The sequence below is a fragment of the Achromobacter sp. FW305-C-30-7 genome (genome assembly GCF_058783105.1).
Map to the genome: position 1 here is coordinate 453,709 of NZ_JBYSYI010000002.1, position 56,567 is coordinate 510,275.

Here is a 56,567-nt window from a genome sequence, read left to right on the forward strand (position 1 = left end):
TTTCCCCGAGCTGATCATGGACGGCTGGGTCGAAGCGCCGAAGTACGACAGCAATACGCAGCGCCTGGTCTGGTCGGTCGCCGTCAAGCACAAGGGCGAAAGCGCCACCGAGAACCCCACCGTCAACTACAACACCTACGCGCTGGGCCGCGACGGCTACATCACGCTGGACCTGATCACGCAGAAGAGCATGGTGCCCAAGGACAAGACGGCCGTGCTGACCCTGCTGGACAAGCTGGATTACGTCGAAGGCAAGCGCTACGCCGACTTCAACTCGTCGACCGACAAGGTTGCCGAATACGGCCTGGCCGCCCTGGTGGCCGGCGTGGCCGCCAAGAAGCTGGGCCTGTTCGCCGTGATCGCCGCCTTCCTGGCAAAGTTCGCCAAGGTCGGCGTGCTGGCCGCGGCCGCGCTGGGCGGCGGCCTGTGGAAGCGCCTGCGCGCCAAGAAGGCCAACCAGCAGCAGCCCTGACCGCCGGCCATGAAAGCGGCTCCGGCCGCTCAACTCCCGAAGTCCAGCGCACGGCCTGCCGCCGTGCGCCGCCGCACCGGGCGACCTCAAGTCGTCACAACAGCGTCACATGGCGTTCATGTTCCGGTCATCGCCGGATGGTTTCATTCCCAGGCATGAGCACAGCCCCTGGGAAAGCTACCGTGAACGAGATCCGCCCCGCGCACTGGCGCGCCCTCTGGATTTCCGATATTCACCTGGGTACCGCCGGGTGCAAGGCGGAATTCCTCCTCGACTTCCTCGACCACAACGATTCCGACACGCTTTACCTGGTGGGGGACATCGTCGACGGCTGGCAGTTGCGCAAGCACTGGCACTGGCCCCGGGCGCACAACGACGTCATCCAGCGCATCCTGCGCAAGGCCCGCAATGGCACCCGGGTCGTGTTCATCCCGGGCAATCACGACGAATTCGCGCGCGAGTTCGCCGGCTACGCCTTCGGCGACATCGAAATCCTGGACGAGGACGTGCACGTCACCGCCAAGGGACAGCGCCTGCTGGTGCTGCACGGCGACCAATTCGACGGCGTGATCCAGCACAGCCGCTGGCTGGCGCACCTGGGCGACGGGCTCTACCAGCTGGCGCTGTGGATCAACCATCATTTCAACCGGCTGCGCCACCGCCTGGGACTGCACTACTGGTCCCTGTCGCAATACCTGAAGCACAAGGTCAAGAACGCCGTGTCCTTCATCACCGACTTCGAGGAAGCGCTGGCGGGCGAAGCCCGGCGCCGCGGCCTGGACGGCGTGGTCTGCGGCCATATCCACAAGGCCGAACTGCGCTACGTGGGCGAGATCCTCTACTGCAACGACGGCGACTGGGTGGAGAGCCTCTCCGCCCTGGCGGAGACCCACGATGGCCAACTCCAGCTGCTGGACTGGGCCGCCATCACAGCGGAACGCGAGGCCGACCCCGCCACCCGGCCGCCGCGTTCGCTGACGCTACCGGCCCTGCCGTCCGCGCTGCGCCGCCAAGGCAAACACCCGTGATAACCCGTATGCGTCCCCGTTACGCAACGGGGATGTTGCAGTTCACGGCCCTCTAGGTCATGCTTGCATCTGGGGCAACGGGCGAACTTGACCCGTTCACGCTGCAACATGCTTACAACATAGGGCCATGAACGACCAATATCAGGCGCTCTACCAAACATTCCGCTGGCTGGTACCCACCCAGTTCAACATCGCGGAAGCGTGCTGCCACCGCTGGGCATCCAGCAGTCCGGATGCGCGGCGCATTGCCATCTACTACGAAGATGAATCCGGCAACCGCGAGGTCTGGACCTATGCCCGCCTGGCGGAAGCGGCCAATCAGCTAGCCAACGGCCTGGTGAAAATGGGCGTGGGCCGCGGCGACCGCGTCGGTGTGGTGCTGGGACAACGCCCCGAAACCGTGGTGGCCCATATGGCCATCTACAGCGTCGGCGCGGTGGTGCTACCGCTGTCCGCCCTGTTCGGCCCGGAAGCCCTGGAAAGCCGCCTGCGCGATTCCGAAACCCGCGTCGCCATCGTGGATTACGCGTCCAGCGCCAATCTGCTGGCCGTGAGCGACAACTGTCCCAATCTGCAGCAGATCATCGGCATCGGCTTCGCCGACGAGCGCGTCCTGCCCTGGCGCAGCCTGCTGGCGCGCCAACCCAGCGAATTCAAGATGGTCCAGACCCGCTCCTCGGATCCGGCCATCCTGCTCTATACCTCCGGCACCACCGGCGCCCCCAAGGGCGCGCTGCTGCCGCATAGCGTGCTGATCGGCAACTTGCCGGGCTTCGTGGCCTCTCAAGATTGGTTCCCGAAGCCCGCCGACGTGTTCTGGTCGCCCGCCGACTGGGCCTGGACCGGCGGCATGATGGATGCCCTGCTGCCCACCCTGTACTTCGGACACCCCATCGTCGGCACGCGCGGCCGCTTCTCGGTCGAACGCGCCTTCGAACTCCTGGAGCGCTACCAGGTCACCAACACCTTCCTCTTCCCCACCGCGCTCAAGATGATGATGAAAGCGGTGCCGGAACCCAGCAACCGCTATCAGCTGGCCTTGCGTTCCATCATGAGCGCCGGCGAAAGCGTGGGCGAAACCGTCTTCGAATGGTGCCAGTCGGCATTGGGCGTGACGCCCAACGAAATGTTCGGCCAGACGGAAATGAACTATGTGGTCGGCAACAGCCAGAAGCGCTGGCCCGCCAAGCCGGGCAGCATGGGCCGGCCATACCCGGGCCACAACGTCGCGGTGCTGGATGAAGACGGCAAGCCGGTCGCGCCAGGCGCCACCGGCGAGATCGCCGTCAACCGCCTCGACATCCATGGCTATCCCGACCCGGTGATGTTCCTGGGCTACTGGCGCAACGAAGCCGCCACCCAGGCCAAGTTCAAGGGCGACTGGTGCCTGACGGGCGACCTGGCGACGGTCGATGCCGACGGCTACCTCTGGTACGCGGGCCGCGCGGACGATGTGTTCAAATCCGCCGGCTACCGGATCGGCCCCGGAGAAATCGAAAGCTGCCTGATCGGGCATCCCGCGGTGGCCAACGCGGCCGTCGTGCCCAAGCCGGACGCCGAGCGCGGCGCCCTGGTCAAGGCCTATGTGGTGCTGACGCCGGAGTTCGCGCAGCGCGACCGCAACGACATCATCGAGAACCTGCAGGAACACGTGCGCGAGCGCCTGGCCCCGTATGAATACCCCAAGGAGATCGAATTCGTCGACGAACTGCCCATGACGACCACCGGTAAAATCCAGCGCCGCATCCTGCGCCTGCGCGAAGAAGAGCGCTCGCGGGCGACCGCAGGTATGGCAGACGCACAGCCAACGCACGCGCCGCAGACAGACGCGCAGCAGGCGCCCAAGGCCTGACGCTGCAACCGGAGAACTAGGCATGCCCATTTACCAGCTCGACGACCTGATCCCCAACATCGACCCGGCCGCCTATGTGGCCGACAGCGCCGACATCATCGGCAACGTCACGCTGGAGGCAGGCGTCAGCATCTGGTCCAACGTGTCGATCCGCGGCGACAACGACGCCATCCTGATCCAGAGCGGCACCAATATCCAGGAAGGCAGCGTGCTGCACGTGGACGACGGCTGTCCCATGACCATCGGCCCCAATGTGACGGTGGGCCATCAGGCCATGCTGCACGGCTGTACCATCCATGAGGGCGCCCTGGTGGGCATGCAGGCCATCGTGCTGAACAACGCCGTCATCGGCCGCAATTGCCTGATCGGCGCCGGCGCCATCATTCCCGAAGACCGCATCATTCCCGACAATTCCCTGGTCATCGGCATCGGCAAGATCGTCCGCCAACTCTCGGACGAGGAAATCGCCAATCTGCACAAGAACACGGCCCATTACGTGGCGCGCGGCCAACACTACAAGACGGCCCTGAAACGGATCGGCTGAGCGCCCCGGCGCGACGCTTCGACCCTGCTGGCGGCAGGGGGAATAGACCGGCCCGATCGGCTAACATTCCTCCATGACCGATCAGCTCAAGAAATACCTTACCGAAGACCGCAGCGTCCGCATCCAGGCCGTGCGCCTGGAGGCGACCTGGAAGGCCGTGCAGGCCAATCACGACTATCCCCCCGCCATCACCCACCTGCTGGGCGAACTGGTGGCGGCATCCACCCTGCTGGCCGCCAACATCAAGTTCGACGGCTCGCTGGTGCTGCAGATCCAGGGCGACGGCCCCATCGCCCTGCTGGTGGTGGAATGCCGCAACGACCTGAGCCTGCGCGCCACCGTCAAGATGCGCGAAGGCCACGAAGTACCCAGCGACGGCAACATGCAAAGCTTGCTGAACCCGGGTGGCAATGGCCGTTTCATCGTAGTGCTGGACCCGCAGCGCAAGCTGCCGGGCCAGCAGGCATATCAGGGTATCGTGCCCCTGCAGGGCGACACCGTGGCCGAGGCGCTGCAACACTACATGAAGGCCTCCGAGCAACTGGACACCCGCCTCTGGCTGGCCGCCAACGCCGACCACGCCACGGGCATGCTGATCCAGCGCCTGCCGTACCACGGCGGTTCGGACGCGCCCACCCTTACCGAGCAGAACGCCGCCGAAACCTGGGACCGCGCCTGCGCCCTGGCCGGCACCATCAAGCACGACGAACTGCTGGCCACCGACATCGACACGCTGATCCATCGCCTGTTCTGGGAAGAAACCCTGGTGGCGTTCGACCCGCTGGCCGTGCGCTGGCACTGCCCCTGCACCCGCGAACGCGTAGCCAGCATGCTGCGCACGCTGGGCCAGGAAGAGGTCGACAGCATCCTGGCCGAACGCGGCCAGGTCGAGGTGTCCTGCGACTTCTGCGGCAAGCCGTATAAGTTCGATTCCGTCGACTGCGCCACTTTGTTCTCGTCCAGCGCGGCGCCCGCCGCGGACGAACCACCCACGGTGCACTGATCCATGCCGGCGGTCTGGCCGCCGGGACGTTTCCATCACGCCGGCTTATCCTCATCGACAGGCGGTCATGCCTGCGCCAGACTGCGCAGCCATGACCGCCTTTTTTCATGCTCCCTCCTGCCGGCAACGCGGCGCGGCCGCCATCGAATTTGCAGTGGCGGCCGCGCTGGTGCTGCTGCTGGGCCTGCTGGCGATCGAGGTCGCCCGCTGGCAAGGCGTGCGCCAGATGGCCTATCTGGCACTGATGGAGGCTGCGCGCGCCGGCGCCACTGCGCATGGCGATCCGGCGCGCATGCGGACGGCCTTTCTGCAGGCGCTGCTGCCGCTGCACGCCGACGCGCAAGGCCAGGCAGGCGCCCGCCGCCGCCAGCATGACGAGCAGGCCGCGTTGACAGCCATTTCAGGCACCCATCCCTGGCGCATCGAAGTCCTGCTGCCCGACGAACAATCGTTCCGCGAACACACCCGCCCGGACCTCAAGGTGTCCGCGGCGGAAGGCCTGCGCGTCATCGACAACGCCTACCAGGACCTGCAGCATGCGCGCCGGCCGCCGCGCCCAGGCGGCCAGAGTATCTTCCAGGCCAATACCTTGAAGTTGCGCCTGACCTATCTGCACAAGCCGCTGCTGCCGCCCTTGCGGGCGTTGCTGGCCGCGCTGGGTCCCGACGTCGACAGCTACGCCGGCAACGCGCAGGCCAGGGGCCTGCTGCCCTTGCGCATGGAGCTGGAAATGGAGATGCAGTCGCACCCGGCGGATTGGGCGCGCAGAATGCCGCAACCCGCCGGCATCGTGTACGGCGATTGCCGCAGCATGCGCTGCGGCTGAACCAAATGTGGGATGAACAGGAACGGCGGCCGGCGCTCAGTGCCGGGCGTTGGCCTGATTGGCGGGCTTGGGAGCCGCAGTCGCCGGACGGGTAGCCGGCGCGCTGGCGCGCGCGGGCGTGGCCGGCTTGGCCGCGGCATCGGCAGCCAGCGAGGCGCCGCCCGCCGGAGCCGGGGTGTTCTGCGGCAGGATGTGCACGAACACCTCGCCGTCGCGCATCATGCCCAGTTCGCCGCGGGCGCGCTCCTCGATGGCGCCGGAGCCGCCTTCGAGGTCGCGCACTTCCGCTTCCAATGCGGCATTGCGCGCGCGCAGGCCTTCGTTGGTCTCGCGTTGCTCCGCCACCTGGCGTTGCAGATCCCAGACCTTGAACCACCCGCCCTTACCCAGCCACAGCGGGTATTGGATCAGGCCTAGCAGCACGAACAGCACCAGGAACAACAGGCGCATACGCGGAAACCCTCAGCAGTCGTGGCGTGGATGCGGCCCCGGGCTTGCGCCTGGAGCCGCGCTTCTCATCAACGCAGGTTGTAAAAAGCTTCCAGGCCCGGATACGACGCGACTTCAGCCAGCTCTTCCTCGATGCGCAGGAGCTGGTTGTACTTGGCCATGCGGTCCGAACGGGACAGCGAACCCGTCTTGATCTGCATCGCGTTGGTCGCCACGGCGATGTCGGCGATGGTGGAGTCCTCGGTTTCGCCCGAACGGTGCGACACCACGGCGGTGTAGCCGGCGCGCTTGGCCATTTCGATGGCGGCGAAGGTCTCGGTCAGGGTGCCGATCTGGTTGATCTTGATGAGGATCGAGTTGGCCACGCCCTTCTGGATGCCTTCGCGCAGGATCTTGGTGTTGGTGACGAACAGGTCGTCGCCCACCAGTTGCACCTTCTTGCCCAACTGGTCGGTCAACAGCTTCCAGCCTTCCCAATCGTTTTCGGCCATGCCGTCTTCGATCGAGATGATGGGGTACTTGTCGCACCAGGTGGCCAGCAGGTTGGTGAATTCCTGCGAGGACAGCGAGATGCCGCCTTCGCCGGCCAGCGTGTACTTGCCGTCGCGGTAGAACTCGGAGCTGGCGCAATCCAGGCCCAGGGCGATCTGCGTGCCCGGCTCGTAGCCGGCTTCGGTGATGGCCTTCAGGATCAGCTGGATGGCGGCCTCATGGCTGGGCACGTTGGGCGCGAAACCGCCCTCGTCGCCCACGGCCGTGGACATGCCCTGGCCGTGGATCAGCTTCTTGAGCATGTGGAAGACTTCGGCGCCCCAGCGCAGGGCTTCGCGGAAGCTGCCCGCGCCCACCGGCAGAATCATCAGTTCCTGCAGGTCCAGCGTGTTGTTGGCGTGCGCGCCGCCGTTGATGACGTTCATCATCGGCACTGGCATGCTCATGGGGCCGCTGCCGCCAAAATAGCGGTACAGGGACAGGCCCGATTCGTCGGCGGCGGCGCGGGCCACGGCCATGGAAGCGGCCAGGATGGCGTTGGCACCCAGGCGTTCCTTGGATTCGGTGCCGTCCAGCTCGATCAGGGTGCGATCGACGAAGGTCTGTTCCTGGGCGTCCAGGCCCATCAGGGCTTCCGAGATTTCCGTATTCAGGTTCTCGACGGCGCGCAGCACGCCCTTGCCCAGATAACGGCTCTTGTCGCCGTCGCGCAGCTCGATGGCTTCGCGCGCGCCGGTGGACGCGCCCGACGGCACGGCCGCGCGGCCCATGGCGCCGGACTCCAGCAGCACATCGCATTCGACGGTGGGGTTGCCGCGCGAATCCAGAATCTCGCGGCCGATGATATCGACGATAGCACTCATGACTTTACATTCCCTGAACGATAAACATATTCATGACAGCCGCGCCTTCGCGGGCATTGCGGGCGCGGCGGTACTGCCAGGAGTCGTAGAAAGCCTGGGCCGCGGTCATGGACGGAAATTCCATGACGACGGTACGGCCAGGTTCACGGCCCTCGAGGTGCCTGGAATCGCCGCCGCGCACCAGGATCTTCGCATCGTACGCGCGCATCGCGAGCGTGGACAGACGCTTGTAATCCTCGTACTGCGCGGGCTTGGTCACTGAGACGTCGGCGATGAGGTAGGCACTCATGGGGTTCCTTCAGAGCAGTTGCGTTGGTTTCGGTCTGACGCCGGATACAGCGACGCCGCCAGTGTCGCGCAAGGCGGCCGGGCGACGCATATCCGATGCTAATTGGTTGTATCCGAAAGCAGCGCCGCCGTACAGGGCGGCGCTGGGGCGGCGGCCCGCGGTCCCGAAGATCCGCTTACGGAACTCCAGACCGCAGGCGCGCATTACGCCTCCTGGCCGCGGCGAGCCTTCTGCTCGATGGCGGCGCGGATATAGCTGCTGAACAACGGGTGGCCGTCACGCGGAGTGGACGTGAACTCGGGGTGGAACTGCACGCCCACGAACCACGGGTGATCGGGCAATTCCATCATTTCCGGCAGGTTCTCGGTCGGCGTGCGGGCGCTGATCACCATGCCGGCCTCTTCCAGGCGCGGCACGTAGACGTTGTTGACCTCGTAGCGATGGCGGTGACGCTCGTTCACTTCGTCGCCATAGATGGTCTGCGCGCGGGTGCCCGGCTTGATCGGCACGCGCTGCGCGCCCTTGCGCATCGTGCCGCCCAGGTCGGACGAGTTGTCGCGCTTTTCGACCTTGCCTTCGCGGTCCATCCACTCGGTGATCAGGGCCACCACGGGGTGCGGCGCCGAGGGGTCGAATTCCGTGCTATTGGCGCCGCCCAGGCCGGCGACGTGGCGCGCGAACTCGATGACGGCCAGCTGCATGCCCAGGCAGATGCCCAGGTAAGGCACGCCATTTTCACGGGCGTAGCGGATCGCGGCGATCTTGCCTTCAGTGCCGCGCTTGCCGAAGCCGCCCGGAACCAGGATGGCGTCCAGGTGCTTGAGCTGGTCGGTGCCGCGGGTTTCGATGTCTTCCGAGTCGATGTACTCGATGTTGATCTTCGAGCGCGTGTGGATGCCGGCGTGGACCAGCGCTTCCGTCAGCGACTTGTACGACTCGGTCAGATCGACGTACTTGCCGACCATGCCGATGGTGAGCTGGTGCTGCGGGTGCTCCAGCGCCTCGACCAGGTTGTCCCACATGGACAAATCGGCCGGCGGCGGGGTCAGGCCCAGCGCTTCGCAGACGATGTTGTCCACGCCCTGCTTGTGCAGCATGGCCGGGATCTTGTAGATCGAGTCGGCGTCCCAGACGGAGATGACCGCGTCCAGGGGCACGTTGGAGAACATCGAGATCTTGGCGCGCTCGTCGTCCGGGATGCGGCGGTCGGCGCGGCACAGCAGCGCATTCGGGTAGATGCCGATTTCACGCAGCTTCTGCACCGAGTGCTGGGTCGGCTTGGTCTTGAGTTCGCCGGCCGACGCGATGAAGGGCACCAGCGTCAGGTGCACGAAGGCGGCATTGTTGCGGCCCATGCGCAGGCTCATCTGGCGCGCGGCTTCCAGGAACGGCAGGGACTCGATGTCGCCGACCGTGCCGCCGATCTCAACGATCGCGACGTCGGTGTTGCCGTTCCAGCCGGCTTCGGCGCCACGGGCGATGAAGTCCTGGATTTCGTTGGTGATGTGCGGAATGACCTGGACAGTCTTGCCCAGGTAGTCGCCGCGGCGCTCCTTGCGGAGCACGGATTCGTAGATCTGGCCGGTGGTGAAGTTGTTCACCTTGTGCATGCGAGCGGAAATGAAACGCTCGTAGTGGCCAAGGTCCAGGTCGGTTTCGGCGCCGTCTTCCGTGACGAACACCTCGCCATGCTGGAACGGGCTCATGGTGCCCGGATCGACGTTGATGTACGGGTCGAGCTTCAGCATGGTGACTTGCAGGCCACGCGACTCGAGGATGGCGGCGAGCGACGCAGCGGCGATGCCTTTGCCCAGGGAAGACACCACACCGCCGGTGACAAATACGTATTTGGTCATCGTAATGAGCACCCGGGACGAGCGGGCGCGTGCGGGAAATTTGGATTATAGCCGGGAGGCGGAGCTTATTTGGGTTTTCCCCTAGCTCCAGGGCGTAACATTTGGCAGCACTCGAATTGCCGCAAGGGCCATCGCGTTGTGTGGCGCGGCGCAGCGCCGTGCTATGTTCGATCCCTATTTTTCCGGCTGCTGTTTTTTCTCAACACTTCCTCTCTCCGCCGATGACCGATCCCGCCCGATCCTCGTACTCGCTCGCCTGGCGCCTCGCGCTGACCGCCGTTTTCCTGCGGCTGGCCTACTCCGCGCTGGTCCAGTCCTATAGCCTGCTCGCCCTGCCCCGCTACGAGCACTTGCAGGACATGTATAGCCAACCCCAGTTCCTGGCGCCGCTCCTGGCCCATATCGTCGCGGGCGCGGCGATCGCCGGCTTGACCACCTGGGGGGCCATGCGCGGCTGGCTGGCGCGCCATGACACCACGGCGGTTGACGAACCCCGCAAGCTGTACGGCACCTTCATTGCCTTGTTCCTGCTCTATACCCTGGCCGTGGCGGCGGGCATGGCCTTCCTGCAGAACACGCTGATGCGCTTCGTCATGGACAACCGCGACATGCTGCAGGAACGGCTCGGCTTCGGCATGATCGGGCAGTTCCTGACGCTGAACATCATCACCAAGCTCGTGAGCATCGTGCTGGAGATCATCGGCATCTGCGTCATCGTGCGCATTGCCGCCTGGACCGTGCAGCCCGCAGGCCCTGCCGGCGGCCCCGCCTACGAACGGCGCCACGCCGCCTGGGTGACCGCGCTGACCGTGCTGGTCTGGCAACTGACCGTTTCCATCTCGGTGGGCAGTTTCCTGCAGATGCAGGCCCCGGGTGCAGGCTGGACCGAATTCGCGCTGGGCTACCTGGTCCTGCCCGCGGCCCTGCTGGCGCTGTGCGCCCTGGTCTGCCTGAAAACCCTGCCGCATCCAATTGGCACGGCCCGGTTTGGACGGGCCGTCGCCCACGGCACCATCGCATTCTGGTTGGCCCAGGCGCTGGGCATAGGCATAGGATTCCTGGTCGTCCGGGCGATGACCTGGGGCCAGTTGATCCGCGCCTCGGAATCCCATGCGGCCGCCGCCATGACGCTGTTGGCCTACGGCGCGCTGCTGGTCCTGGGCTGCCTGATAGGCCGCCTTGCGCTGTACCGCGGCGCCAAGGCCGCCACGCCGCAAGGCTGAGCCAGCCTCGCCCACAAAAAAGGCCGCGGGCATCACGCCCGCGGCCTTTTTCATGCGCTAGCGCAGTGAATCAGATCGCCGCAGTGCGGCGCTCCAGCCAGACCAGCGCCTCGCCTTCGACCAGCGGCGACAGGCGCTCGAACACCGTCTTGTGATAGTCGTTGAGCCAGGCGATTTCGTCGGCGCGCAGCAGCGACGGTTCGATGCAACGCGTGTCGATCGGGCACAGCGTCAGCGTTTCAAAGCACAGGAATTCGCCGAGTTCGGAAGTCAGCCAGCTGCGGTTGGCGACCAGGTTCTCGATGCGCACGCCCCAGCGGCCGGGCCGGTAGATGCCCGGCTCGTTGGAGGTGATCATGCCCGGCTCCATCGCGGTGTGCGGGCCGGGCATTGCGCGGTAGGAAATGACCTGCGGGCCTTCGTGCACGTTCAGGAAGTAGCCCACGCCATGGCCCGTGCCGTGGCCGTATTCCGCGCCGCCTTCCCAGATGGGAGCGCGCGCGATGGCGTCCAGCATGGGCGAAGGCGTGCCACGCGGGAACGAGGCGCGCGACAGCGCGATCATGCCCTTGAGCACCAGCGTGAAGTCCACCTTCTGGTCGGCGCTGGGCGTGCCCACCGCGACCACGCGGGTGATGTCGGTAGTGCCGCCCAGGTACTGGCCGCCCGAGTCGATCAGCAACAGGCCATCGCCTTCTATGGTGGCGTGCGATTCGGGCGTGGCGCGGTAGTGCGGCATCGCGCCGTTGGCGTTGAAGCCGGCAATGGTGGCGAAGCTGGGGCAGACGTAGGCGGGCCGGCGCGCGCGGGCGGCGGTGATCTGCTCGTCGATGGTCAGTTCGGTGATGGTTGCATTGCCCAGCGCACCTTCGAACCAGGCGAAGAATTCACAGAGCGCGGCGCCGTCCTGCGCCATGGCCTGGCGCACATTCGCCAATTCGGCGTCGGTCTTGCGCGACTTCAGCAAGGTGGACGGGTTGATGGCCTCGATGCGCGGCACGGCTGGATCCATGGCGTGGAATACGCCGCAGGTCACACGGGCCGGATCGATCAGCAGCTTCTGGTCCAGTTCCAGCGAGGCCAGCGCGTCGGCGGCCTGGGCATAACCGGCTACTTCCACGCCGTCGGCCGCCAGGACGGCACGCAGCGCGCCGTCGATCTTGCCGTCGGCCACAAACAGCGTGGCGTGGTCCAGGCCGATCAGCGCGTGGCCGACGAACACCGGGTTGTAGTCCACGTCGGCGCCGCGCAGGTTGAAGAGCCAGGCGATGTCGTCCAGGGTGCTGATGAAGTGCACGTCGGCGCCATGCGCGCGCATGGCCTCGCGCACCTGCGCCAGCTTGTCGGCGCGGGTCACGCAGGCCTCGGGGGCCACGTGTTCATAGATGGCGGCGCCAGGCAGGCCGGCGCGGTCCGTCCAGACTTCATCCAGCAGGTCCTCGCGAATTTCCAGGATGGCGCCGGCGGCGGCCGCTGCGGCCGACAGGGCGCGGAATGCGCCCAGGCCCAACACCTGCCCGTCCACCCCGATGACCTCGCCCGCCTTGGTATTGGCGGCCAGCCAGTCCACGTGGCCTGGCGTGGTCGCCAGCGCGATCTTCATCAGCTGCACGCCGGTGCCGGCCAATTGCGCCTCGGCCTGCACCCAGTAGCGGCTGTCCACCCACAGGCCGGCGAAATCGGCCGTGACCACCAGCGTGCCGACCGACCCCGTGAAGCCGGACAGCCAGCGCCGCCCCTGCCAGCGCGCGGGCAGATACTCGGACAAGTGCGGGTCCGAGGACGGAACGACATAGGCGGACAGGCCGCGGCGGCGCATGGCCTGCCGCAATTGGGCGATACGGGCGTCGGTGCTAGACATGGGGGATGGGATCCTTAGCGCAACATGAAAGACATGGCGGCCAGGCTGTTCAGCGTGCGGACGGCGGACTGCATGCTATCCGTGGTGAATCGCAAGGTCACGCCGTCCACGCGTTCCAGCGTGGGCCACATGCAGAACAGGTCGGCCAATGCCGAGCTCTGCGTCTGCAACCGGCATTCTATAGGGGCGGGAATGCGGAAAGGAACTGCGACGCCCTTCTTCAGATTACGCACGGCGGTTTCAGCGGCAGCCGCGATCGCGCGGCGCGAGGCCGCCGGCGACAGGGTCACGCCGCTGCCCTGCCCGTGCGCCACTTTGGTCTGCACCCATTCGGCGCCCGGGAAGGTGTCGCGGGTTTCAGCGATGAAGGCGTCGTCCCCAGTCCCCAGAATGACGGGCACGCCCATCTCGCCCGCCAGCGCACCATAGAGGCCGGCCTCGCCCAGCTCCATGCCGTTGATAAGCACGCGGGCAAACGCGAAGCTGTTGATGGTGTGGGCCAGGATGCCGCGGCCTTGCGAGCGCGAGTGGTAGCCGATCATGAAGACGGCGTCGCAGCCCTCTTCCAGGCCGCCCATCATGCCAAGGTAGCGCGGCTTGCCCAGCACCAGGCGGGCGCGCTCGTCCAGGCCGTCCGGCAACAGATTGCGAAAGCCGCCGTGCGAATCGTTAACCAGAATTTCTTCGGCGCCGCCGGCAATCGCGCCCTGCACGGCCGCATTGGCCTCGGCGGTCATCCAGGCGCGGGCGCGCTCGTATTCGCCGTTGCCGGCGCGCACTTGTTCGGAATGGAAGACGCCGGCGACGCCTTCGATATCGGTGGAAATCAGGATCTTCATGGAATCAGCCTCGGAGAATTTCAGAGTTCAGTGTCGGACAGCCACTGGCGCCACTGCGGCGCCGCGTCGCGGATCGCGGCGCGGTGGTTGCCGTCGCGCCCCGTCACGCCCTCGGCATGCCAGAGCGCGGAAATGATGGCCTGCTCGCAAGCCTCGGCAGCGGCTTCGAACAGGGGATCGATACGGGCTTCATGCAGCATCGCCACCGCCGGCATGGGCTGCTCGGGCAGTTGCGGCACCGTGTAGGCGGTGGAAAACGCCAGCGCGATATCCCCGCTGCCATGGCCGTACACCGAGCCGGTGCGGGCCAGTCCCGCCCCCGCCCGCAGCGACAGGCGGCGCAACTGGCGCGCGTCCAGCGGCGCGTCGGTGGCCAGCAGCAGGATGATGGAACCCTTCTCCGGCACGATGGCGGCGTTCTCGCCAGCCTGCGCCAGGCCGTTGTCCAGCTGCTGCGCCAGCCGACGGCCGAAAGGCCGGCCCGCCACGGTCAGATTGGGCAGCCGGCCGAAGTTCGACAGCACCAGCGCCCCGACCGTGTAGCGCGGCCCCTCCACGATGGACGCGACGCGCGAAGCAGAACCGATGCCGCCCTTGAACGAAAAGCAGGACATGCCCCGGCCGGCGCCGACCGCGCCCTGCTCGAATGGCTTGTCCGCGGCGGCCAGCGCGTCAGCGTAATGCGATTCCTGCACCGCCAGCGCCTGGATGTCGTTCAGATAGCCATCGTTGCATTCGAAGACCAGCGGATTGACGGTAGCCATGCCGCGGCCGATGCCGGGATTGGCCGCGACCGCGGCGCGGATCTGCGCATTGGCCACCGTTCCCACGCCAAAGGTGTTGGTCAGCGCGATAGGCGTTTCCAGCACGCCCAGCTCCTGCACCTGGACCAGGCCGGTGCTCTTGCCAAAGCCGTTCAGCACGGTGGCAGCGGCCGGCACCTTGTCCAGATAGGGATCGCCGCCATGCGGACGCACCACGGTCACGCCGGTTTGCAGCGGGCCGTCGGCCAGCGTGCGATGGCCGACGGTGACCTCGCCCACGTCGCAGATCGAATCCAGCGGTCCCGAGGGCAGTACGCCGATGCGGGGAATGTCCAGCGCTTGTTTGTCCATGTTCGCTACGTGTCGCCACGCTCCAGAATGCAAAACGCCGCCGCCCTGGGTCCGCTGCGCGCACTTGGTAGCGCGTGTCGCGGACTGGGGCGGCGGCGGAAATAACCGCCCTCCATGCCGGCCCTCCGTAGAGGTCCGGCGGCAGGCTTACTTGCGGTCGATCTTGGGATCGAGCGCGTCGCGCAGGCCGTCGCCCAGCAGGTTGAACGCGAGCACCGTGAAGAAGATCGCCAGCGCCGGGAAGATCGCCACGTGCGGGGCGATCACCATGTCGGCGCGCGCTTCGTTCAGCATCGCGCCCCACTCCGGCGTGGGAGGCGATGCGCCCATGCCCAGGAACGACAGGCTGGCAGCGGTGATGATGGAGGTGCCGATGCGCATCGTGCCATAGACCACGATGGGCGAGATCGTGCCGGGCAGGATGTGGCGCATGATGATGGTCCAGTCGGACGCGCCCACGCTCTTGACCGCCTCGACGTAGGTCATCTGCTTGATCGACAAGGTATTGCCGCGCACCAGGCGGGCAAACGCCGGCACGCTGAATACGGCCACGGCCACGATCACGTTGATCATGCTGGAACCGAGGATGGCGACCACGCCGATGGCCAGCAGCATGCCGGGGAACGCCAGCAGCACATCGGAGATACGCATCGTGATGCGTTCCCACCAGCCTTCGTAGTAGCCCGCCATCAGGCCCATGAAGGTGCCGACGATGGCGCCCATGGCGACCGACAGGAAACCGGCAGCCAGCGAGATGCGCGCGCCCATGATGATGCGGCTGAAGATGTCGCGGCCCAGCGAATCCACGCCCAGCCAGTGCGTGGAGGAAGGTCCGGCGTTCAGCGCGTCGTAGTCAAAGAAGTTCTCCGCATCGAACGGCACGATCCACGGCGCGAAGATCGCGACCACGACCAGCAGCAGGACGAAGATGCCCGCGCCGACGGCGAGCTTCTGCTTCTTGAATTTGCGCCAGAACTCGGTGGCGGGCGTGCGCACGTCGCTCTTGGGAGCGGCGGCGATGGTCGTGGCGGGTGTCGTATTGCTCATGGCCGCCTCACTTGTAACGGATGCTGGGATTGATGACGCCATAGAGCACGTCGACAATCAGGTTGATCAGGATGAATTCCAGCGAGAACAGCAGCACCAGGCCCTGGATCACCGGATAGTCGCGCTGGGTCACGGCGTCCACCAGCAGGCGGCCGAGGCCGGGCCAGTTGAACACGGTCTCCACCACGATCGAGCCGCCCAGCAGGAAGCCGAACTGCAGGCCCATCATGGTGACCACGGGAATCAGCGCGTTGCGCAGCGCGTGCTTGATCACGACGCGGCGCTCGGTCAGGCCCTTGGCGCGGGCGGTCCGCACGAAGTCTTCCTGGATGACTTCCACGAAGGAAGCCCGGGTGAAGCGCGCCATCACGGCCGCCACTGCGGCGCCCAGGGTGATGGACGGAAGAATGTAGTGTTGCCAGGTCGAGGCGCCCACGGTCGGCAGCCAGCCCAGATTCACGGAGAACACCTGCATCAGCATCATGCCCAGCGCGAACGCGGGGAACGAGATGCCGGACACCGCCAGCGTCATGCCGAGACGGTCGGGCCAGCGATTGCGCCATACCGCCGACACGATGCCGATGATCATGCCGAAGGTCACTGACCAGACCATGCTGGCGAGCGTCAGCCACAGCGTGGGCATGAAGCGGTCGGCGATTTCGGTAGAGACGGGGCGCTTGGTACGCAACGAGGTACCCAGGTCGCCTTGCAGCATGTGGCTGAAGTAGCGCACGAACTGCTGCGGCAGGGGCAGATCCAGTCCCAGTTCCTTGCGCACGAGTTCGACGGTTTGCTGGTCGGCCTCCTGGCCCGCGGCCAGTCGCGCCGGGTCGCCCGGAAGCATGTGCACAAACAGGAACACGACCACGGCCACCAGCAGCAGCGTGGGGATCATGCCCAAAAGACGTTTGACGATGTAGGTCAGCATTGAAATTCCTGCAACATCGGCGGGGACACCGCGCCCCCGCCGTATGTGGCCTTACAGGGGCGCGCAGGCCCCGAGAGTTACCGCCAGATTTACTGCTTCAGATCGATGTCGCCGAACCAGAACGAGGTGTCCGGCTCAACGTACACGCCCGACAAGTTCTTCGACTTCACGTACAGGTTGTTCTGGGTCACCAGGAAGGCCCAGGGGGCGTCCTTCCAGATGGTTTCCTGAACGTTCTTGTAGATTTCGGTCTTCTTGGCGCGGTCGGTCGTGGCCAGGGCTTGCTGGATGCCGTCGTCCACCGACTTGTTCGAGTAGTACGACACGTTGTTGAGCACCGGCGGGAAAGCGGCGGTGGTCAGCAGCGGACGCAGGCCCCAGTCGGCTTCGCCGGTCGAGGACGACCAGCCGGCGTAGTACATGCGGACCTTGGCGTCTTCAGGCTTCTGCACCTGTTGCACGCGCTGCACACGCTGGCCGGACTCCAGCACTTCGACCGACACCTTGATGCCGACTTGTGCCAGTTGCTGCTGCAGGAACTGGACCACCTTCACCGAGGTGCCGTCGTTATAGGCGGACCACAGCTGGCTTTCGAAGCCGTTGGGGTAGCCGGCTTCGGCCAGCAGGGCCTTGGCCTTCTTGATGTCGTAGGGCCACGGGCCGGTCTTGTGGGCGAAGTCCACGCCCGTCGGCACGACGCCGTCCACAATGGTGGCGTAGCCCGAGAAAGCGACCTTGGCCAGGGCTTCCTTGTTGATGGCGTAGTTGATGGCTTCACGCACCTTGACGTTGTCGAACGGCTTTTGCTGCGTGTTCATCGACAGGTAGCGCGCCATGATCGAGTTCTGGTGGTCGACCACGTCCAGCTTGTCGTTCTTCTTCAGCACGGCGGCCTGCTCGAACGGCACCGGGAAGGCGAACTGCGCCTCGCCCGTCTGCACCACGGCGGCGCGGGTGTTGTTGTCGGTCACGGTGCGGAAGGTCAGCGTGTCGACCTTGGGGTAGCCCTTCTTCCAGTAGCCGTCGAACTTCTTGACCTTCAGGTATTCAGCCGGCTTCCATTCGACGAATTCGAAGGGACCGGTGCCCACGGGGTGGAAACCGATTTCCTTGCCGTACTTGGCCAGCGCGGCGGGCGAGATCATCATGGCGGCCGGGTGGGCCAGCGCGTTGATGAAGGCCGAGAACGGCTTCTTCAGCGTGATCTTGATGGTCATCGGGTCGACCACTTCGGTCTTTTCGATGACGCTGAACTGGATGTAGCGCGACAGGCGGTTGTCCGGATTGGCCGGACGGTCGAAGTTGATCTTGACGGCTTCGGCGTTGAAATCGGTGCCGTCGTGGAACTTCACGCCGGGACGCAGCTTGAAGGTGTAGACCAGGCCGTCTTCGCTGACGGTGTAGTCGGTGGCCAGCACCTTCTGGACCTTCAGGTCCTTGTCGAATTCGAACAGGCCTTCGTAGTAGGCCTTGCCGGCCGCCTGGTTCAGCGTGCTGTTGGTGTTGTACGGATCGAGCGTTTCCAGCGCGATGGAGACGGCGAACGTCACGTCCTTGGCGGCATGCGCCAGCGGCGACGCGATCACGCCGAAGGCCAGCGCGGCGGCGGCCATCAGTTTGGTGGGGCGCAGAACTTTCATCATTGCAACTCCTGGTTCCGTAAGGAATTAGGGGGTTTGGTGGAAGAAAAACAAGTACGTCAACTGACTCAATACGCTCCGCCGACCGGATGCCGGGCGACGAAGTGATCCGTTCCGACCTGCACCAGCGGCTGCACCACCGGCTCGTCATTGAGCTTGCGGATGGGGCTGGGGATTTCGTCGGACAACAGCGTGCGCTTCATGTGGCGGCGGGCCGGATCGGCGATCGGCACGGCGGACATCAGCTTCTTGGTGTAAGGGTGCTGCGGATTCTCGAAAATGGCGCGGCGCGGACCGATCTCCACGATCTGGCCCAGGTACATCACGGCCACGCGGTGGCTGACGCGCTCGACCACGGCCATGTCATGCGAAATGAACAGGAAGGAAATGCCCATGTCGCGCTGCAGGTCGATCAGCAGGTTCACGATCTGGGCCTGGATCGACACATCCAGCGCCGACACCGATTCGTCCGCGATCACGACCTTGGGGTTCAGGGCCAGGGCGCGCGCGATGCAGATGCGCTGGCGCTGGCCACCGGAGAATTCGTGCGGATAGCGCTGCGCCATTTCCGCCGGCAGGCCCACGCGCTCCAACAGTTCTGCCACGCGGCGTTCGGCGTCGCGGCCACGGGCCACGCCGTGCACCAGCAGCGGTTCCATGATGGAGAAGCCGACCGTCACGCGCGGGTCCAGCGAGGCGAACGGGTCCTGGAACACGAACTGGATGTCGCGGCGCAGGGACTGCAGCTCGGTGTTTTTGAGGCGCACGATGTCGCGGCCGCCGAAGCGGATCTCTCCGCCCTGGCTGTCGACCAGACGCAGCAGCGAACGGCCGGTGGTGGACTTGCCGCAACCGGATTCGCCCACCAGCGACAGCGTCTCGCCGGGGTACAGGTCGAAGCTGACCTGCTCCACGGCGTGCACGCGGCGCTGCACGCGGCTCATGATGCCGCCGCGCAGGTCGAAGCGGGTGACCAGCTTGCGCACGCTCAGGATGGGCTCGCGCTTGGCGTCCGGCGCGGGCTGCGCGCTGACGGGAGCGGCTTCGGGCTGGGCCTGGCCTTCGGCCTGCAGCAGCGGAAAGCGTGCCGGCAGGTCGGTGCCCTGCATGGCGCCCAGCTTCGGCACGGCCGACAGCAGCGCCTTGGTGTAGCGGTGCTGCGGCGAAGCGAACACCTGCTCGGACGGGCCTTCCTCGACCTTGTCGCCGCGGTACATGACCAGCACGCGGTCGGCCACTTCGGCGACCACGCCCATGTCGTGGGTGATGAACACCACGCCCATGTGCATTTCTTCCTGCAGCTGGCGGATCAGTTGCAGGATCTGCGCCTGGATGGTGACGTCCAGTGCGGTGGTGGGTTCGTCGGCGATCAGCAGCGCGGGCTTGCAGGCCAGCGCCATGGCGATCATCACGCGCTGGCGCATGCCGCCCGACAACTGGTGCGGGTAGCGGTCCAGCACCGACTTGGCTTCCGGAATGCGCACCTGCTCCAGCATGCGCAGCGCCTCGGCGCGAGCGGCCGCGGCGTCCTTGCCCTGGTGCTGACGGATCGATTCGGCGATCTGGTCGCCGGCGGTGAAGACCGGATTCAAGGAGGTCATCGGCTCCTGGAAGATCATGGCCATGTCCGCGCCGCGCACATTGCGCATGACGCGTTGGCTCGATCCGGCCAGGTCGATCACGGAGCCGTTGCGCCGCCGCAGGGCCATGTTGCCCTGGGCGATGCGCCCGCCGCCATGTTCCACCAGACGCATGAGCGCCAGGGACGTCACCGATTTGCCCGAACCCGATTCGCCCACGATGGCCAGGGTCTCGCCCCGGTCCACATGGAACGACAGATTGCGCACGGCTTCGACCGTGCGCTCCGATCCCACGAAGCGCACCGTCAGGTCGTCGACCTGGACCACGCGGTTTTCCGGCAGCGCCAGGCTGTTTGCGCGATCAACCATCTCTTTTGATTCCCCAAATACTGAAAAAACGAACCCGCCGCCGCTTATCGGTAGATAGCGGTGACCGGCTTCTCGCCGACACGGGCGTAACCCCGATACATGCCTTCCGTATTGAACGGCAAGGCCACATTGCCCTGGGCGTCAACGGCTACCAGGCCCCCCTTGCCGTCGATGGTGGGCAGCTTTTCATGCACGACGCGGTCCGCAGCCGCTTCCAGCGACGCGCCGCAATATTCCATCTGGGCCGCCACGTCATAGGCGGCGACCATGCGGATGAACATTTCGCCGGTGCCCGTGGTGGACACCGCGCAGGTCTTGTTGCTGGCATAGGTGCCGGCGCCGATCAGCGGCGCGTCGCCCACGCGGCCGACCTGTTTGTTGGTGATGCCGCCGGTCGAGGTGGCCGCGGCCAGGTTGCCCTGGGCATCCACCGCCACCGCGCCCACCGTGCCGAACTTCTTGTCGGCATCCAGCGGATCGGCCGGCGCCGGCTGGCCGCGCGCGACCAGGGCTTGGCCGTCGTGGTCCAGCACCGCCGCTTCCGGCGTTTCGCGCTGCACGCGCAGCAGCTGTTCGCGGCGGGCCTCGGTGGAGAAGTAGGAAGGATCGACCAGATCCACGCCCTCTTCCTTGGCAAAGGCTTCGGCGCCCTCGCCCACGAAGAACACGTGCTTGCTGTTTTCCATGACCTTGCGCGCGGCGAAGATCGGGTTGCGCACGCGGTGCACGCCGGCGATCGCGCCCGAGCGCAGCGTGGCGCCGTCCATGATGGCGGCGTCCAGCTCGTGGGTGGCGGCGCTGGTGAACACGGCGCCATGGCCGGCGTTGAACAGCGGACAGTCTTCCAGCAGGCGCACGGCTTCGGTCACGGCGTCCAGGGCGCTGCCGCCCCGCGCCAGCACGGCCTGGCCGGCGGTCAGGATGGATTCCAGCGCGCTCAGGTACTCCTGTTCTTTCTCGGGCGACATGGCCGCGCGGGACATCGCGCCGGCGCCACCGTGAATCGCGATCACGGGTTGAATCATCGTTTACCTACTCCATGGATGAGCCACGGCATCACGGACTGGGTCACCCCAGCGGCGGCCGCGACGGAATTCTTGGCCCGATAGGCCACCGCCGAGGACAGGGCTTCGATCAGCCCCAGCGCGGCGGTTTCGGAATTGGGAATCAGCTGGCGCGCGGAATACGCGTACAGCACCACGGAAGCCGTGGGCGCCAGCGGCGACGTGGGCTTGTCGGTCAGCACCAGCACCGGCACGCCGGCCTGCTTGGCCGCGCCGGCCAGGGTCACCGTGTCGGCCAGATAACGCGGAAAGCCGATAGCGATCACCAGGTCCTTGGACGTCATGCGCGCCATCTGGCGCGCTGCGTGCGACACGCCGCCGGGACCGGCCAGCGATTCGACGGAATGCAGGTGCATGCACAGGCCGCGCTGCAAGAGGCCGGCCAGGAAACCGCTGGCGCCGAAACCGATGATGAACACGCGGTCGGCGGCCAGGATGGCTTCTACCGCCTGCTCGCAGGCGGCGGCGTCCAGCGACTGCAGATTGCGCTGGGCGTTGCGGATGTCTTCTTCCAGCGTGGCGGCGAAGATCTGCACGGCGCTGGCGGAATGCGCCAGCTCGGTGCGCAGCTTTTCAACGGGTTCCAGCGCCGCCTCGAAGCCACGCGCCAGTTCGGCGCGGAATTGCGGATAGCCCGGCAGGTCCAGGGCGCGCGCGAAGCGGTTGGCCGTGGCCACCGACACCCCCACCGCCGCCGCGAACTCGTCGATGGTCATGGTGGCGGCGCGGAACTGGTGCGCCAGCACGTACTCGGCCATCTTGTGCTGAGTACGGCTCAGCGCGGGCTGGGCCCGGGCGATCCGGTCAGCAATCGTGAGTGCGGCCTTGTTCATCGAGTGGGGAGGTGTAGCTGGGGTTTATGTAAATCTGTTTACAAGCAAATTTTAGATAAGAAAATAGATTTTCATACTAAGGGTATACCCGTGAATATATGTAACAGTGCTTCAAAAGAAACGGGGCCGGTTTGAGTTACGCTAAGCGCGCTCCCCTTTCCCAGCCTCACCGGATTGACGCAATGCCCGATTGGATCTGCAAAGCCCACCAGGACCTGACCGTGACCGAGATCTACGCGATCCTGCGGCTGCGCACGGAAGTCTTTGTCATTGAACAGAATTGCATCTTCCAGGACATGGACGGCAAGGATCTGGTCGGCCAGACGTCCCACCTGATGGCCTGGCAGGACGGCAAGCTCGCGGCCTACTGCCGCATCCTGGACCCTGCGCTGAAGGATGGCCAGATCGAGATCGGACGCGTCATCACCGCGCCCTGGACTCGCGGCCAGGGCCTGGGCCACGAACTGATCCGCCACGCGATGCAGGAAGTGCGCCAGCGCTGGCCCGGCCGCGCCATGTATCTGGGCGCCCAGGCCCGTTTGCGCAATTACTACGGCGGCCACGGCTTTGTGCAGGTCACCGAGGAATACATGGAAGACGGCATCCCGCACGTGGGAATGCGGTTAGCTGAAACGGCATAAAAAAACGCCCCTTGCGGGGCGTTTTCATGGATGTGGCGCTTGGCGGATTACTTGACCGCCGACACGTCCAGCTTGGCTTGCGTCTTGGACTTGATCTCGTCCACCGTCACGCCCGGCGCCGTTTCCAGCAGTTTGAGGCCGTTTTCGGTGACTTCCATCACGCCCAGGTCGGTGATGATCAGGTCGACCACGCCCACACCCGTCAGCGGCAGGTTGCATTCCGCCAGCAGTTTGACGTCTTCGGTGCCGTCCTTTTTCTTGGCCACGTGCTCCATCAGGACCACGACGCGGCCCACGCCCGCCACCAGGTCCATGGCGCCGCCCATGCCCTTGACCATCTTGCCCGGAATCATCCAGTTGGCCAGGTCGCCTTTTTCGGACACCTGCATGGCGCCGAGGATGGCCAGGTTGATCTTGCCGCCACGGATCATCGCGAACGAATCCGCCGACGAGAAGATCGAGGAGCCGGGCAAGGTCGTGACCGTCTGCTTGCCTGCGTTGATGAGGTCGGCGTCGACTTCATCGTCGGTGGGGAACGGGCCGATGCCCAGCAGGCCGTTCTCGGATTGCAGCCACACTTCCATGCCCTTGGGCACGTGGTTGGCCACCAGGGTCGGCAAGCCGATGCCCAGGTTCACATAAAAGCCGTCTTGCAGCTCGCGCGCGGCGCGCGCCGCCATTTCATCGCGGGACCATGCCATGTCTGTTCTCCTTAGGCCGGGCGAGTGGTGCGTTGTTCGATGCGCTTTTCGGGCGTGGCGTTCAGCACGATCCGTTGCACATAGATGCCGGGCAGGTGGATCTGATCGGGATCCAGGCTGCCGGTATCAACGATTTCCTCGACTTCGACCACCGTGAACTTGCCCGCCATGGCGACGTTCGGATTGAAGTTGCGGGCGGTCTTGCGGAATACCAGGTTGCCGCTGCGATCGGCGATGTGCGCCTTGACCAGCGACACGTCGGGCACCAGCGAACGCTCCATCACGTATTGCTGGCCGTCGAATTCGCGGATTTCCTTGCCGTCGGCCACGATGGTGCCCACGCCCGTGCGGGTGAAGAAGGCCGGAATGCCGGCGCCGCCGGCGCGCAGCTTCTCGGCCAGCGTGCCCTGCGGCGTGAACTCGAGCTCGAGTTCGCCGGACAGGAACTGGCGTTCGAATTCCTTGTTCTCGCCCACGTAGGACGCGATCATCTTGCGGACCTGACGCGTATTGAGCAGCTGGCCCAGGCCGAAGCCGTCGACGCCCGCGTTGTTGCTGATGCAAGTGAGGTCCTTGACGCCCGAATCGCGCAGCGCGGCGATCAGGGCCTCGGGAATGCCGCAAAGGCCGAAACCGCCCACGGCGATCATCTGACCGTCCTTGACGATGCCTGCCAGCGCCTCCTGGGCGCTTGCAAAAACCTTGTCCATCGCTCCAACTCCTAGTTAAGGTCTAACCGAAGAGGGCGCGGCTGCCGGCGCCGGTCCCAGCAGCACCGTCCGGTGCCCTGTGGCGGCTGGCGCCGAGGGTGGCGCGCCCATATTGCTTTTTTGATTTTGCGCTAGATTTTACCGGCATGCCCGGCCAAAGCACGCGCTATTTTGGCGGGGCCGTCCGAAGACGCTGCATCAAGCCGCGGGCTTGAACATGGCGCCCAGTTTGGACAGCACCTCTTGCGGCCACGGAGCGGACGCATTGACCGTATAGTCCATCCAGACTAGCACGTTGCGCGCGCGGGCATACGGACCGCCTTCGTCGCCTACCTTCTCCAGCAGCAATTCGAATTCTGCGCTGGAGCGGCCGATGCGCGTGAGTTTGTGGGTCACGAGCACGTTGGCGGGATAGGTCAGGGGCCGCAGGAAATCGCAGGACGCATGCGCCAGGATGAGCCCCTGATCGGAGGGCAGCGCAAAGCCCGCGCCATAGAGTATCTGTATCCGGGCCTCTTCCATGAGGCGGAAGTACATGGCGTTGTTCAGATGGTTCAGAGCGTCCGAATCGCCCCACCGCAGGGGCAGTTCGACTTGATGGATATCTCCCACGGCCAGTATCCGCGCTGAGGTTTTGTCCGCGTTCACCAATTACTCCCTATGGCTAAAAGAAATACGAAGGCATACATGGCCTCCGCCTGCAATACAATCGCCGATAATACTTCCAGCCAAATATGGAATACATACGGGGAGCTTTGCAATGTCTGAACGCGAGTCGATGGAATATGACGTGGTCGTGGTTGGCGGTGGACCCGCCGGCCTGGCCACTGCTATCCGTCTTAAGCAGCTAGCCGCTGAAAAGAATCAGGAAATCGGCGTCTGCGTACTTGAGAAGGGTGCGGAACTGGGTGCGCACATCCTGTCCGGCGCCGTCATGGACCCGCTGGCGTTGACCGAGCTCATCCCCGACTGGAAGGAAAAAGGCGCGCCGCTGAACGTGCCTGTGACGCATGACAAGTTCATGTTCCTGTCCGAAACCGGCGCGCGCACCACCCCCAACTGGCTGCTGCCGCCCTGTTTCCACAACGAAGGCAACTACATCGTCCGCCTGGGCGACGTCGTCAAGTGGATGGGTGAACAGGCCGAGGCGCTGGGCGTGGACATCTTCCCGGGTTTTGCCGCCGTGGAACTGCTGTACGACGAGAACGGCGCCGTCCGCGGCGTGGCCACCGGCGACATGGGCGTGGCCCGCGACGGCTCGCACACCGACCACTACCAGCCCGGCATGGAACTGCATGCCCGCTACACCGTGTTCGCCGAAGGCGCGCGCGGCCAGTTGGGCCGCCAGCTGATCGAACGCTACAAGCTGGACGACGGCCGCAATCCGCAGTCCTACGGCATCGGCATCAAGGAAATGTGGGAAGTCGATCCGGCCCAGTCCAAGCCGGGCCTGGTCATCCATACCGGCGGCTGGCCGCTGGACTCCGATACCTACGGCGGCTCGTTCCTCTACCACCTGGACAACAACCTGGTGGCCGTGGGCATGGTCGTGGGCCTGGACTACGCCAACCCCTGGCTGTCGCCGTTCGACGAATTCCAGCGCTACAAGACGCACCCCGCCATCCGCGGCACCTTCGAAGGCGGCAAGCGCATCGCCTACGGCGCGCGCGCCATCACCGCGGGCGGCCTGCTGGCCCTGCCCAAGCTGACCTTCCCGGGCGGCGTGCTGGTCGGCTGCGAGGCCGGCTTCCTCAACGCCTCCCGCATCAAGGGCAGCCACGCCGCCATCAAATCCGGCAAGCTGGCCGCCGAAGCCGCGTTCGACGCGCTGGTCGCCGACCGCCGCCAGGACGAGCTGGCCGCCTATCCGGCCGCTTTCGAGGCATCCTGGCTGCACGCGGAACTGAACAAGGCGCGCAACTTCAAGCAATGGTTCAAGAAGGGCCGCACCATCGCCACCTTGATGACCGGCGTCGAGCAACTGCTGCTCAAGGGCAAGATGCCCTGGAGCCTGCGCCACAACAAGCCTGACCATGCCTGTCTGCAACCCGCATCGCAATGCGCGCGCATCGACTACCCCAAGCCCGACGGCAAGCTCACTTTCGACAAGCTCAGCTCGGTGTTCATCTCGAACACCAACCATGACGAAAACGAGCCCATCCACCTGACGCTGAAGGATCCGTCGATACCGGTACAGGTCAACCTGGCCAAGTATGGCGGCCCGGAATCGCGCTACTGCCCGGCGGGCGTGTACGAGTTCGTCAAGGACGACCACGGCGAAGACCGCTTGCAGATCAACGCGCAGAACTGCGTGCACTGCAAGACCTGCGACATCAAGGACCCGACCCAGAACATCGTCTGGGTCGCGCCGCAAGGCGGTGAAGGCCCCGTCTACAGCGGCATGTAAAGCAGCCGGACGCCAGCGCCCGGCCACCGAAGGCGCCCCACAGGGCGCCTTTTTTTTTCGACGAGCAGGACTATTCCATGACCGAACGCGTACTTCTCATCGGCTGCGGCGACCTGGGCCAGCGCGTGGCCCGGCGCTTTCTCGCGCGCGGCGACGACGTCTACGCGCTGCGCCGCAACCCGCCTGCCGGTGGCGCGGACGGCATACGCTGGCTGCAAGGCGACATTTCCCGCCCGGACGGACTGCCCGCCCTGCCCCGCGGCGTGACGCGGCTCATCCATCTGCCCGCGCCCGGCGCGCGCGAGGCCGCCGCGTACCGCGCGGTGTTCATCGACGGCCTGAAGCACGTGCTGGACGGGTTGGACACGACGCAGCTCAAGCGCGTCGTGTTCATCTCGTCCAGCGCGGTCTATGGCGAACATGAAGGCGGCTGGGTCGACGAAGACACGCCGCCCGCGCCGCTGGGCGTCAACGGGCGGGTGCTGCTCGAAGCCGAAACCGCACTGGCGACTTATGGCCTGCCGTCCACCGCCTTGCGACTGGCCGGGCTTTACGGCCCCGGACGCCTGCAATTGATCGAGCGCCTGCGCCAGGGCGCAGCGGGCGCGCCGACCCAGCCCGCACACTGGGCCAACCGGATCCACATCGATGACGCCGCCGCGGCCGTGGTGCACCTCGCGCTCCTGCCCGAAACGGCGCCGGTCTACGTAGGCTGCGACGATACGCCCCTGCCCCTGCATGAGCTATACGCCGACCTGGCCAGACTGATCGGCGCCCCTGCGCCGCGCGAGGCGCAGGCGCCTGCCAACGTCGGCAGCAAGAAGCTCAGCAATGCCCGGCTACGCGCCAGCGGCTTCACGCTGCAATGGCCGGACTCGCGGCTCGGCTATGCCGCGCTGCTGACCACCACCGGCGCTGGCGACCCCGAAGCGACGCAGGCATAGTTCGCCGCCCATCGAATCGTGGCCGTCCAGGCTGGACGATACTGGCAGCCGGATTCACCACCGGCCATCGCCATGCATCCCGCCCATCCCCTGCAGGCAGTCACGCATCCTGACCCCTATCCCTACTATGCCGCGCTGGCGCGCGAGCGGCCGCTGTATCGCGAAGCGACGCTGGACTTGTGGGTAGCCAGCCATCCGGACACGATAGCGGCCATCATGCGGCACCCTGCCGCGCGCGTGCGTCCCGTGGCGGAGCCGGTGCCGAAAGGATTGGGAACCGGTCCGGCGGCCGACCTGTTCGGCCGCTTCGTGCGCATGAACGACAGCACGACCCACCAGCAAGTGAAGACCTTGCTGAGCGCTTTCATCCGCGAGCAAGGCGCCCAGGCCTGTCCGCCAGCGTGGCCGGATCCGGGGCCGCTGAACGCCATGGCCGTCGACCGCTACCTGAGCGCCGCGCCGGTGCACGCGCAAGCCGCATTCCTGGGCTTTCCGCCGGACCTGTACGCCGATTGCGCGGCGGACATCGCGGCATTTCTGTCGGCGCTGCCCGCCACCGCCACGGCGGATCGCATCGAGGCGGGACACGCCGCCGCGATGCGCCTGCAAACCCGCCTCGAATCACATCTGCAGGCCCCTGATGCCGCCCCTGCCTTGCGCAGGCTGCGCGAAGACGGCGCGCGGGCGGGTATAGCCCCCGCGCTGCTGGCCGCCAATCTGGCTGGCTTGCTATTCCAGTCCTGCGAGGCGGGCGCAGGCCTGCTGGGCAACGCGATCATCCTGGCCGGGCGGCGCGGCCTGCCCGCGGATCCCACGGAAGATGCAGCGCTGGCCTTGATGGATGAAGTCGAACGCAGCGACCCGCCGCTGCACAACACGCGGCGGTTTCTCGCCGCCGACATCGACACTGGCGGCCAACACATCGCAGCGGGCCAGACCGTGCTGCTGGTGCTGGCCGCGGCGGCCACGGTACAGCCCGAGGCGCACTGGACTTTTGGCGCGCACGGGCATGCCTGCCCCGGCCGTCTGCCTGCCCGCCAGCATGCGGCGGGTGCGCTCAGCCACCTGCTGCGCGCAGGCCTCGACGCTGCCGCGCTCGCGGCCCGTTTCCGCTACCGGCCGCTGCCGAATGCACGCGTGCCCCAATTTGATTTTTCCGAGGAACCCGCACCATGATCGCAGTGATATTCGAAGTCGAACCCGCCCATGGCGACCCCAACCCCTATCTGCATATTGCCGCCGGCCTGATCGATGAACTGAAGGCCATGGACGGCTTCATCTCGGTAGAACGCTTCCAGAGCCTGACCGAGCCGGGCAAGCTCCTGTCGCTGTCCTTCTGGCGAGACGAAGAATCGGTCAAGCGCTGGCGCACGCTGGAGTCGCACCGCCGGGCCCAGGAAGCCGGACGCGGCGGCGTCTTCGCCAACTATCGCCTGCGCGTGGCGCAAGTGCTGCGCGACTACGGCATGAACCAGCGCGACGCGGCGCCCGCCGACAGCCGCGACCGCCACGGCTGAAGCCTGTACTTCAGGCCCCGGCTGCCGCCGCGGCCAGGGCCACCCGATGGGTGGCGCCGGATTCCAACACCGCCGTCATCGATGGCACGCCCTGGGCGGCCGATGGATCGAAGTAGTCGGCCTCGTCGCGTCCTTGCCCCGCGGGCAAGTCGCGCACCTCCACGCGAAAGCCTTCGGCCCGGCTGCCGCGCAGTTCCGGCACCGCTTGCAGCAAGCGGCGCGTGTAGGGATGCGTGGGCCGGTCGAATACTTCGTCGCGCGTGCCCTCTTCGACGATATGGCCGCGCAGCATTACCACCACGCGGTCGGCGATCTGCTCCACCACGCCCAGATCGTGCGAAATCAGCAGGCAGGCGAAGCCGTGGGAGCGCTGCAGCGACATCAGGGTCTCCAGCACCTGCTTCTGCACGGTGACGTCGAGCGCCGACACCGGCTCGTCCGCGATGATCACCTCGGGCCGCAGCACCAGCGCCCGGGCGATCGCCACGCGCTGCCGCTGCCCGCCGGACAGCTCATGCGCATAGCGTTCCGCGTAGTCGTCGCCCAGCCCTACGTCGCGCAGCGCCTGCGCCACGCGCGTGCGCCGGACCTCGGACGTCATGCCGGCCTCCAGCCGCAGGCCCTCGCCCACCAGGTCGCCGATGGTCATGCGCGGATCCAGCGATGAATACGGATCCTGGAACACCATCTGCACACGCCGGCGCGCCGCCTGCCAGGCCTGGCCGGAGCCGCCCGCGGGCAAAGCCTGGCCGTCCAGCTCGATGCGCCCCTGGGCTTGCGGCACCAGTCCCAGGATAGACATCATGACCGTGGTCTTGCCGCTGCCCGATTCGCCGACGATGGCCAGCGTTTCTCCTGGCGCCACCGCGAAGGTCGCGCGGTGCACGGCGCGCACCGCGCGCTTGCGGAACCAGCCCTCGCGGACCGAGTAATCGATCGCCAACCCATCAACCTGCAGGATGGGCGGCCCTTCCACGGCGGGGCGGGCCAAACCGCGCTTGGGCAGCGCGTCCAGCAGGCTGAGCGTGTAGGGGTCCGCCGGCCGCGACAGCACCTCGGCCACCGGCCCGGTCTCGACCGCCCGGCCGCGGCACATGACCAGCACGCGCCGCGTGTAGGCGGCCACCAGGGCCAGGTTGTGGCTGATGAAGATCAGCGCCGTGCCCTCTTCGCGCGTCAATTCGCACATCAGGTCCAGCACTTCCTTCTGCACCACGCAGTCCAGCGCCGTGGTGGGCTCGTCCGCGATCAGGAGGCGCGGCTTGAGCAGCATCACCCCCGCCAGCAGGATGCGCTGCCGCATCCCGCCGGAAAATTCATGCGGGTAGCGCTTCATGCAATCCTGCGCATCGCGCACCCGCACCCGCTCCAGCATCCGCACGGCCTCGTCCCAGGCCGCGCGGCGCGCCATGCCACGGCGCAGCACCAGCGCCTCGATCAGTTGCTCGCCCACGCGGAAAGCCGGGTTGAGCGACACCATCGGCTCCTGGAACACCATGCCGATGCCGGTGCCGCGCTTCGCCAGCCAGTCGCGCGGCGCCTGCCGCAGCAGGTCCTGGCCTTCAAACAGGGCTTGTCCGCCGGTGATGCGGGCCGAGTCAGGCAACAGGCCCAGCAAGGTCTTGCCGATCAGCGTCTTGCCGCTGCCGGATTCCCCGACGATGGACAGCGATTCGCCGGCGTGCAGGTCGAACGACACGCGGTTCACCACGGGCGCGGCGTCGCGCTTGCCGGGAAAGCGGATCTCCAGATCGCGTACCGACAGCAAGGGTTGGGCCAGGTTCATGCCATCACCCCCCGCATGCGCGGATCCAGCAGGTCGCGCACCGCGTCGCCGAGCAGGTTGATGCCCAACAGGCTCAGCGAGATCATGGCGCCCGGGAACACCGCCAGCCAGATCGCCTGATCCATGGCGTTGCGGCTCTCGGACAGCATGCCACCCCAGGTGGCCAGCGGCGGCGGCACGCCCAGGCCGAGAAAGCTCAGCGCGCTTTCGGCCAGCAGGGCGGAACCGAAGATGGAGGTCGCGAAGATCAGCAGAGGCGGAAAGCAATTGGGCAGCACGTGGCGGAACACCGTCCACAAGCCGCTGTGTCCGGTGGCGCGCGAGGCGATGACGAAATCGCGCTGGCGCAACGACAGCGCGGCGCCGCGCGCGATGCGCGCCACCGACGGCGAATACGCCAACCCCAACGCCAGCACCACGCCCCACTTGGACGGACCCAGCACAGTCATGATGCCGAGCGCCAGCAGCAGGCCGGGAAACGCCATCAGCGATTCCACCAGTACCGTGATGCCACGGTCGACCCAGCCGCCCGCATAGCCCGCCGTGACGCCGATGGTCGTACCCAGCAGCAGCGCCAGCAGCACGGAGAACACGCTGACCGCCACGCTGACGCCGGCCCCCGCCATCAGCCGCGACAACACGTCGCGGCCGAACTCGTCGGTGCCCAGCCAGTACTCCGCCGACGGCGGCGAAAAGCGCGCCAGCAGATCGCCTTCCAGCGGATCGTGCGGCGTATACACCAGCCCCACCAGGGCCAGCAGCACCACGCCCCCGACCAGCGCGCCGCCCAGGACGGCATTGGTATGTTTGAAACCCATGATGATCCTATTGAAGCTTCACGCGCGGGTCGAACAGCGGATACAGCAGATCCACCACCAGGTTGACCGCCACGTACAACAGCGCGATGAACAGCAGGCAGCCCTGCACCACCGGGTAGTCCCGCGCATAGATGCTTTCGACCAGCAGGCGGCCGATGCCCGGCAACGTGAACACGGTCTCGATCACCGCGGCGCCCGACAGCAGATGGCCCAGCATCAAGCCGATCACCGTCAGGGTGGGACCGAACGAATTCGGCAGCACGTGGCGCAGCATGACGCGCTTTTCCGGCAGGCCCTTGGCGCGCGCATGCGCCACGTATTCCAGCCGCAGGGTCTCGATGGTGCTGGCGCGCATCATGCGCGTGATGGCGGCGATCTCCGTCAGCACGATGGCGCATACCGGCAGCACCAGATAACGCGCCGCGCCCAGGCCGCCCTGGGCGATGGATTCAAAGCCGTACACCGGCAGCCAGTTCAGCTTCACGCCGAACAGCCAGATCAACAGGATGCCGACCCAGAAGCTGGGCATGGACACGAACAGGATCGAGGTCGACACGATGGCGGTATCGGCGCGGCGGTTCTGGCGCCAGGCGGCGACCATGCCGGCGGGCACCGCCACCAGGCAGGCCAGCAGCGTCGCCGTCAGCACTACCTGGGCCGTCACCGCAAAATGCGTCAGCACCAGGTGCATCACCGGTTCGCGCCGCGCGATGGACATGCCCAGGTCGCCTTGCAGCGCGTTGCCCACCCAGATCAGGAACTGCTCGCCGACGGGGCGATCCAGCCCCAGCGCGTGGCGCATTTCCGCCAGCAGCGCCGGGTTGTCGATATCGCCCAGCATCAGCGAGGCCGGATCGCCGGGAATCGCGCGTATCAGCGCGAACACCAGCACCGTGACCACGATCACGGTGGGCACCGACGCCGCGATGCGCTTGAGTAGATAGCCCAGCACGGCGCCTCAGTTCTTGGTCACGTTGAAGAAACGCGGCTTGCGCAGCGGCCAGCCCGTAAAGCCCTGCAGCTTGCTGGAGACCACGACATAGCCCGGTTTGTTGTAGTACATCAGCAGCGGAGTGTCGCGCAGCATCAAGGCATGCAGCTTGTCGAACGCCTGCTTGCGCACGGCGGGATCGGACTCGGCCTCGATGCCTTCCAGGATGGCCGCGGCTTCAGGACTTTCCCATTGGGCCATGGGCGTCTTGGACTTGTCGCCGATCACGTCGCGGAACATCAGCGCGGGCTCGGTGCGCGCCGAGTAGGCAAATGCCATCAGCTGGAACTTGCCTTCGCGGAAGTTGGTCACCTGCGTGCCCCACTCCAGCATGTCCAGTTCGGCCTTGATGCCGGCCTTGCCCAGCAACTGCTGCGTCACCACCGCGACCCGGTACAGATAGGGATAGCGCTTGTTGGCCTGCAGCTTCAAGGGTTCGCCGCGATAGCCGGCGGCGTCGAGCAGGCGCTTGACCTCTTTCAGGTTCTTCTCGTAGCCGGCGCGGTCGGCCTCGGAGTAGTAGGCGCTGGCGGCGGGCACCAGGGACGGGTTGTAGGCGGCCTGGCCGTTGTTCAGCGCCCGGGCGATGCCGGGAAAATCCAGCGCCAGCGCGATGGCGCGGCGCATGTTCACATCCGACAGCAAGGGCGCGCGCGTCTGCATCAGCAGATTGACGGTATCCAGCCCCTGCTCGGTGACGATGTTCCAGCGCGGATCTTTGATCGGCAGATTGTCTTCGTCCGCGTTGTAGGCGTCGACCTGCCCCGCCATCAGGGCCGCCTTTTGCGCCGCAGCGTCCGGAATCACCACGAAGCGCACATTGGCCTGCGCGGTTTTCTTCCCCGCCATACCACTGGGCGCTTCCTCGCGCGGCTTGTAGCCCGCATACGGCGTCAACAGCAGGTACTGCTCCTTCTTCCATTCGGCAAGGACGTAGGGGCCGGTGCCTATGGGTTTGACCCACTTGCCCTCGGCATCGACGCTCTTGGCGCTCAGCACTGGCATCGGACACTGGACGCTGGCCATCTGATCCAGGAACAGCGCGTAGGGCTGCTCCAGCCTGAATACCACGGTGGCCGGATCCGGCGTTTCCACCGCCACGACCTTGGCGCCCTTGCTGCCGTCGTAGAGGTTCTTGCAGGAATACTCGGACTGGGCGCCGTTGAGATAGTCGTAGGTCCACTTGACGTCGGCCGAGGTCATGGGCGAGCCGTCGTGAAAGGTGAGGCCCTGGCGCAGCTTGAAGGTGTAGGCGCGCTTATCGTCGGACAGCGTCCAGCTGTCGGCCAGCATGGGAGCCACGCTCATGTCGGCGCGCAGCGCCACCAGGGACTCCACCACGTGGGCCAGCACGTTGTCGGTGGAGGTGTTGCGGGAACGCCCGCCGGGCAGCGTGGTCGGCGTGCCCGAGCCCTCGGCGTAGCGGATTTCAGGAACGGCAGCCTGCGCCCACACCGCTGCGGGCATGCCGGCCATGGCGCCGGCCAACGCGGCGGACAACAGCAGCGCGTTCTTGACGCGCGAACCATGCGAATTCATAGGGGGTCACTCCATGGGCGGCGCTAGCCGCATACGGGTCCGGGGCCGGCTCAGAAGAGCCGGTACTCAGCGAAGTTGCGTCCTTCGTAGGGCTTGCGGGCGATCCACATCACGCCGCTGGCCGGTTCCATCAAGGTGGTGGCCACCGTGGCCGAGATGCTGTCGAAGCTGGCCGGCTTGGGCGAGCGCAGCACGCCGTCCGGCGCGGCGAAGTCGTCGGCCAGGATGCGTTTGACCTTGTCCCAGTCAATACCGCCAGCCGCGCGCGCCAGCATGTCCTGCACGCGGCGTTGGCGGTAGATCGAATCCGGATTGGCGGCCAGGCCTTTGTCGAACAGCTTGGCGCGCGCGGGCGGGCTGATCCAATGGTTGGCGTGGACCAGCAGGCCATCCTCGGGCGTGATCCAGAAGATCTCGTCGGGCGAACATTCCAGGTCGACCGCTTCGCCCTGCGCCTGCGCCAGCATCAGGTTGTTGGAGCAGAAGCGCCGCGACGCCCACAGCACCTTCATGGCGTTGCAAATGTTGGTGGCTTCCAGCATCTTGCGCCGCACCAGCACCAGCGGCACTTCGGCGGGACGCTGGTAATCGTGCTCGCAGGACAGGAAGTTACCGGACAGGGACACGCCCGCGCTATTGAAGCCGTGGCGCGCCAGGCTGCCCGCCTCGGTGAACATCAAGAGATCGGGGCCGTCCTCGCGCCGCATGCGCAGCACGATGCCGGTGTCCACGCATTCCTCGCGCCAATCCCAGTTGTGGGCATGCATGAGCTTGCCGCCGGCGGCGGCCTCGGGCAGCACGATCAGGCCGGTGCAGCCATCGTCCAGGCCCTTGCGGGCGCGGCCCAGCTCGGCATGGCCGAACATCATTTCGGTGCGGCAGTTGATGACCACCACGTCCTCCAGCGCCTGGCCCGATCCGTCGGCGATGCCGCGCAGCTCCTCCAGGTAGGCCGCGTCATAGTCGCCCACCACCGGCACCATGGCGGCGGCCAATTGCTTCAGGCGATCCGTGGCGACGCCGCGCCGCTCCAGCTGCCCGCGGTAGAGGGCCACGCTGCGCGCCACGCGTTCGGGGACGGCGGCGCCGTGCTGGCGACCGCGCTCATAGGGGCTGCCCTGCACGTCGACCAGGGGGAAAGGGGTAGGCAAAGTCACGGCTCAAGACTCCGGAGCGAGATTCATAGACGGGCAAATTTTGTACTAATATATGAAAAAGTTCAATACAAGGGTTTCCACCGAGCCATGCCTGCGGCGTGCACGCCCGAGGCTCTCCGGTACCATTCCGACTCCGTCGCCTTTCGCGCCCAGCCCTCATGTCCAACGCCGCCCCTGCCCGCCCCACTCCGCTGCAAGTCGACCTGGCGCGCCATATCGCGGAAGACATCGTGGCCCGGCGCTTCGCGCCCGGCGACCACCTGTCGGAGGAAGCGCTGGCGGCGAACTACGAGGTGTCGCGCACGCCGGTGCGCGGCGCGCTCAAGCTGCTGGCCGCGCAGGGCCTCATCACGCATCGCCCCAACAGCGGCTACACGGTGGCGGCCCATGCCGCCGCCGCGCCGCCCGCCATCGCGGGCGCCGGCCCCACGCAAGACGAGCTGTATCGCCGTTTGATCGATGACCGCGCCTCGCGCGCGCTGCCGGAAACCTTTACCGAGCGCGATCTTCAGCAGCGCTATCCGGCGCCGCGCAGCGTGCTGACCAAGACCCTGCTGCAGTTGTCGGCGGACGGCCTGATCGAAAAGCGCAAGGGACACGGCTGGCAGTTTTCGCCGTCGTTGGAGAACCGCGACGCGCTCAACGAGAGCTACCGGTTCCGCATGACCATCGAATGCGCGGGCCTGCTGGAACCCACGTTCCGCCTGGACCGCGAAGCGCTGGCGCGCATGCGCGCCGCGCATGAAGCGCTGGCCGTGCGCAGCGACGCCGACATCTCAGCCACTGAATTCTTCAATCTCAACGCCTCGTTCCACGAGATGCTGGCCCGCTTCTCGGGCAACCGCTACATCCTGCAGGCGGTGCAGCAGCAGAACCAGTTGCGCCGGCTGGAAGAGCATGCCGCGTTCTACCGCGACGCGCGCTTCATCAATTCCAGCAGCGAACACCTGCAGATCATCGACGCGCTCGAAGCCGGCGACCAGGAATGGGCTTCCCAGCTCATGCGGCGCCACTTGAAGACCTCGCTGCAGGTGTCCTAAGCCCCCTCTCCGCTTTCATTCATCCGCCAGCACGCCCTGGCGGATCTCGGGTACGCATGGCATCCGCGTTGTGGATTGCGTTCGGGCCTTCTTGTATTGTATTTATCAATCTATTAATACAAAATAGGAACCACAAATCCATCCACGCCGGAACCCCCATGCCATCGTCAGCGCCTCATCCCACACCCGCCATCAACGCCGAAGCCTATTGGATGCCCTTCACCGCGAACCGGCGCTACAAGCGCGCGCCGGTGCTGTTCAGCGCAGCCGAGGGCATGCACTACATCCGACCGGACGGACGCCGCGTGCTCGACGGTATTGCGGGCCTGTGGTGCGTGAACGCCGGGCACCGCCGCCCAGAAATCGTCGATGCCATCGCCCGCACCGCCCACGAACTGGACTACGCGCCCTCGTTCCAGATGAGCCATCCCCTGGCCTTCGAATTGGCCGAGGCCTTGCGCCAGGAGGCGCCCGCCGGGTTCTCCAATGTGTTTTTCTCGAACTCCGGCTCCGAAGCGGTAGATACCGCGCTGAAGATCGCGCTGGGCTATCACCGGGCGCGCGGCCAGGGGCAGCGGGTGCGCCTGATCGGACGCGAGCGCTCGTACCACGGCGTGGGCTTCGGCGGCCTGTCGGTGTCTGGCATCGCCGGCCACCGCAAGCCTTTCGGCAATCTGCTGCCCTATGTGGACCATCTGCCGCACACCTATGACCGCAACCAGATGGCCTACACCCGTGGCCAACCCGATTGGGGCGCCCACCTGGCCGATACGCTGGAGCGCATCGTCGCGCTGCATGACGCGTCCACCATCGCCGCCGTCATCGTGGAGCCGGTGGCGGGCTCGACCGGCGTGCTGGTGCCGCCCAAAGGCTACCTGCAGAAGCTGCGGCAGATCTGTGACGCGCACGGCATCCTGCTGATCTTCGACGAAGTGATCTGCGCCTTCGGCCGTATCGACGGCGCCTTCGCCTCATCGCACTTCGGCGTCACGCCCGACATCATCACCAGCGCCAAGGGGCTGACCAACGGCGCCATCCCCATGGGCGCGACGCTGGTGCAGCAGCATGTCTACGATGCCTTCATGCAAGGACCGGACAGCGCCATCGAACTGGCCCATGGCTACACCTATTCCGGCCATCCGGTGGCCTGCGCCGCCGGCCTGGCGACCCTGGACATCTGCCGCCGCGAGGGTCTGTTCCAGCGCAGCCGCGAACTCTGGCGCTATTGGGAGGACGCCGCGCACAGCCTGAAGGGACTACCGCACGTCGTCGACATCCGCAACATCGGCCTGCTGGCCGCCATCGAGTTGGAGCCCTTGGACGGCAAGCCTGGCCAGCGGGCCTATGCCGTGCACCAGGCCTGCCTGGAGCGCGGCTGCCTGATCCGCTCGGCGGGCGACACCATGCTGCTGTCGCCCCCGCTCATCATTGAGCGCGCGCAGATCGACGAGTTGTTCTCGGTGTTGTCGGACGTGCTGCGCGCGGACGCCTGAGCGCCGACCCTGCCTATGCCAGGTGCCGCGCCACCGCCTGGACCACCTGCCGCACATCCGCGGCGGACACGTCCAGGTGCGTGACCAGGCGCGTCGGGCCGCCGTAGACGGCCCGCATCTGGATGCCGTCGGCGGCCAGTTTGGCCGTGAGTTCCTCGCAACGCGCAGGCTCGAATTCAGCGAACACCATGTTGGTGTCCTGGCTCAATACCTTGACGCCCGGAATGCCGCGCAGCCCCTCCGCCAGCAGGCGGGCGTTCTCGTGGTCATCGGCCAGGCGCTCCACGTTGTGCTCCAGCGCATACAGGCAGGCCGCGGCCAGCACGCCGGCCTGGCGCAGGCCGCCGCCCAGCATCTTGCGCCAGCGGCGGGCGCGGGCGATCAGCTCGGCGCTGCCCACCAGTACCGAACCCACCGGCGCGCCCAGGCCTTTCGAAAAGCAGAGGGACACCGAATCGAAGGGCTGGCACAGGTCCGCCACCGGCTTGCCGCTGGCCACCGCGGCATTGAACACGCGGGCGCCGTCCAGATGGGTGGCCAGTCCGTGCTGGCGCGCCCAGTCGGTCGCAGCCTGCACGTAGTCGGCGGGGATCAGCTTGCCGTGGAAGGTGTTTTCCAGCGCCAGCAGGCGGGTGCGGGCGAAGTGCGCATCGCCCTCGGGCTTGAGCGCCGCGGCCAGCTTTTCCAGCGGCAGGGAGCCGTCCTCCGCGTGCTCGATCGGCTGCGGCTGGATGCTGCCCAGCACGGCCGCGCCGCCCCCTTCATACTTGTAGGTGTGCGCGAGCTGGCCCACCAGATACTCGTCGCCGCGCTCGCAGTGGGCCATCAGCGCCCCCAGATTGCTTTGCGTGCCGGACGGAAAGAACAGGCCCGCCGCCTTGCCGGTGCGTTCGGCAACCGCCTCCTGCAGACGGATCACGGTCGGGTCGTCGCCCATCACGTCATCGCCCAGGGGCGCGGATACCATGGCTTGCAGCATGGCCGCGGATGGCCGGGTGACGGTGTCGCTACGCAGATCGATCATGGAAAATCCTGGTATGGAAAAGGAATTCTGAAAAAGATTAGTCGGCGCGCACGGCCGGCGCCGCGCGGCTCACCACCCAGATGCCGGCCAGAATCAGCGCCATGCCACCCAGCTCGGCAGGACTGGGTTGTTCGGACAACAGCGCCCAGGCGAACAACATAGCGACGACGGGCACGCCCAGGCTGGACAGTCCCGCGATCGAAGCCGGCACCAGGCGCACCACCAGCAGCCACAACAGCCAGCCCGCGGCCGTCGCGATCAGCACGATGTAGACCATGCCGGTCCAAAGCTGCCAGCCCCATATCGCGGGCATCTGCGGCACCAGAAAGGCGACAGGCGTCATGACCAGTCCGCCCAGCAGCATCTGCCAGGCCGTGAAAGTCATCACATCCGGCGCGTGCCGCTCGAACATGCGCTTGGACAACACCGTGCCCACGCCCCAGCACAAACCGCTGCCCAGCCCCAACAACACGGGGCGGATATCGCCCAGGCCGTTCCAGGGTTCGACGAAACAGACCAGCCCGATGGCGGCCATGGCGATGCCCAGACCATGCCGCGCCGTGGGGCGTTCGCCCAGGAACCACCACGCGAACAGGATCACCCAGAACGGCATCGTGTAGGCCATGAGCGAGACCTTGCCCACGCCGCCCGATACCAGCGCCGTCTGTACAAAGCCCTGGAATCCGGCCGTTTGCGTCAGGCCGATCAGCAAGGTCAGCTTCCAGGGCGGCATCGCCAGCGGACGCCGCATCGCGATGGCCAGCGCGAACAGCACCACGCCGCCCGATACATAGCGCAGCGCCACGAAGTCGAACGGGCCGATATACGGGACGATCAGTTTCATCGCGATCCAGCTGCCCGCCCAGACCAGGATGGTGCTGAACATCAGGGCTAGCCCTGCACGATCGAAACTGCTGCGGCTCACTGGCACGACTCCGTGGGAATGAATTCTGGACGCGGAAAAGCAAATACGCCCGTACCGGCGGTTCCGATACGGGCGTATGACATTATGCGCCTGCCTTACCCGCCAGGGCGGTCACAGGCAGGCCATTCCCGTCCATCATGCGGACGGGAACGATCACAAGGACTTGGCCAGCTGTTCCAGGATGGCCGGGTTCTCCAGCGTGGACACGTCCTGCGTGATTTCCTCGCCCTTGGCGACCACGCGCAACAGGCGGCGCATGATCTTGCCGGAACGCGTCTTGGGCAGGTTGTCGCCAAAGCGGATGTCCTTGGGCTTGGCGATGGGGCCGATTTCCTTGGCCACCCAGTCGCGCAGCACCTTGGCGATGGCTTGCGCCTCGTCGCCTTCGGGACGCGAACGCTTGAGCACCACGAAGGCCACCACGGCTTCGCCGGTGGTGTCGTCGGGACGGCCCACCACGGCGGCTTCCGCCACCAGTTCGTGCGCCACCAGGGCCGACTCGACCTCCATCGTGCCCAGGCGGTGGCCCGACACGTTCAGCACGTCGTCGATACGGCCCATGATCCAGAAGTAGCCGTCAGCATCGCGCTGCGCGCCGTCGCCAGCCAGGTAGTAGCCGCGCAATTCGGGCGGGAAGTAGCTCTTCTTGAAACGCTCCGGGTCGCCCCAGATGTTGCGGATCATGGCGGGCCAGGGACGCTTGATGACCAGGAAGCCGCCATTGCCCTGCTCCACATCGCCACCCGTCTCATCGACGATGGCGGCGGCGATGCCCGGCAGCGGCAAGGTGCAGGAACCCGGCTTGGTCGGCGTGGCGCCCGGCAGCGGCGTGATCATGTGGCCACCGGTCTCGGTCTGCCACCAGGTGTCCACAATGGGGCAGCGCTCGCGGCCGATGTTCTTGTGGTACCACATCCAGGCTTCGGGATTGATGGGTTCGCCCACCGTGCCGATGATACGCAGGCTGTCCAGGTCGTAGTTCTGCGGATGCGCTTCGGGCGCGGCCTCGGCGGCCTTGATCAGCGAGCGGATCGCGGTGGGCGCGGTGTAGAAGGTGGTGACCTTGTGGCGCGCGATCATGTCCCAGAAGCGGCCGGCGTTGGGATAGGTCGGCACGCCTTCGAACACGACCTGCGTCAGGCCGGCCGCCAGCGGGCCGTAGGTGATGTAGGTGTGGCCGGTGACCCAGCCCACGTCGGCCGTGCACCAGTAGACGTCGTCCTTGCGGGCGTCGAAGGTCCACTTCACCGTCAGCAGCGCCCACAGCAGGTAGCCCGCCGAGGAATGCTGCACGCCCTTGGGCTTGCCGGTGGAGCCGGAGGTGTAGAGAATGAAGAGCGGGTGCTCGGCGTTGACCGGCACGGGCTCGCAGGTGTCGGGCTGGCCGGCCTCGACGTCGTGCATCCAGAGGTCGCGGCCTTCGTTCCATTGCACCTTGCCGCCGGTGCGGCGGTACACGATGACCTTGGTCACGGCCTCGCAGCCGCCCATGGTGAAGGCTTCTTCCACGGCGGGCTTGAGCGGGATGGTCTTGCCGCCGCGCACCTGTTCGTCGGCGGTGATGACCAGCGACGCGCCCACGTCCATGATGCGCTCCTGCAGGCTCTTGGCCGAGAAGCCGCCGAACACCACCGAGTGCGTCACGCCCAGGCGCGCGCAGGCCTGCATGGCCACCACGGCTTCGATCGACATGGGCATGTAGATGATGGCGCGGTCGCCCTTCTTGTAGCCCAGCGCCGCCAGGCCGTTGGCGAAGCGGCAGACGCGCGCCAGCAGTTCGCGGTAGCTGACCTTGTTGACCTTGCCGTCGTCGGTTTCAAAGATGATGGCGGTCTTGTCGGCGTTGCCGTTGGTCAGGTGCACGTCCAGACAGTTGGCCGACACGTTCAGTTCGCCGTCGCCGAACCAGCGGTAGAACGGCGCGTCCGATTCGTCCAGCACCTGCGTGAACGGCTTGGACCATTGCAGGTTGTCGCGCGCCTGCCCGGCCCAGAATCCGTCGAAATCGTTCTCGACCTGCGCGCACAGCGCGTTGTAGGCCTCCATGCTGGGGATCGCGGCGCCTTGCGCGGCGCGCTCGGGCGGCGGGAACACCCGGGTTTCCACCAGTACGGACTCAATAGCGTTCGACATGATCTTTGTCTCCAATCGGTAATTCTGTTGTTTGTGCCGCTTGTTCTTTACCCAACCGCAACCGTATCGCCACGCTCTTACGGGCACCTTACGCAAAATGCGGGCCGGAGCCCGCGAGGCAAGGCCGGCGCCGGGCAATCAAGGCGTGCCGCCGCCAATCGTAGCGACGTCACCGGACAGTCCATAAGGATAGCAGCCGCTGCGGCCTGCGCGTACCGCGCGCCTCAAGCCGCGCGCCGCGCCAGCCCGCGCTTCACGTCCACGCGCGACAAAAGGATGAGGCCGCCCACGAAGAACAGGCCGGTCACCAGGATCGCGAGGCGGTGATTGCCATGCGTGGCCCAGGTCACCAGGCCGTAGGTGAGCGGACCGATCACGGCGGCCAACTGCACCGCGAAGGTCCACAGCGAGTAGAACTCGGCCAGCCGGCCGGCGGGAGCGAGCGCGCCGGTCATGGCGCGGCCCGCGCTCTGCGTGGTGCCCATGCACAGCCCCGCCAGCGTGGCGGCCACCCAGAACACGGGCGCCGTCACCGCGGCGTAGGCCACCAGCACCATCACGATCCAGCCGCACAGCGTCACGGCCAGCGCCGGCTTGTGGCCGATGCGGTCCTGCACGTAGCCGAAAGAGAACGCGCCGGCCGCCGCGCCGATGTTCACGGTGAACACCAGCAGCATGATCTGCGGCGTGGTGAAGCCCATGACCTCCGAGGCATAGACCGCAGCCAGCGTGATCACCACCGAGATCCCCGCCTGATAGCAGGCGATGCACATCAGCAGGCGGCGGAATTCCGGAAAGTGCTGGCCGGTTTCGCGCCAGGCATAGGCCAGGCGCTTGAGTATGTGCAGGGCTTCCTGCTTGCCGGCCTGCGGCTTGGCGCGTTCGCGCAGCAGAAAGAACGACGGCAGTGCCGCCAGCGCGAACACCGTGCAGGTGACGACGATGACCCAAGGCACGAAATGCTCGGCGGTTTCGCCGCGCGCCTCGGCCAAGGTCACCACGACCAGCGACAGGCCCAGCGTGAGCATGCCGCCGCAATAGCCGAAGCTCCAGCCCCAGCCCGAGACGCGTCCCAGCGCCGAGGGCCGGGCGAGTTCCGGCAGGAAGGCCGCGACCACCGATTCGCCGACGCAGTAGCAGTAGTTGGAAATGACGATGGCGGCCAGCGCCAGCCAGACGTCGCCAGGCCCGGCCTGCGTCAGCACCAGCGTGGCGGCCACGCAGCCCACCGTGCTCGTGAAAAGCAGGCGGCGCTTGCTGGCGCGCGCATCGGCGCGGGCGCCCAGGGTGGGCATGGTCAGCATGATGAGCAGATAGGACAGCGACAGCGTCGCGGTCCAGGCCAGCGTGGCCCAGGGCGCGCGCCCGCCGACCACACCGACGAAATATGTGCTGAACACCGCCGTGAGGATCACGGTGGTGTAGCCGGAATTGGCGAAGTCGTACATGGCCCAGGCCCAGACCTCGCGTTTGGCCACGCCGGGATTCAGGGGGCCGTCGCCCCCTGCTCCAGCGTTCTGCGCGGAAGCGCCGACCGGCGCTTCCGACGGCTCGCCGTGGCTCATAGGCCCAGTGCGGCGATGCCAGCTTGCGCGATCAGCGCGTCTTCGGTCGATTTCACGCCCGACACACCGACCGCACCCACCACATGGCCATTGGCCACGATCGGCACGCCGCCTTCCAACATGCCCTCGAGGTGCGGCGCCGACAGGAACGAATAGCGCCCGTTGTTGATGATTTCTTCGTAGATGCGCGATTCGCGGCAGCCCATGGCTGCCGTCTTGGCCTTGGCCGGCGCAATGTGGGAGGAAATCGGCGCAACGCCGTCCAGGCGCAACATGCCCATCAGGTGCCCGCCGTCGTCAACGACGGCGATGGCGACCGCCCACTTGTTCTGCAGGGCGTGTGCTTCGGCCGCAGCCAAAATCTTCTTGACGTCTTCGGCGCTCAGCACGGGCTTGGTATTCATTGCAGCGACTCCTTTATTTGTTCCAGGGCGGATGGATCTTCTATGGTGGTCAGGTCGCCGGGATCGCGTCCTTCGCATACCGCGACGATCGCGCGGCGCAGGACCTTGCCGGAACGGGTCTTGGGCAGCGCGCCCACGAACCGGATCCTGGCGGGCCTCGCCACAGCTCCCAGCTGATCTTCCACCAGCCGCATGATATCGCCTTCCAGGCGCTTTGCCCCTTCCTCGGTTTCGGCGCCGGCGGGATTCTTGAGCACCGCGAACGCCATCGCCACCTGCCCCTTGAGCGAGTCCGCCACGCCCACCACCGCGCATTCGGCGATCGCGTTGTGGCTGTTGACGGATTCCTCGATCTCGCGCGTGCCCAGCCGATGGCCCGCCACGTTGATCACATCGTCGGTGCGGCCCAGGATGAACCAATAGCCATCGGCATCCACCAGCCCCCAGTCAAAGGTGGAATACACCTGGCGGCCGGGAATGGAGGTGAAATAGGTCTGCACGAAACGCTCGTCGTCGCCCCAGATGGTGGACATGGCGCCCGGCGGCAGCGGCGGCACGATGGCCACCACGCCCTTCTGGTCGGGGCCCAGGTCTTCGCCGGTGGACTCGCTGACGATGCGCGCATCGAAGCCGTACACCGGGAACGACGGGCTGCCGAAACGGGTCGGCACTTTTTCCACGCCCGGCTGGGCCGACAGGATGGGCCAGCCCGATTCCGTCTGCCAGTAATTGTCGATGATGGGCTTGCCTAGGCCGCCAGAGATCCATTGCGCCGTGGGTTCGTCCAGCGGCTCGCCCGCCAGGTAGACCGCGCGCAGCGAGGACAGGTCGTGGCGCTTGAGCAGCTCCGGGTCCTGGCGCTTGAGCACCCGCACCGCGGTCGGCGCCGAAAACAGGGTGTTGACGCCGAACTGCTCCACCAGCTTCCACAGGATGGCGCCGTCGGGGCGCACCGGCGTGCCTTCATACAGCACCGTCGCCTGTCCGCCGATCAGCGGGCCGTAGATGATGTAGGAGTGGCCCACCACCCAGCCGATGTCGCTCGTGCAGAAGAAGGTTTCGCCGGCGCGGCCGTCAAACAGGTATTCCATGGAGGAGGCCAGCGCCACGGCATAGCCGCCGGTATCGCGCTGCACGCCCTTGGGCTTGCCCGTGGTGCCGGAGGTATAGAGGATGTAGCTGGGCTCGGACGACTCCAGCCACTCCACCGGCACCCGCGCGCCCAGATGGCGCTGGCGCAGGGTCGCGTAGTCCAGGTCGCGCCCCGCCACGGGTTCGAACGGCGCCAGGCCGCGGTCGAACACCACCACCGAGGCCGGCGGCGTCTTGGCCAGCGCCAAGGCGCGGTCCAGCAGAGGCTTATAAGGCACGACCTTGCCGCCGCGCGAACCGCCGTCGGTGCAGACCACCACCTTGGGGGCCGCATCGTCGATACGCTGGGCCAGGTTGACCGAGGCGAAGCCGCCGAACACCACCGAGTGCACCGCGCCGATCCGCGCGCACGCCAACATGGTGAACACGGCTTCCGGCACCATGGGCATGTAAAGCAGCACCCGGTCGCCACGCCCCACCCCAAGTTCCTTGAGCATGGCGGCCGCGGCGTTGACCTCTTCGTACATTTCCTGGCGGGTGTAGACGCGCTCGCGCTCCACCTCGGTGGACACCCAGATCAGGGCCGGCGAGTCGGCCTGGGTCGGCAGCCAGCGGTCGACGGCGTTGTAGCAGAGATTGGTGCGCCCGCCCGTGAACCATTTGGCGAACGGCGGCCGGGAAAAGTCCAGCACGGACTCGAAAGGCGTCTCCCAGTGGATGCGGCTGGCCTCTTCCCGCCAGAACACGTCGCGGTCATGGATCGAGCGGTAATGGAAATCCCGGGTTTTTTGCATTTATGTCTCCTGTTATCTTTCTTACGCCTTAAGGCTGATTGATTTCTTCTCGCATCATTCGGTCATTCTGGTAGGCAAACCTTGCACGAGGCTTGCCGCAAGTCAAAATGTTCTGCCAAATGTCCACGCTGCATGGACATTAACGCCGGTTTCGTAACGAACTGGTCTTAAAAGTTTGGTAGAATCCCCGCGAAGTTGTAGAACAATGTTGATTTTGCTGACATCTCGGCCACATTCACGGCGAATTCCGTGTTTTTTGCCGTTATCTGCAAGTCACCCCCAGGCGCATGCATCGACACTCCAACCACGCGAGACTGAATCCTTCCTCCGGCCAGGCAACTCGCGGTCTGCGTTTGCTGGCGTTGGTTGCATGCGTGGTGGGTCTGGCAGGTTGTGCCGCTACAAATCAAAAGTCAACCGCCCATACGTCCGAGATCGATCCCTACGAAACGGAATGGGTAGCCACCACCGATGATCCCATCGGCGTGCTGGTAAGCCAGAAATTCAAGCGTGAACGCCAGAAGACCCATTCGGGCGTCAACAGCGACAACGCCTTGGTCAGCGAAGCCCTGAACCACCTGGGCATCCGCTACCGCTTCGGCGGCAATTCCCCCGATACCGGATTCGATTGCAGCGGCCTGGTCACCTACACGGCCGAACGTTCGCTGGGCCTGAAGCTGCCCCGCAACGCCGCCGAAATGGCGCAACAAGGCGTCTCGGTCGCCAAGAACGAACTCAAGGCCGGCGACCTGGTCTTCTTCAACACGCTGGGCCGCCGCTATTCGCACGTGGGCATCTACCTGGGCGATGACCGCTTCGTGCACTCGCCCAGCGCCGGCGGCGTGGTCCGCGTCGAAAACATGACCATGGCCTATTGGTCCAAGCGCTACAACGGCGCGCGCCGCCTGGACAACAGCCTGATGGCGTCCGCCCGCGCAGCCAACTGACACCTTTCCAGGATAGCCGCCAGGCTCTCCTCGCCACAAGCAAAACGCCGCCGGACTTTCCAGTCCGGCGGCGTTTTTCATCTCTCTTCGCGGCCCAGGGGCCGCAGGCCGTTTCGGCCTCCCCAGTTTTTTGTTTGGCGGCGGCAGACCGCGCTGTCAGTGCACCGAGCCCGAACGCGGGCACAGGCCGCATTGCTGCAGGGCCTGTTGCATGCTGCACACCGAACGCCGACAAGCCACGACGCGGATGCCGCCGCGTTGCGCGGCGTTGCGGAAGGTTTTCATGACGTTGTGGCCCAGGAAGTCGGTCAGCAGGATGACCAGCTGGGTGCCCGAGGGCAGTTGCAACGTCTTCTTTTGATGCGAGGGATCACGGCCGCTGATGTGGTGCGTGATCGAAATATTGTGTCCTTTGAGCAGATCCGGGATGTTGCCGAGGCGGTCGGCGCCCACTACCACTGCACTTAATCCTGCCGTCATGATGAACCTCACTGGGTCGTTGAGACTGGATGTAATGATAATGATTCCTATTTTTTAGTCAACTCAAATGAGATCAGTTCTTATTTAATTATTTTTATGAGCCTATCAAAGGGGATAGCGCGGACCGCGACGCACCAAGAAAAAAGGCGCGCCGCCCAATGGCGCCGCGCCTTCAGTCCGCAGGGAACCGGGCTGCTACTTGGGCGTGCCCTGCACCGCCTCGGTTACCACCGCGCGGGTCAGCGAAGGCGCCAGCATTTCCAGGAAGGTGTAGACGTAGTCGCGCAGAAACACCCCTGCTTTCACGCCCACCCGGGTCGTATGCGTGCCGAACAGATGGCCCACGGGCAGGCCCACCAGATTGCCGTCGCGGCGCGGATCGTAGGCCACGCCCGCGATGATGCCGATGCCCAGGCCCACGTCTACGTAGGTCTTGATGACGTCGGCGTCGATGGCCTCCAGCACGATGTCCGGATGGATGCCCTGGTTGGCGAAGATTTCGTCTATGGTGCTGCGGCCGGTGAAGGCGCGGTCATAGGTGACGATGGGAAACTCGGCCAATTGCGCCAGCGACAGGCGCTTGGCGGCGCTGGAGGTCAATTCGGCCAGGGGATGATCCGGACGCACCACCACGGTGTGTTCCCAGGCATATACCGGCAAGGTTGCCAGGCCGGGCGTCAAGGCCAGCGATTCCGTCGCCAAGGCCAGGTCGGCCTGCTCGTGCAGCACCATTTCGGCCAGTTGCGCGGGGCTGCCTTCGGCCAGCGAGAGGTGCACCTTGGGAAATTGCTTGCGGAACGCGGGAATCACGCGCGGTAGCAGGTAGCGCGCCTGGGTGTGGGTGCAGGCAATGACCAGGCCGCCCTCGTCGCGGCGTGCGAATTCGTCGCTGACCTTCTTCAGGTTGTCGACTTCTCGCATGATGCGGTCGATGACCTGCGACACCGCCAGGCCGGGCTTGGTCAGTCCCTTGATGCGCTTGCCGTGCCGTTCGAAGATCTTGATGCCCAGTTCGTCCTCGAACTCGATGATCGCCTTGGAGACGCCGGGCTGTGAGGTGTAGAGCATCCGGGCGGCTTCGGTCAGGTTGAAGTCGCGCCGGATGGTTTCACGCACAAAACGAAATTGCTGCAGGTTCATGAATTGGCCCCTGATAGACGGGCCAATTATAAGTAATAAGGACACCTCGTTATATAACTTATTTATATAAGCTTACATGCGAGGCGTCCCCACTTCAGCGCATCGAGATCGTGGTGTTCACGCTCTTGGCATGGGCCGACCAGCGCGCAGTGACGGTCTTGGTCTGCGTCCAGAACTGCACCGCCTGCTTGCCGTTGGGGCCCAGGTCGCCCAGCTTGGAACCACGCGAACCGGTGAAGCTGAACCACGCCACCGGCACGGGGATCGGCACGTTGATGCCGACCTGGCCGACGTCGATGTTGTTCTGGAAGTAGCGCGCCGCGCCGCCATCCTGGGTGAACAACGCCACGCCGTTGCCGTTGGGGTTGCGGTTGATGAACGCCACCGCGTCCTCCAGCGTTTCCACGCCTACCACGCACAGGACCGGTCCGAAGATTTCCTCGGTGTAGATGGTCATGTTTTCGGTGACGCCGTCGAAAATCGTCGGGCCCACGAAGTTGCCCTGCTCGAAGCCGGCGACCTTCAGGCTGCGGCCGTCCAGCAGCAGCTTGGCGCCTTCGTCCACGCCCTTCTGGATCAAGCTTTCGACGCGCTTCTTGGCGTTGGGCGAAACCAGGGGGCCGAGGTCCGCTTCGCGGTCCATGCCGGAATTGACCTTGAGCTTCTTGGAGCGCTCGACGAAGTCGGGCAGCCAGTTGCGGGCTTCGCCCACCAGCACGGCCACGGACGAGGCCATGCAGCGCTGGCCGGCCGCGCCGAAGGCGGCGCCCACCAGCTGGTTCAGCGCGACCTCGGGATCGGCGTCCGGCAGGATCACGCAGTGGTTCTTGGCGCCCATCATGGACTGGCAGCGCTTGCCGGCGGCCGAGGCGCGGTTGTAGATCTCGGTGCCGACGCGGGTCGAGCCGATGAACGAGACCGCCTTGATGTCCGGGTGTTCGCACAGGCCGTTGGCGGTTTCCGGGCCGCCATGCACCACGTTCAGCACGCCAGGCGGCAGGCCGGCTTCCAGCGCCAGCTGCGCCAGGAACAGCGAGGAGGTCGGGTCCTGCTCGGAGGGCTTGAGGATGAAGGTGTTGCCGCAGGCCACGGCGATCGGGAACATGAAGCAAGGCAGCATGACCGGGAAATTGAACGCGGTGATGCCCGCACACACGCCCAGCGGCTGGATCAGCGTGTAGACGTCGATGCCGGACGCGGCATTTTCGGCGTACTCGCCCAGTTGCAGGTTGGCGATGGAGCAGGCGTGCTCCACGACTTCCAGGCCGCGGCCGACTTCGCCCTCGGCGTCCGGCAGGGTCTTGCCGTGCTCGCGGGTGATCATTTCGGCCAGCTTGCCGGAGTTGGCGCGCAGCAGTTCCTGGAACTTCAGCATGACGCGCATGCGAGCGCCCTGCCCGCTGTTGCGCCAGGTCTTGAAAGCCTCCTTGGCGTTGGAGATGGCCAGGTCCAGTTCTTCGCGCGTGGCGAAGGGCACCTTGGCGACGACCTCCTGGGTAGCGGGATTGATCACGTCCCGCCATTCGGTGGTTTTGGACTGCACGAGCTTGCCGCCGATCAATAGCGGAACGCGGGGGACTTCACTCATTTGATGCTCCTCACACTGCGTAGTCGATGCGGATGGAATCCGCGTCATGGATCTTCAGGCGCGCCGGCGGCCATGGCCTGCCGGCGCCCCAGGGTTTACTTCTTGACCAGCGGGCAGCTCGAATCCGCCAGGGGCTGGAAGGCCTCGGCGGCCGGGATGGTGGCCACCAGCTTGGAATAGTCCCAGCCGCCCTTGGACTCTGCCGGCTTTTTCACTTCATACAGGTACATGTCGTGGATCACGCGGCCATCGGGACGGATGGACGCGTTGCGCATGATCGGATCCTCGATGGGCAGCGCGCGCATCTTGTCGGCCACCACCTTGCCGTCGGTGCTGCCGGAAGCCGCGACCGAACGCAGGTAGTGCCGCACGCTGGAGTAAACGCCGGCCTGCGTCATGGTGGGCTTCAGGCCGCGGAAGGCCTTCTCGAAGCGCGTGGACCACTGGCGCGTGGCGTCGTCGTAGTCCCAGTAGAAGCCGTCCACGTACGACAGGCCCTGGGCGCTTTCCAGGCCCAGCGCGCGCAGGTCGGACAGGAAGATCAGCAGCGACACCAGACGCTGGCCGCCGGCCACGATGCCGAATTCACGCGCCTGCTTGACCGCGTTGACCGTGTCCTGGCCGCCGTTGGCCAGCGCCACGACCTGGGCCTTGGAAGCCTGCGCCTGCAGCAGGTAGGAGGCGAAGTCCGGCGCGTTCAGGGGATGGCGCACGCTGCCTGTCACCGTGCCGCCCAGCGCCTGCACGGCCTTGGCGGTATCGGCTTCCAGCGAGTGCCCGAAGGCGTAGTCCACGGTAATGAAGTACCAGGACTTGCCGCCGGCCCTCACCGTGGCCTTGGCACCGCCGGCGGATTGCGAATAGGTGTCGAACATCCAGTGGAAGCCCACGGGTGAGCATTCCTTGTTGGTCAGCGCCGTGGTCGCGGGACCGGAGAACATCACCACCTTGTTCTTTTCGCGCGCGATGCCCTGCACCGCCAGCGCCACCGCCGAGTTGGTCAAGTCGGCGATGGCGGTAACGCCGTCGCGGTCGAACCATTCGCGCGCCTTGGCCGCGCCCACGTCGGCCTTGTTCTGGTTGTCCGCGGACACCAGCTCGATCTTCATGCCCTTGCATTCCGCCGCCAGGCAGTCGTCGATCGCCAGTTGCGCCGCCGCCACCGAACCTGGTCCCCCCATGCCGGCGTAGGTGCCAGACATGTCCGTCAGAATGCCGATCTTCACTGGCGGCTTGTCCGCCGCCTGAGCCTGGCCGACCAATGCGGCGCCCAGACACAAGCCTACGGCCAGCCCGCGTGCGTGCAATTTCATGGATTTGTCTCCTGAGTTTTATGCGTTATGGCGCCGTCTGCGCGGCCTGCGGTCCCAGGGCTTGAGCCCCGGAGAGCCTGTCGTCAGGCTCTGAGCCCGCCGACCCAGTGTAGATGTGTGAAAATCAACAAGCAACACTAGAAATGCACATTCCTTGTGCATTCATGCACAAGTGGAATTTAGCCGGCGGCGCGCTGCGCGGCCGGCCCGGGAGAGGCGGAAAGTGCTTGATTGGGACAGCCTGAGATATTTTCTTGAAGTCGCCCGCACCCAGCGGGTCAGCGCCGCCGCACGCAAGCTCGGGGTCGAACACACCACGGTGTCGCGGCGCATCCGCGCACTGGAAGCCGAGCTGGACACGCTGCTGTTCGAGAAGTCGCGCAGCGCGGGCTTCGTGCTGACCGAGGACGGCCAGCGCCTGTTCGTCCATGCCGAGCAGATGGAAAGCACCGTGCACTCCGCCCGTGAAAACCTGTCGGGCATCGGCCAGGCGCTGTCGGGCCATTTGCGCATCGGCGCCACCGAGGGCTTCGGCAGCTATGTGCTGACGCCGCTGGCGGCGGACTTCCAGCGCCGCTACCCGCACATCACCCTGGACATCCTGCCGGTGCCGCGCTTCGTCAGCCTGTCCAAGCGCGAGGCCGATCTGGCCATCACCATCGAGCGCCCCCAGCGCGGCCCCTATGTGTGCAGCAAGCTGTGCGACTACACGCTGCGCCTGTACGGCACGCCCGGCTATCTGGCCCGCCATCCGCCGATCAGGGAGCGCGCGGACCTGGCCGAGCACACCTTCATCGGCTACGTCGACGAACTGCTGTTCAGCGAGCGGCTGCGCTATCTGGAAGACCTGCTGCCCGCCAGCAAGGTGGTGTTGCGCAGCACCAGCGTGGTGGCGCAATACCACGCCGCGTTGCAGGGCCAGTCGCTGGCGATCCTGCCCTGCTTCATCGCCGCGCAGGATCCGCGGCTGACACCGGTGCTGGCGGATGAGGTCGAGATCACGCGCTCGTTCTGGATGTACTGCCATGAAGACCTGCGCAAGCTCAAGCGCGTGACGGCCCTATGGGATTTCATCCGCAAGTCGGTGCTGAAGAACGCCGACCTGCTGGCCGGCAAGGGCGGCACGATGAAGTACCTGCCCTGAAAACGCCGCGGCCCGCTCTGGGCGGGCCGCAAGGCGTCGGATCTGGTGGCGTCAAGCGCTGTTCTTGGGCGCCTTCACGCGCAGGCGCCGCATCAGCAGGAAGACCGTCAGCGCCGCCACCGCGGCGTGGATCGCCCACACGCCCAGGCCGAAGCTGAGCTTGCCGTTGGAGATCCAGGCGCGCGACAGGTTGATCAGGTTCATGTACAGCAGGCCCACCAGGCCGGCGATGAGCAGGTCGCCCGATCGACCCAGGCGCGGATTGACGGCGCCCAGGGGAATCGCCAGCAGCGCCAGGTTCAGCGCGGCCAATGGCAGCGAGATGCGCCACATGACTTGCGACCAGCTGCTGTTAGTGTTGTCGGCGATCAGTTGGGGCGTGGTGCGCGCCTTGGCCGAGCGCTCCGCATTGGCGCGCGCTTCCGCCACGGGATCGCCGCCCGACTTGCTTTCCAGGCGCAGGCCGTACTTATCGAAGTGCACCAGGCGGATCTCGGGGGTGCCCGGCTTCAGGTCGTAGCGATGGCCTTCGCCCAGCACCAGGAAGCGGTCGCCGTTGGGCATGGTTTCGCTGTGCGCCTTGCTTGCGGTCAGCACGCTGAGCCATTCGGGGCCGTTTTCGCGCGCGAACACATTGCCCAGTTCATCGCTGGGCGTAAGGGGATCTTCGGCGAAGAACACGCGGTTGCCGCCGGACGATTCCGCGAACTGGCCTGCCGTGACCTTGGACAGGTCGGACCGCTGCTCGAAGCGTTCGTGGTATTCACCGATCTGGCGGTACGCCCAGGGCGCCGCCACCAGCGTCAAGCCCGCCACCGCCAGCGCCACGGGGATGGCGACGCGCAGCACCGGGCGGAGCCAATCGGCCAGCGACAGGCCGCTGGCGAACCACACCACCATTTCGGATTCACGGTAATTGCGCGTGACGGTGGTCAGGACCGCGATGAAGACGGAGACCGCGAGGATGGTCGGCAAGGCGGTAATGGTCGACAGCGCGGCCAGCACCACCACGACGTCGGCTCCGATGTTGCCGCCAGCGGCTTCACCGAGCAGGCGCACGAGCAGCACGCTGAGCCACACGATGAGCAACGTGGAAAAGACAACGCCAGCGTGACTGGTGATCTCGCTGACGACAGAGCGTTTGAATAGAGACATGGGAGAATATGCGGGATAATCGACCGCATTCTACACAGACGTACACGGGAAACCCTCATGGAATTTAGCACACAGACCACTGCTTCCCTGCACCAAGTCAAAACCGCCGCCCTGGCTGTCGGGGTGTATGCCGAAGGCGTGTTGAGCCCCGCCGCCGACCTCATCGACCGCGCCTCCAATGGCGCCGTGCGTTCGGTGGTCAAGGCCGAGTTCCGCGGCCGCGCCGGCTCCACGCTGACCCTGCGCAACCTGCCCGGCGTGTCCGCGCAGCGCGTGGTGCTGGTCGGCCTGGGCAAGCAGGAAGAGTATTCGGCCCGCGCCCACGCTTCGGCCGAGCAAGCCTTCGCCGCGGCCTGCGTGTCGGCCCAGTTGACCGAGGGCGTGTCCACGCTGGTCGCCAACCCGATCGCCGACGTGGCCGTCATCGCCCGCGCGCGCAGCGCCGCCATCGCGGCCGGCAGCGCCACCTATCATTACGACGCCAGCTTCGGCAAGCCCGACCGCGACGCCCGCCCCAAGCTCAAGAAGATCGTCCAGGTCGTCGAGCGCGCCGACGCGGCCCAGGCCCAGAAGGGCCTGCGCGAAGGCGGCGCCATCGCCAACGGCATGGACCTGACCCGCACGCTGGGCAACCTGCCCGGCAATATCTGCACGCCGACCTACCTGGGCGAAACCGCCAAGCGCCTGGCCCGCGAATTCAAGTCGCTGAAGGTGGAAGTGCTGGACCGCAAGCAGGTCGAAGCGCTGGGCATGGGCTCGTTCCTGTCGGTCGCGCGCGGCTCCGAGGAAGCGCTGCGCTTCATCGTGCTGCGCCACGCCGGCAACAAGACCGCCAAGAAAGCCGCCAAGGCCGCGCAAGGTCCCATCGTGCTGGTCGGCAAGGGCATCACCTTCGATGCCGGCGGTATCTCGCTCAAGCCCGCCGCCACCATGGACGAAATGAAGTACGACATGTGCGGCGCCGCCAGCGTGCTGGGTTCGTTCCGGGCCCTGGCCGAACTGGAGCTGCCGCTGGACGTGGTCGGCCTGATCCCCGCTTGCGAAAACCTGCCCAGCGGCAAGGCCAACAAGCCGGGCGACGTGGTCACCAGCATGGCCGGCCTGACCATTGAAATCCTGAACACGGACGCGGAAGGCCGCCTGGTGCTGTGCGACGCGTTGACCTACGCCGAACGCTTCAAGCCGTCCGCCGTCATCGACATCGCCACCCTGACCGGCGCTTGCGTGGTGGCCCTGGGCAACGTCAACAGCGGCCTGTTCTCCAAGGACGACGCCCTGGCCGACGCGCTGGCAGCCGCCGGCCGCCAGTCGCTGGACACGGCATGGCGCATGCCGATGGACGACGCCTACCAGGAACAGCTCAAGTCCAACTTCGCCGACCTCGCCAACATCGGCGGCCCGCCGGCGGGCGCGGTCACGGCGGCCTGCTTCCTCTCGCGCTTCGCCACCTCGTACCGCTGGGCCCACCTGGACATCGCCGGCACCGCCTGGCGCGGCGGCAAGGACAAGGGCGCCACCGGCCGCCCCGTGCCGCTGCTGATGCAGTACCTGCTGGACCAGGCTTGAAACCGCAGCAACGGAACCCGGCATGACGCGCATCGACTTCGCCTTCGGCGCGCCCGACCGCTTGCGCACCGCCTGCCAGGTGGTGCGCAAGCGCTACCTGGCCGGGCAGCGGCTGGTGGTGTACTGTAGGGATGGCTCGCGCCTGGCCGCGTTCGATCGCATGCTCTGGGCATTCGATGACACGTCTTTCGTGCCGCACGTGCTGGCCAACGATCCGCTGGCCGCCGAAACGCCGGTGGTCCTCACCGCCGGAGATCCCCAGCAGGCCGCCGCTGCGGCCAGCCAGGGCGGACAGCCCCAGCCGTCCTGGCTGCTGAACCTGGACAGCGACTGCCCTCCCGGCTTCGAGGCTTTCGAGCGCCTGCTTGAAATCGTCTCCGACGACCCCGAGGACAAACAGGCGGCCCGCCAGCGCTGGCGGACCTACCTGACCGCGGGCCACACGCCGCAAAGCCACGACCTCAGCCGCCAGCAGCCGGACGGCTGAGCGCCCCGACCGTACGGCGCGCCATCTCGACATCCGGGAGCCACCCATGCCCTCTCGCCCCGCCGACCACGGCATTCCTACCTTGACCCAACGGGCCGAGCCCTCGCTCTATCCGCCCTCGGCCGAGGACGACGCAGACGCGCCCCTGTTGACCGAACTGGCCGACGACACGGCAGCGGCCCATGACGACGACGCCTTTCCGCTACTGACGGACCTGGCGGACAGCAGCGATACGTCCCTCGATACCGCTATACTGGAAACGCCAGTCCCGGCCTCGCGCGCCGGGCTGCCCGACGCCACGGTGCTGAGCGCCCGTCTGCAAGCTGAAGTCGAGCAGCTGATGCGCGAGGCCCTGGCCCAGGCCATTGAACAAATCCAGGCGCGCATGGACGCGGAACTGCCGCGCATCGTCGCCAGGGTGCTGCAGGATGTCAGGCCGGGTTGACCCGTCTGGAACCTATTTCCCGCCTCTGGTCTAATCCTAGGCAGAACTGGATTCTTCAGGGAACTGTAAGGTATCCTACCCCTCTAAGCCTTCTAGGCAACCATTACTCTGCCGTACACAGGAGTTCTCCATGAACGAATATCGTCCGTCCCCCTTTAACCGTTCCGGCGCCGTAGCCGGCGCGCCGGGCGAGGTCGCGCGCAATCAGGTCTTGCGCAACACCTATTGGCTCCTGGCGCTCTCGCTGATCCCGACCGTGCTGGGCGCTGCCGTGGGCATGTACACCGGCATCAACCGCGTCATGGGCGCCAGCCCCGGACTGTCCGCCATCGTGTTCCTGGTGGGCGCGTTCGGCCTGATGTTCGCGATCGAAAAGAACAAGAACAGCTCGCTGGGCGTGGTCCTGCTGCTGGCCTTCACGTTCTTCATGGGCGTGATGCTGTCGCG

General features: G+C 66.0%; 52 protein-coding genes (2 of these 52 only partly in view). 20 read left to right on the top strand and 32 right to left on the bottom strand.

Annotated features, from left to right (window positions below; genetic code table 11):
• The 6 genes from AC3WOB_RS09055 to AC3WOB_RS09080 all read left to right on the top strand — a co-directional run.
• Positions 1-472: the 3' portion of a DUF2167 domain-containing protein gene (locus AC3WOB_RS09055; protein WP_013392297.1), read on the top strand. It extends 437 nt beyond the left edge of the window; 472 of the gene's 909 nt are visible here — the last part of the coding sequence; its start codon lies off the left edge, out of view; the stop codon is at positions 470-472.
• Between the two features lie 155 nt (positions 473-627).
• Complete coding sequence (locus AC3WOB_RS09060; RefSeq protein WP_088159486.1) at positions 628-1,500, top strand: UDP-2,3-diacylglucosamine diphosphatase; 873 nt, start codon at positions 628-630, stop codon at positions 1,498-1,500.
• A gap of 127 nt (positions 1,501-1,627) precedes the next feature.
• The gene (locus tag AC3WOB_RS09065) at positions 1,628-3,352 is read left to right on the top strand and encodes an acetate--CoA ligase (RefSeq protein WP_492274787.1); all 1,725 of its coding nucleotides are present in this window, start codon (positions 1,628-1,630) and stop codon (positions 3,350-3,352) included.
• Between the two features lie 22 nt (positions 3,353-3,374).
• Entirely contained in the window at positions 3,375-3,896 is a 522-nt protein-coding gene (locus AC3WOB_RS09070) for a gamma carbonic anhydrase family protein (RefSeq protein ID WP_013392294.1), read from the top strand.
• A 73-nt stretch (positions 3,897-3,969) separates the two neighbouring features.
• On the top strand, positions 3,970-4,899 hold the full coding sequence (hslO, locus tag AC3WOB_RS09075) for an Hsp33 family molecular chaperone HslO (protein ID WP_013392293.1): 930 nt from the start codon (positions 3,970-3,972) through the stop codon (positions 4,897-4,899).
• Between the two features lie 91 nt (positions 4,900-4,990).
• A complete protein-coding gene (locus AC3WOB_RS09080) occupies positions 4,991-5,725 on the top strand; it encodes a TadE/TadG family type IV pilus assembly protein (protein WP_492274788.1) in 735 nt (244 codons plus the stop codon).
• Positions 5,726-5,761: 36 nt separating this feature from the next.
• On the opposite strand, the gene ftsB is transcribed toward AC3WOB_RS09080, so the two are convergent.
• The 4 genes from ftsB to pyrG form a co-directional block, all read right to left on the bottom strand.
• Positions 5,762-6,175, bottom strand: a complete 414-nt coding sequence (gene ftsB, locus AC3WOB_RS09085; protein ID WP_013392291.1) for a cell division protein FtsB — start codon at positions 6,173-6,175, stop codon at positions 5,762-5,764.
• A gap of 68 nt (positions 6,176-6,243) precedes the next feature.
• Positions 6,244-7,530, bottom strand: a complete 1,287-nt coding sequence (eno, locus tag AC3WOB_RS09090; RefSeq protein ID WP_013392290.1) for a phosphopyruvate hydratase — start codon at positions 7,528-7,530, stop codon at positions 6,244-6,246.
• Between the two features lie 4 nt (positions 7,531-7,534).
• Positions 7,535-7,819: a DUF1330 domain-containing protein gene (locus AC3WOB_RS09095; RefSeq protein ID WP_013392289.1), complete on the bottom strand. Its 285-nt coding sequence runs from the start codon at positions 7,817-7,819 to the stop codon at positions 7,535-7,537.
• Between the two features lie 203 nt (positions 7,820-8,022).
• A complete protein-coding gene (gene pyrG / locus AC3WOB_RS09100; RefSeq protein WP_013392287.1) occupies positions 8,023-9,675 on the bottom strand; it encodes a CTP synthase in 1,653 nt (550 codons plus the stop codon).
• Between the two features lie 221 nt (positions 9,676-9,896).
• On the opposite strand from pyrG, the gene AC3WOB_RS09105 reads away from it, so the two are divergent.
• On the top strand, positions 9,897-10,898 hold the full coding sequence (locus AC3WOB_RS09105; protein ID WP_492274789.1) for a hypothetical protein: 1,002 nt from the start codon (positions 9,897-9,899) through the stop codon (positions 10,896-10,898).
• A gap of 70 nt (positions 10,899-10,968) precedes the next feature.
• Here AC3WOB_RS09105 and AC3WOB_RS09110 read toward each other — a convergent pair whose 3' ends face one another.
• The 9 genes from AC3WOB_RS09110 to AC3WOB_RS09150 all read right to left on the bottom strand — a co-directional run bounded on the left by AC3WOB_RS09110 (position 10,969) and on the right by AC3WOB_RS09150 (position 22,174).
• Positions 10,969-12,759, bottom strand: a complete 1,791-nt coding sequence (locus AC3WOB_RS09110; protein WP_492274790.1) for an aminopeptidase P family protein — start codon at positions 12,757-12,759, stop codon at positions 10,969-10,971.
• Positions 12,760-12,773: 14 nt separating this feature from the next.
• Positions 12,774-13,598, bottom strand: coding sequence for a M55 family metallopeptidase (locus AC3WOB_RS09115; protein WP_013392284.1), 825 nt, complete (start codon positions 13,596-13,598; stop codon positions 12,774-12,776).
• A 20-nt stretch (positions 13,599-13,618) separates the two neighbouring features.
• The gene (locus AC3WOB_RS09120) at positions 13,619-14,713 is read right to left on the bottom strand and encodes a DmpA family aminopeptidase (RefSeq protein ID WP_492274791.1); all 1,095 of its coding nucleotides are present in this window, start codon (positions 14,711-14,713) and stop codon (positions 13,619-13,621) included.
• A 147-nt stretch (positions 14,714-14,860) separates the two neighbouring features.
• Positions 14,861-15,760 carry a glutathione ABC transporter permease GsiD gene (gene gsiD, locus AC3WOB_RS09125; protein WP_013392282.1) on the bottom strand — a complete coding sequence of 300 codons (900 nt, stop codon included), beginning with the start codon at positions 15,758-15,760 and terminating at the stop codon, positions 14,861-14,863.
• Positions 15,761-15,767: 7 nt separating this feature from the next.
• Positions 15,768-16,688, bottom strand: a complete 921-nt coding sequence (gsiC, locus tag AC3WOB_RS09130; RefSeq protein WP_013392281.1) for a glutathione ABC transporter permease GsiC — start codon at positions 16,686-16,688, stop codon at positions 15,768-15,770.
• 89 nt (positions 16,689-16,777) lie between these two features.
• The gene (gsiB, locus tag AC3WOB_RS09135) at positions 16,778-18,331 is read right to left on the bottom strand and encodes a glutathione ABC transporter substrate-binding protein GsiB (RefSeq protein WP_013392280.1); all 1,554 of its coding nucleotides are present in this window, start codon (positions 18,329-18,331) and stop codon (positions 16,778-16,780) included.
• A gap of 65 nt (positions 18,332-18,396) precedes the next feature.
• A complete protein-coding gene (locus AC3WOB_RS09140; protein ID WP_207470207.1) occupies positions 18,397-20,277 on the bottom strand; it encodes a dipeptide ABC transporter ATP-binding protein in 1,881 nt (626 codons plus the stop codon).
• A gap of 44 nt (positions 20,278-20,321) precedes the next feature.
• A complete protein-coding gene (locus tag AC3WOB_RS09145) occupies positions 20,322-21,302 on the bottom strand; it encodes an isoaspartyl peptidase/L-asparaginase family protein (protein WP_492274792.1) in 981 nt (326 codons plus the stop codon).
• Positions 21,299-22,174 carry a MurR/RpiR family transcriptional regulator gene (locus AC3WOB_RS09150; RefSeq protein WP_454693785.1) on the bottom strand — a complete coding sequence of 292 codons (876 nt, stop codon included), beginning with the start codon at positions 22,172-22,174 and terminating at the stop codon, positions 21,299-21,301. Before AC3WOB_RS09150 ends, AC3WOB_RS09145 begins: the two co-directional genes overlap by 4 nt.
• 182 nt (positions 22,175-22,356) lie before the next feature.
• Between AC3WOB_RS09150 and AC3WOB_RS09155 the strand changes: the two genes are divergently transcribed.
• Positions 22,357-22,815, top strand: a complete 459-nt coding sequence (locus AC3WOB_RS09155; protein ID WP_013392276.1) for a GNAT family N-acetyltransferase — start codon at positions 22,357-22,359, stop codon at positions 22,813-22,815.
• Positions 22,816-22,862: 47 nt separating this feature from the next.
• On the opposite strand, the gene AC3WOB_RS09160 is transcribed toward AC3WOB_RS09155, so the two are convergent.
• From AC3WOB_RS09160 to AC3WOB_RS09170, 3 genes are all read right to left on the bottom strand, one after another.
• Positions 22,863-23,516 carry a CoA transferase subunit B gene (locus AC3WOB_RS09160; RefSeq protein WP_013392275.1) on the bottom strand — a complete coding sequence of 218 codons (654 nt, stop codon included), beginning with the start codon at positions 23,514-23,516 and terminating at the stop codon, positions 22,863-22,865.
• A gap of 11 nt (positions 23,517-23,527) precedes the next feature.
• Positions 23,528-24,226, bottom strand: a complete 699-nt coding sequence (locus tag AC3WOB_RS09165; protein WP_013392274.1) for a CoA transferase subunit A — start codon at positions 24,224-24,226, stop codon at positions 23,528-23,530.
• A 198-nt stretch (positions 24,227-24,424) separates the two neighbouring features.
• The gene (locus AC3WOB_RS09170; protein ID WP_013392273.1) at positions 24,425-24,874 is read right to left on the bottom strand and encodes an acyl-CoA thioesterase; all 450 of its coding nucleotides are present in this window, start codon (positions 24,872-24,874) and stop codon (positions 24,425-24,427) included.
• Between the two features lie 112 nt (positions 24,875-24,986).
• On the opposite strand from AC3WOB_RS09170, the gene AC3WOB_RS09175 reads away from it, so the two are divergent.
• The 4 genes from AC3WOB_RS09175 (at position 24,987) to AC3WOB_RS09190 (ending at position 29,094) form a co-directional block, all read left to right on the top strand.
• A complete protein-coding gene (locus AC3WOB_RS09175; RefSeq protein WP_013392272.1) occupies positions 24,987-26,633 on the top strand; it encodes an electron transfer flavoprotein-ubiquinone oxidoreductase in 1,647 nt (548 codons plus the stop codon).
• 77 nt (positions 26,634-26,710) lie between these two features.
• Positions 26,711-27,577 carry an NAD-dependent epimerase/dehydratase family protein gene (locus AC3WOB_RS09180; protein ID WP_492274793.1) on the top strand — a complete coding sequence of 289 codons (867 nt, stop codon included), beginning with the start codon at positions 26,711-26,713 and terminating at the stop codon, positions 27,575-27,577.
• A 72-nt stretch (positions 27,578-27,649) separates the two neighbouring features.
• Positions 27,650-28,753 carry a cytochrome P450 family protein gene (locus tag AC3WOB_RS09185; protein WP_492274794.1) on the top strand — a complete coding sequence of 368 codons (1,104 nt, stop codon included), beginning with the start codon at positions 27,650-27,652 and terminating at the stop codon, positions 28,751-28,753.
• Positions 28,750-29,094 carry an antibiotic biosynthesis monooxygenase family protein gene (locus AC3WOB_RS09190; protein ID WP_424239782.1) on the top strand — a complete coding sequence of 115 codons (345 nt, stop codon included), beginning with the start codon at positions 28,750-28,752 and terminating at the stop codon, positions 29,092-29,094. The genes AC3WOB_RS09185 and AC3WOB_RS09190 overlap by 4 nt, the downstream gene beginning before the upstream one ends.
• Before the next feature lie 10 nt (positions 29,095-29,104).
• Here the strand turns inward: AC3WOB_RS09190 and AC3WOB_RS09195 are convergent, their stop codons facing one another.
• Genes AC3WOB_RS09195 through AC3WOB_RS09215 form a run of 5 tightly spaced genes read right to left on the bottom strand, consistent with a single transcriptional unit; the run spans position 29,105 to position 35,385 of the window.
• On the bottom strand, positions 29,105-30,880 hold the full coding sequence (locus AC3WOB_RS09195) for a dipeptide ABC transporter ATP-binding protein (RefSeq protein WP_492274795.1): 1,776 nt from the start codon (positions 30,878-30,880) through the stop codon (positions 29,105-29,107).
• Positions 30,877-31,698, bottom strand: coding sequence for an ABC transporter permease (locus tag AC3WOB_RS09200; protein ID WP_492274796.1), 822 nt, complete (start codon positions 31,696-31,698; stop codon positions 30,877-30,879). Before AC3WOB_RS09200 ends, AC3WOB_RS09195 begins: the two co-directional genes overlap by 4 nt.
• 7 nt (positions 31,699-31,705) lie before the next feature.
• Positions 31,706-32,650 carry an ABC transporter permease gene (locus AC3WOB_RS09205; RefSeq protein ID WP_013392266.1) on the bottom strand — a complete coding sequence of 315 codons (945 nt, stop codon included), beginning with the start codon at positions 32,648-32,650 and terminating at the stop codon, positions 31,706-31,708.
• 6 nt (positions 32,651-32,656) lie between these two features.
• Positions 32,657-34,228, bottom strand: coding sequence for an ABC transporter substrate-binding protein (locus AC3WOB_RS09210; RefSeq protein ID WP_492274797.1), 1,572 nt, complete (start codon positions 34,226-34,228; stop codon positions 32,657-32,659).
• 50 nt (positions 34,229-34,278) lie between these two features.
• Positions 34,279-35,385 carry a C45 family autoproteolytic acyltransferase/hydrolase gene (locus tag AC3WOB_RS09215; protein ID WP_492274798.1) on the bottom strand — a complete coding sequence of 369 codons (1,107 nt, stop codon included), beginning with the start codon at positions 35,383-35,385 and terminating at the stop codon, positions 34,279-34,281.
• 158 nt (positions 35,386-35,543) lie between these two features.
• Between AC3WOB_RS09215 and AC3WOB_RS09220 the strand changes: the two genes are divergently transcribed.
• Together AC3WOB_RS09220 and aptA are read left to right on the top strand one after the other, a co-directional pair.
• Positions 35,544-36,425 (top strand): GntR family transcriptional regulator, encoded by an 882-nt coding sequence (locus AC3WOB_RS09220; protein WP_492274799.1) that lies wholly within the window; start codon positions 35,544-35,546, stop codon positions 36,423-36,425.
• Positions 36,426-36,583: 158 nt separating this feature from the next.
• Complete coding sequence (gene aptA, locus AC3WOB_RS09225; protein ID WP_492274800.1) at positions 36,584-37,918, top strand: omega-aminotransferase AptA; 1,335 nt, start codon at positions 36,584-36,586, stop codon at positions 37,916-37,918.
• Positions 37,919-37,931: 13 nt separating this feature from the next.
• Here the strand turns inward: aptA and ltaE are convergent, their stop codons facing one another.
• The 6 genes from ltaE to AC3WOB_RS09255 all read right to left on the bottom strand — a co-directional run bounded on the left by ltaE (position 37,932) and on the right by AC3WOB_RS09255 (position 45,855).
• A complete protein-coding gene (ltaE, locus tag AC3WOB_RS09230; protein WP_492274801.1) occupies positions 37,932-38,942 on the bottom strand; it encodes a low-specificity L-threonine aldolase in 1,011 nt (336 codons plus the stop codon).
• A gap of 37 nt (positions 38,943-38,979) precedes the next feature.
• Positions 38,980-39,867 (bottom strand): DMT family transporter, encoded by an 888-nt coding sequence (locus AC3WOB_RS09235; protein WP_492274802.1) that lies wholly within the window; start codon positions 39,865-39,867, stop codon positions 38,980-38,982.
• Between the two features lie 153 nt (positions 39,868-40,020).
• A complete protein-coding gene (gene acs / locus AC3WOB_RS09240) occupies positions 40,021-42,000 on the bottom strand; it encodes an acetate--CoA ligase (protein WP_492274803.1) in 1,980 nt (659 codons plus the stop codon).
• 224 nt (positions 42,001-42,224) lie between these two features.
• Positions 42,225-43,565 (bottom strand): MFS transporter, encoded by a 1,341-nt coding sequence (locus tag AC3WOB_RS09245; RefSeq protein ID WP_492274804.1) that lies wholly within the window; start codon positions 43,563-43,565, stop codon positions 42,225-42,227.
• Positions 43,562-43,969 (bottom strand): GlcG/HbpS family heme-binding protein, encoded by a 408-nt coding sequence (locus AC3WOB_RS09250; RefSeq protein WP_013392257.1) that lies wholly within the window; start codon positions 43,967-43,969, stop codon positions 43,562-43,564. The genes AC3WOB_RS09245 and AC3WOB_RS09250 overlap by 4 nt, the downstream gene beginning before the upstream one ends.
• Positions 43,966-45,855 carry a propionate--CoA ligase gene (locus tag AC3WOB_RS09255; RefSeq protein WP_492274805.1) on the bottom strand — a complete coding sequence of 630 codons (1,890 nt, stop codon included), beginning with the start codon at positions 45,853-45,855 and terminating at the stop codon, positions 43,966-43,968. Before AC3WOB_RS09255 ends, AC3WOB_RS09250 begins: the two co-directional genes overlap by 4 nt.
• Positions 45,856-46,142: 287 nt before the next feature.
• Here AC3WOB_RS09255 and AC3WOB_RS09260 point away from each other — a divergent pair, with 287 nt between their 5' ends.
• The gene (locus AC3WOB_RS09260; RefSeq protein ID WP_013392255.1) at positions 46,143-46,802 is read left to right on the top strand and encodes a C40 family peptidase; all 660 of its coding nucleotides are present in this window, start codon (positions 46,143-46,145) and stop codon (positions 46,800-46,802) included.
• Positions 46,803-46,958: 156 nt separating this feature from the next.
• Here AC3WOB_RS09260 and AC3WOB_RS09265 read toward each other — a convergent pair whose 3' ends face one another.
• The 4 genes from AC3WOB_RS09265 to AC3WOB_RS09280 all read right to left on the bottom strand — a co-directional run bounded on the left by AC3WOB_RS09265 (position 46,959) and on the right by AC3WOB_RS09280 (position 51,323).
• The gene (locus AC3WOB_RS09265) at positions 46,959-47,282 is read right to left on the bottom strand and encodes a DUF2325 domain-containing protein (protein WP_013392254.1); all 324 of its coding nucleotides are present in this window, start codon (positions 47,280-47,282) and stop codon (positions 46,959-46,961) included.
• A 195-nt stretch (positions 47,283-47,477) separates the two neighbouring features.
• The gene (locus tag AC3WOB_RS09270; RefSeq protein WP_013392253.1) at positions 47,478-48,422 is read right to left on the bottom strand and encodes a CysB family HTH-type transcriptional regulator; all 945 of its coding nucleotides are present in this window, start codon (positions 48,420-48,422) and stop codon (positions 47,478-47,480) included.
• 94 nt (positions 48,423-48,516) lie between these two features.
• Positions 48,517-50,010: a CoA-acylating methylmalonate-semialdehyde dehydrogenase gene (locus tag AC3WOB_RS09275; protein WP_013392252.1), complete on the bottom strand. Its 1,494-nt coding sequence runs from the start codon at positions 50,008-50,010 to the stop codon at positions 48,517-48,519.
• A gap of 95 nt (positions 50,011-50,105) precedes the next feature.
• Positions 50,106-51,323, bottom strand: coding sequence for an ABC transporter substrate-binding protein (locus AC3WOB_RS09280; RefSeq protein WP_013392251.1), 1,218 nt, complete (start codon positions 51,321-51,323; stop codon positions 50,106-50,108).
• 223 nt (positions 51,324-51,546) lie between these two features.
• Between AC3WOB_RS09280 and AC3WOB_RS09285 the strand changes: the two genes are divergently transcribed.
• Positions 51,547-52,467: a LysR family transcriptional regulator gene (locus tag AC3WOB_RS09285; protein WP_492274806.1), complete on the top strand. Its 921-nt coding sequence runs from the start codon at positions 51,547-51,549 to the stop codon at positions 52,465-52,467.
• A 51-nt stretch (positions 52,468-52,518) separates the two neighbouring features.
• Here the strand turns inward: AC3WOB_RS09285 and lptF are convergent, their stop codons facing one another.
• Positions 52,519-53,622: an LPS export ABC transporter permease LptF gene (gene lptF / locus AC3WOB_RS09290; RefSeq protein ID WP_013392249.1), complete on the bottom strand. Its 1,104-nt coding sequence runs from the start codon at positions 53,620-53,622 to the stop codon at positions 52,519-52,521.
• Between the two features lie 57 nt (positions 53,623-53,679).
• Between lptF and AC3WOB_RS09295 the strand changes: the two genes are divergently transcribed.
• From AC3WOB_RS09295 to AC3WOB_RS09310, 4 genes are all read left to right on the top strand, one after another.
• The gene (locus AC3WOB_RS09295; protein WP_492274807.1) at positions 53,680-55,188 is read left to right on the top strand and encodes a leucyl aminopeptidase; all 1,509 of its coding nucleotides are present in this window, start codon (positions 53,680-53,682) and stop codon (positions 55,186-55,188) included.
• A 22-nt stretch (positions 55,189-55,210) separates the two neighbouring features.
• Positions 55,211-55,675 (top strand): DNA polymerase III subunit chi, encoded by a 465-nt coding sequence (locus AC3WOB_RS09300; RefSeq protein ID WP_492274808.1) that lies wholly within the window; start codon positions 55,211-55,213, stop codon positions 55,673-55,675.
• Between the two features lie 46 nt (positions 55,676-55,721).
• Positions 55,722-56,120, top strand: a complete 399-nt coding sequence (locus AC3WOB_RS09305; protein WP_013392246.1) for a hypothetical protein — start codon at positions 55,722-55,724, stop codon at positions 56,118-56,120.
• A gap of 130 nt (positions 56,121-56,250) precedes the next feature.
• Positions 56,251-56,567: the 5' end (the start) of a Bax inhibitor-1/YccA family protein gene (locus AC3WOB_RS09310; RefSeq protein ID WP_013392245.1), read on the top strand. Its footprint extends 394 nt past the window's final position; the window shows 317 of its 711 coding nt (coding positions 1-317); the start codon lies at positions 56,251-56,253; its stop codon lies beyond the right edge, outside the window.

Excerpts from the sequence above, each read along its gene's own strand:
- AC3WOB_RS09060 (WP_088159486.1), top strand. The coding sequence starts at position 628 with ATGAGCACAGCCCCTGGGAAAGCTACCGTGAACGAGATCCGCCCCGCG.
- AC3WOB_RS09065 (WP_492274787.1), top strand. The coding sequence starts at position 1,628 with ATGAACGACCAATATCAGGCGCTCTACCAAACATTCCGCTGGCTGGTA.
- AC3WOB_RS09070 (WP_013392294.1), top strand. The coding sequence starts at position 3,375 with ATGCCCATTTACCAGCTCGACGACCTGATCCCCAACATCGACCCGGCC.
- hslO (WP_013392293.1), top strand. The coding sequence starts at position 3,970 with ATGACCGATCAGCTCAAGAAATACCTTACCGAAGACCGCAGCGTCCGC.
- AC3WOB_RS09080 (WP_492274788.1), top strand. The coding sequence starts at position 4,991 with ATGACCGCCTTTTTTCATGCTCCCTCCTGCCGGCAACGCGGCGCGGCC.
- ftsB (WP_013392291.1), bottom strand. The coding sequence starts at position 6,175 with ATGCGCCTGTTGTTCCTGGTGCTGTTCGTGCTGCTAGGCCTGATCCAA.
- eno (WP_013392290.1), bottom strand. The coding sequence starts at position 7,530 with ATGAGTGCTATCGTCGATATCATCGGCCGCGAGATTCTGGATTCGCGC.
- AC3WOB_RS09095 (WP_013392289.1), bottom strand. The coding sequence starts at position 7,819 with ATGAGTGCCTACCTCATCGCCGACGTCTCAGTGACCAAGCCCGCGCAG.
- pyrG (WP_013392287.1), bottom strand. The coding sequence starts at position 9,675 with ATGACCAAATACGTATTTGTCACCGGCGGTGTGGTGTCTTCCCTGGGC.
- AC3WOB_RS09105 (WP_492274789.1), top strand. The coding sequence starts at position 9,897 with ATGACCGATCCCGCCCGATCCTCGTACTCGCTCGCCTGGCGCCTCGCG.
- AC3WOB_RS09110 (WP_492274790.1), bottom strand. The coding sequence starts at position 12,759 with ATGTCTAGCACCGACGCCCGTATCGCCCAATTGCGGCAGGCCATGCGC.
- AC3WOB_RS09115 (WP_013392284.1), bottom strand. The coding sequence starts at position 13,598 with ATGAAGATCCTGATTTCCACCGATATCGAAGGCGTCGCCGGCGTCTTC.
- AC3WOB_RS09120 (WP_492274791.1), bottom strand. The coding sequence starts at position 14,713 with ATGGACAAACAAGCGCTGGACATTCCCCGCATCGGCGTACTGCCCTCG.
- gsiD (WP_013392282.1), bottom strand. The coding sequence starts at position 15,760 with ATGAGCAATACGACACCCGCCACGACCATCGCCGCCGCTCCCAAGAGC.
- gsiC (WP_013392281.1), bottom strand. The coding sequence starts at position 16,688 with ATGCTGACCTACATCGTCAAACGTCTTTTGGGCATGATCCCCACGCTG.
- gsiB (WP_013392280.1), bottom strand. The coding sequence starts at position 18,331 with ATGATGAAAGTTCTGCGCCCCACCAAACTGATGGCCGCCGCCGCGCTG.
- AC3WOB_RS09140 (WP_207470207.1), bottom strand. The coding sequence starts at position 20,277 with ATGGTTGATCGCGCAAACAGCCTGGCGCTGCCGGAAAACCGCGTGGTC.
- AC3WOB_RS09145 (WP_492274792.1), bottom strand. The coding sequence starts at position 21,302 with ATGATTCAACCCGTGATCGCGATTCACGGTGGCGCCGGCGCGATGTCC.
- AC3WOB_RS09150 (WP_454693785.1), bottom strand. The coding sequence starts at position 22,174 with ATGAACAAGGCCGCACTCACGATTGCTGACCGGATCGCCCGGGCCCAG.
- AC3WOB_RS09155 (WP_013392276.1), top strand. The coding sequence starts at position 22,357 with ATGCCCGATTGGATCTGCAAAGCCCACCAGGACCTGACCGTGACCGAG.
- AC3WOB_RS09160 (WP_013392275.1), bottom strand. The coding sequence starts at position 23,516 with ATGGCATGGTCCCGCGATGAAATGGCGGCGCGCGCCGCGCGCGAGCTG.
- AC3WOB_RS09165 (WP_013392274.1), bottom strand. The coding sequence starts at position 24,226 with ATGGACAAGGTTTTTGCAAGCGCCCAGGAGGCGCTGGCAGGCATCGTC.
- AC3WOB_RS09175 (WP_013392272.1), top strand. The coding sequence starts at position 24,987 with ATGTCTGAACGCGAGTCGATGGAATATGACGTGGTCGTGGTTGGCGGT.
- AC3WOB_RS09180 (WP_492274793.1), top strand. The coding sequence starts at position 26,711 with ATGACCGAACGCGTACTTCTCATCGGCTGCGGCGACCTGGGCCAGCGC.
- AC3WOB_RS09185 (WP_492274794.1), top strand. The coding sequence starts at position 27,650 with ATGCATCCCGCCCATCCCCTGCAGGCAGTCACGCATCCTGACCCCTAT.
- AC3WOB_RS09190 (WP_424239782.1), top strand. The coding sequence starts at position 28,750 with ATGATCGCAGTGATATTCGAAGTCGAACCCGCCCATGGCGACCCCAAC.
- AC3WOB_RS09195 (WP_492274795.1), bottom strand. The coding sequence starts at position 30,880 with ATGAACCTGGCCCAACCCTTGCTGTCGGTACGCGATCTGGAGATCCGC.
- AC3WOB_RS09200 (WP_492274796.1), bottom strand. The coding sequence starts at position 31,698 with ATGGGTTTCAAACATACCAATGCCGTCCTGGGCGGCGCGCTGGTCGGG.
- AC3WOB_RS09210 (WP_492274797.1), bottom strand. The coding sequence starts at position 34,228 with ATGAATTCGCATGGTTCGCGCGTCAAGAACGCGCTGCTGTTGTCCGCC.
- AC3WOB_RS09220 (WP_492274799.1), top strand. The coding sequence starts at position 35,544 with ATGTCCAACGCCGCCCCTGCCCGCCCCACTCCGCTGCAAGTCGACCTG.
- aptA (WP_492274800.1), top strand. The coding sequence starts at position 36,584 with ATGCCATCGTCAGCGCCTCATCCCACACCCGCCATCAACGCCGAAGCC.
- ltaE (WP_492274801.1), bottom strand. The coding sequence starts at position 38,942 with ATGATCGATCTGCGTAGCGACACCGTCACCCGGCCATCCGCGGCCATG.
- acs (WP_492274803.1), bottom strand. The coding sequence starts at position 42,000 with ATGTCGAACGCTATTGAGTCCGTACTGGTGGAAACCCGGGTGTTCCCG.
- AC3WOB_RS09245 (WP_492274804.1), bottom strand. The coding sequence starts at position 43,565 with ATGAGCCACGGCGAGCCGTCGGAAGCGCCGGTCGGCGCTTCCGCGCAG.
- AC3WOB_RS09250 (WP_013392257.1), bottom strand. The coding sequence starts at position 43,969 with ATGAATACCAAGCCCGTGCTGAGCGCCGAAGACGTCAAGAAGATTTTG.
- AC3WOB_RS09255 (WP_492274805.1), bottom strand. The coding sequence starts at position 45,855 with ATGCAAAAAACCCGGGATTTCCATTACCGCTCGATCCATGACCGCGAC.
- AC3WOB_RS09260 (WP_013392255.1), top strand. The coding sequence starts at position 46,143 with ATGCATCGACACTCCAACCACGCGAGACTGAATCCTTCCTCCGGCCAG.
- AC3WOB_RS09265 (WP_013392254.1), bottom strand. The coding sequence starts at position 47,282 with ATGACGGCAGGATTAAGTGCAGTGGTAGTGGGCGCCGACCGCCTCGGC.
- AC3WOB_RS09270 (WP_013392253.1), bottom strand. The coding sequence starts at position 48,422 with ATGAACCTGCAGCAATTTCGTTTTGTGCGTGAAACCATCCGGCGCGAC.
- AC3WOB_RS09275 (WP_013392252.1), bottom strand. The coding sequence starts at position 50,010 with ATGAGTGAAGTCCCCCGCGTTCCGCTATTGATCGGCGGCAAGCTCGTG.
- AC3WOB_RS09280 (WP_013392251.1), bottom strand. The coding sequence starts at position 51,323 with ATGAAATTGCACGCACGCGGGCTGGCCGTAGGCTTGTGTCTGGGCGCC.
- lptF (WP_013392249.1), bottom strand. The coding sequence starts at position 53,622 with ATGTCTCTATTCAAACGCTCTGTCGTCAGCGAGATCACCAGTCACGCT.
- AC3WOB_RS09295 (WP_492274807.1), top strand. The coding sequence starts at position 53,680 with ATGGAATTTAGCACACAGACCACTGCTTCCCTGCACCAAGTCAAAACC.
- AC3WOB_RS09300 (WP_492274808.1), top strand. The coding sequence starts at position 55,211 with ATGACGCGCATCGACTTCGCCTTCGGCGCGCCCGACCGCTTGCGCACC.
- AC3WOB_RS09305 (WP_013392246.1), top strand. The coding sequence starts at position 55,722 with ATGCCCTCTCGCCCCGCCGACCACGGCATTCCTACCTTGACCCAACGG.